At 71.5% G+C, this 42,695-nt stretch carries 30 protein-coding genes, 2 tRNA genes, 1 rRNA gene, 1 pseudogene and 1 riboswitch; of the genes and pseudogenes, 16 read left to right on the top strand and 18 right to left on the bottom strand.

Annotated elements, in window-relative coordinates; genetic code table 11:
* Together ABZ953_RS07485 and ABZ953_RS07490 are read right to left on the bottom strand one after the other, a co-directional pair.
* Positions 1-92, bottom strand: a 16S ribosomal RNA gene (locus tag ABZ953_RS07485); the annotation flags it as partial.
* A gap of 695 nt (positions 93-787) precedes the next feature.
* Positions 788-1,336 carry a MarR family transcriptional regulator gene (locus ABZ953_RS07490; protein ID WP_361718278.1) on the bottom strand — a complete coding sequence of 183 codons (549 nt, stop codon included), beginning with the start codon at positions 1,334-1,336 and terminating at the stop codon, positions 788-790.
* A gap of 135 nt (positions 1,337-1,471) precedes the next feature.
* Between ABZ953_RS07490 and ABZ953_RS07495 the strand changes: the two genes are divergently transcribed.
* Positions 1,472-2,758, top strand: coding sequence for an MFS transporter (locus ABZ953_RS07495; protein ID WP_361718281.1), 1,287 nt, complete (start codon positions 1,472-1,474; stop codon positions 2,756-2,758).
* Positions 2,759-2,810: 52 nt separating this feature from the next.
* On the opposite strand, the gene ABZ953_RS07500 is transcribed toward ABZ953_RS07495, so the two are convergent.
* Entirely contained in the window at positions 2,811-4,499 is a 1,689-nt protein-coding gene (locus ABZ953_RS07500) for an ATP-binding SpoIIE family protein phosphatase (protein WP_361718284.1), read from the bottom strand.
* 183 nt (positions 4,500-4,682) lie between these two features.
* Positions 4,683-6,077 (bottom strand): NAD(P)/FAD-dependent oxidoreductase, encoded by a 1,395-nt coding sequence (locus ABZ953_RS07505; protein WP_361718287.1) that lies wholly within the window; start codon positions 6,075-6,077, stop codon positions 4,683-4,685.
* Positions 6,078-6,449: 372 nt separating this feature from the next.
* On the opposite strand from ABZ953_RS07505, the gene ABZ953_RS07510 reads away from it, so the two are divergent.
* Together ABZ953_RS07510 and ABZ953_RS07515 are read left to right on the top strand one after the other, a co-directional pair.
* A complete protein-coding gene (locus ABZ953_RS07510) occupies positions 6,450-7,217 on the top strand; it encodes a helix-turn-helix domain-containing protein (RefSeq protein ID WP_361718290.1) in 768 nt (255 codons plus the stop codon).
* A 245-nt stretch (positions 7,218-7,462) separates the two neighbouring features.
* The gene (locus tag ABZ953_RS07515; protein ID WP_361718293.1) at positions 7,463-9,466 is read left to right on the top strand and encodes a sigma-70 family RNA polymerase sigma factor; all 2,004 of its coding nucleotides are present in this window, start codon (positions 7,463-7,465) and stop codon (positions 9,464-9,466) included.
* Here ABZ953_RS07515 and ABZ953_RS07520 read toward each other — a convergent pair.
* Positions 9,463-12,762, bottom strand: coding sequence for a BTAD domain-containing putative transcriptional regulator (locus ABZ953_RS07520; RefSeq protein WP_361718296.1), 3,300 nt, complete (start codon positions 12,760-12,762; stop codon positions 9,463-9,465). The genes ABZ953_RS07515 and ABZ953_RS07520 overlap by 4 nt on opposite strands.
* A gap of 223 nt (positions 12,763-12,985) precedes the next feature.
* Positions 12,986-15,097, bottom strand: a complete 2,112-nt coding sequence (locus ABZ953_RS07525; RefSeq protein ID WP_361718299.1) for an asparagine synthase-related protein — start codon at positions 15,095-15,097, stop codon at positions 12,986-12,988.
* 885 nt (positions 15,098-15,982) lie between these two features.
* On the opposite strand from ABZ953_RS07525, the gene ABZ953_RS07530 reads away from it, so the two are divergent.
* From ABZ953_RS07530 to ABZ953_RS07545, 4 genes are all read left to right on the top strand, one after another.
* On the top strand, positions 15,983-17,425 hold the full coding sequence (locus ABZ953_RS07530) for an MFS transporter (RefSeq protein ID WP_361718302.1): 1,443 nt from the start codon (positions 15,983-15,985) through the stop codon (positions 17,423-17,425).
* A 167-nt stretch (positions 17,426-17,592) separates the two neighbouring features.
* Positions 17,593-18,816, top strand: coding sequence for an L-2-hydroxyglutarate oxidase (lhgO, locus tag ABZ953_RS07535; RefSeq protein WP_361718304.1), 1,224 nt, complete (start codon positions 17,593-17,595; stop codon positions 18,814-18,816).
* Positions 18,817-19,013: 197 nt separating this feature from the next.
* Entirely contained in the window at positions 19,014-19,802 is a 789-nt protein-coding gene (gene trmB, locus ABZ953_RS07540; protein WP_361718307.1) for a tRNA (guanosine(46)-N7)-methyltransferase TrmB, read from the top strand.
* Positions 19,803-19,845: 43 nt separating this feature from the next.
* Positions 19,846-21,177, top strand: coding sequence for a PrsW family intramembrane metalloprotease (locus tag ABZ953_RS07545; protein WP_361718310.1), 1,332 nt, complete (start codon positions 19,846-19,848; stop codon positions 21,175-21,177).
* Here ABZ953_RS07545 and ABZ953_RS07550 read toward each other — a convergent pair.
* The 7 genes from ABZ953_RS07550 to ABZ953_RS07580 form a co-directional block, all read right to left on the bottom strand.
* A complete protein-coding gene (locus tag ABZ953_RS07550; protein WP_361718313.1) occupies positions 21,174-22,118 on the bottom strand; it encodes an aldo/keto reductase in 945 nt (314 codons plus the stop codon). The two genes, ABZ953_RS07545 and ABZ953_RS07550, sit on opposite strands and share 4 nt — an antisense overlap.
* Positions 22,119-22,250: 132 nt before the next feature.
* Complete coding sequence (locus tag ABZ953_RS07555; RefSeq protein WP_361718316.1) at positions 22,251-23,330, bottom strand: M23 family metallopeptidase; 1,080 nt, start codon at positions 23,328-23,330, stop codon at positions 22,251-22,253.
* An 11-nt stretch (positions 23,331-23,341) separates the two neighbouring features.
* Positions 23,342-23,504: riboswitch (cyclic di-AMP (ydaO/yuaA leader) on the bottom strand.
* A gap of 145 nt (positions 23,505-23,649) precedes the next feature.
* A complete protein-coding gene (locus ABZ953_RS07560) occupies positions 23,650-24,792 on the bottom strand; it encodes a PP2C family protein-serine/threonine phosphatase (protein WP_361718319.1) in 1,143 nt (380 codons plus the stop codon).
* Between the two features lie 211 nt (positions 24,793-25,003).
* Positions 25,004-25,077 (bottom strand) — tRNA-Met (locus tag ABZ953_RS07565).
* Positions 25,078-25,124: 47 nt separating this feature from the next.
* Positions 25,125-26,402 (bottom strand): alginate lyase family protein, encoded by a 1,278-nt coding sequence (locus ABZ953_RS07570; RefSeq protein ID WP_361718322.1) that lies wholly within the window; start codon positions 26,400-26,402, stop codon positions 25,125-25,127.
* A gap of 272 nt (positions 26,403-26,674) precedes the next feature.
* The gene (locus ABZ953_RS07575; protein WP_361719225.1) at positions 26,675-27,523 is read right to left on the bottom strand and encodes a glycosyltransferase; all 849 of its coding nucleotides are present in this window, start codon (positions 27,521-27,523) and stop codon (positions 26,675-26,677) included.
* A 193-nt stretch (positions 27,524-27,716) separates the two neighbouring features.
* On the bottom strand, positions 27,717-29,273 hold the full coding sequence (locus ABZ953_RS07580; protein ID WP_361718325.1) for an MFS transporter: 1,557 nt from the start codon (positions 29,271-29,273) through the stop codon (positions 27,717-27,719).
* Positions 29,274-29,539: 266 nt separating this feature from the next.
* On the opposite strand from ABZ953_RS07580, the gene ABZ953_RS07585 reads away from it, so the two are divergent.
* Positions 29,540-30,085, top strand: coding sequence for a YceI family protein (locus tag ABZ953_RS07585; protein WP_361718328.1), 546 nt, complete (start codon positions 29,540-29,542; stop codon positions 30,083-30,085).
* A gap of 231 nt (positions 30,086-30,316) precedes the next feature.
* On the opposite strand, the gene ABZ953_RS07590 is transcribed toward ABZ953_RS07585, so the two are convergent.
* Positions 30,317-31,006, bottom strand: a complete 690-nt coding sequence (locus ABZ953_RS07590; protein WP_361718331.1) for a GAF and ANTAR domain-containing protein — start codon at positions 31,004-31,006, stop codon at positions 30,317-30,319.
* Positions 31,007-31,146: 140 nt separating this feature from the next.
* Between ABZ953_RS07590 and ABZ953_RS07595 the strand changes: the two genes are divergently transcribed.
* Both ABZ953_RS07595 and ABZ953_RS07600 read left to right on the top strand, forming a co-directional pair.
* On the top strand, positions 31,147-32,361 hold the full coding sequence (locus tag ABZ953_RS07595; RefSeq protein ID WP_361718334.1) for a helix-turn-helix transcriptional regulator: 1,215 nt from the start codon (positions 31,147-31,149) through the stop codon (positions 32,359-32,361).
* Between the two features lie 153 nt (positions 32,362-32,514).
* Positions 32,515-33,156: an HAD family hydrolase gene (locus ABZ953_RS07600; RefSeq protein ID WP_361718337.1), complete on the top strand. Its 642-nt coding sequence runs from the start codon at positions 32,515-32,517 to the stop codon at positions 33,154-33,156.
* 40 nt (positions 33,157-33,196) lie between these two features.
* On the opposite strand, the gene ABZ953_RS07605 is transcribed toward ABZ953_RS07600, so the two are convergent.
* Complete coding sequence (locus tag ABZ953_RS07605; protein ID WP_361718340.1) at positions 33,197-33,742, bottom strand: flavoprotein; 546 nt, start codon at positions 33,740-33,742, stop codon at positions 33,197-33,199.
* A gap of 131 nt (positions 33,743-33,873) precedes the next feature.
* Here ABZ953_RS07605 and ABZ953_RS07610 point away from each other — a divergent pair, with 131 nt between their 5' ends.
* The 3 genes from ABZ953_RS07610 to ABZ953_RS07620 all read left to right on the top strand — a co-directional run bounded on the left by ABZ953_RS07610 (position 33,874) and on the right by ABZ953_RS07620 (position 35,888).
* Positions 33,874-35,052, top strand: a complete 1,179-nt coding sequence (locus ABZ953_RS07610; protein WP_361718343.1) for a helix-turn-helix transcriptional regulator — start codon at positions 33,874-33,876, stop codon at positions 35,050-35,052.
* 99 nt (positions 35,053-35,151) lie between these two features.
* Positions 35,152-35,625: a hypothetical protein gene (locus ABZ953_RS07615; RefSeq protein WP_361718346.1), complete on the top strand. Its 474-nt coding sequence runs from the start codon at positions 35,152-35,154 to the stop codon at positions 35,623-35,625.
* Positions 35,622-35,888: a hypothetical protein gene (locus ABZ953_RS07620; protein ID WP_361718349.1), complete on the top strand. Its 267-nt coding sequence runs from the start codon at positions 35,622-35,624 to the stop codon at positions 35,886-35,888. The genes ABZ953_RS07615 and ABZ953_RS07620 overlap by 4 nt, the downstream gene beginning before the upstream one ends.
* Positions 35,889-35,968: 80 nt before the next feature.
* Here the strand turns inward: ABZ953_RS07620 and ABZ953_RS07625 are convergent.
* A tRNA-Lys gene (locus ABZ953_RS07625) sits at positions 35,969-36,041 on the bottom strand.
* A 469-nt stretch (positions 36,042-36,510) separates the two neighbouring features.
* On the opposite strand from ABZ953_RS07625, the gene ABZ953_RS07630 reads away from it, so the two are divergent.
* Genes ABZ953_RS07630 through ABZ953_RS07640 form a run of 3 tightly spaced genes read left to right on the top strand, consistent with a single transcriptional unit; the run spans position 36,511 to position 40,707 of the window.
* The gene (locus tag ABZ953_RS07630) at positions 36,511-38,100 is read left to right on the top strand and encodes an MFS transporter (RefSeq protein WP_361718352.1); all 1,590 of its coding nucleotides are present in this window, start codon (positions 36,511-36,513) and stop codon (positions 38,098-38,100) included.
* Between the two features lie 3 nt (positions 38,101-38,103).
* Positions 38,104-40,044: a DEAD/DEAH box helicase gene (locus ABZ953_RS07635; RefSeq protein WP_361718355.1), complete on the top strand. Its 1,941-nt coding sequence runs from the start codon at positions 38,104-38,106 to the stop codon at positions 40,042-40,044.
* Between the two features lie 3 nt (positions 40,045-40,047).
* Complete coding sequence (locus ABZ953_RS07640; protein WP_361718358.1) at positions 40,048-40,707, top strand: hypothetical protein; 660 nt, start codon at positions 40,048-40,050, stop codon at positions 40,705-40,707.
* On the opposite strand, the gene ABZ953_RS07645 is transcribed toward ABZ953_RS07640, so the two are convergent.
* Together ABZ953_RS07645 and ABZ953_RS07650 are read right to left on the bottom strand one after the other, a co-directional pair.
* Entirely contained in the window at positions 40,691-42,211 is a 1,521-nt protein-coding gene (locus ABZ953_RS07645; RefSeq protein WP_361718361.1) for an amino acid permease, read from the bottom strand. The two genes, ABZ953_RS07640 and ABZ953_RS07645, sit on opposite strands and share 17 nt — an antisense overlap.
* Before the next feature lie 125 nt (positions 42,212-42,336).
* Positions 42,337-42,695: pseudogene (locus ABZ953_RS07650) on the bottom strand (RNA helicase); the annotation flags it as partial.

The raw sequence follows: 42,695 nt of genomic DNA on the forward strand, positions 1-42,695 counted from the left end.
CTAATCCACCCCGAAGGGCTTCATCGTTCGACTTGCATGTGTTAAGCACGCCGCCAGCGTTCGTCCTGAGCCAGGATCAAACTCTCCGTGAATGTGTACCGGTAATCCGGTGCGACACCACGAGAGCGGAACGGTCGGGAGGAATAATCCCGGCCGTTCACAGCGTCCTCGCTGTGTTGCCTACACGAACAAATGCCGTACAGGACTTTTTCAAAGGAACCTCCAACTCGCCGAAGCAAGTCGGGGTATCAACATATCTGGCGTTGACTTTTGGCACGCTGTTGAGTTCTCAAGGAACGGACGCTTCCTTTGTACTCACCCTCTCGGGCTTTCCTCCGGGCGCTTCCCTTCGGTGTTTCTTTTTGTTCTTCGTTACTTCGTTCTTGCGTTTCCGACTCTATCAGACTCTTTCGTGTCCGACTTCCTCGGTGCCTTTCCGGTTCCCGCTCCGGCCTTTCGGCTTTCGCGTTTCCCTTTCGGCGGTTCCGACTCTATCAGATCCTTTCGGGCCTGAATCCCAGTCGAAGTGGGGTTGTCTTCGCGGCTGTTGGGCCGTTCCGACGTCTCAAACTCTAGCGGGTTTTCCCGGCGACTCATAATCGAGCCTTGGAATTGAATTCGGGCATGCCGAATGGGTTCCGTTGGGAGGTTGTGCAGAGTTTGATTTGCCGCACGATCGCGGCGGGAGGTGCTGTCGCAGAACCGTTACGGCTCCGTGGCAACCCGAAGAACTATACGGGTCGGGCAGGTGACCGTCAACCTCCACCGTGCACGTGTCGGCCAGGCCTCAGTCCAGGTCGGTGAGGCGGCCGCCGGCGTCCGGCTGGGCGTGCTCCACGCGACGTAGAAGACGGGTCAGCACCTCGCCCAGGACGCCCCGCTCGTCCTGCGAAAGGTCCTGGAGGAGGTCCTCCTCGAAGACCGTGGCCAGGCGCATCGCCTCCAGCCACTTCTCGCGGCCCTCCGCGGTGAGCTCGACGATCACGCGGACGCGGTTGGACTCGTCGCGGTCCCGGGTGACCAGCCCCTCCGCCACCATGCGGTCGATCCGGTGCGTCATGGCGGCCGGGGTGAGGCCGAGGCCCTTGGCCAGTTCGCCGGGGCCCATTTGGTACGGGGCTCCGGAGAGGACGAGGGCCTTGAGGACCTCCCACTCGGCGTTGCTGATGCCGAGGGTCGCGGTCTGGCGCCCGTAGGCGACGTTCATGCGGCGGTTCAGGCGGCCGAGGGCCGAGACGATCTCCTCGACCTGGGGGTCGAGGTCCTGGAACTCCCGCTGGTACGCGGCGATCTGTTGTTCAAGTGTCGGCTCGCTCGGGCCGGGGGTGTCACCCATGGCCGCAGTATGGCACGGCCCTACTTGGCGTTGAAGTCCTTCAGTGTGTATTGTTTAGATCCTAACTTTAGCTTCGAAGTCTTCACTTCTAAGTCTTCACTCCGACTCCTAAGGCAGGTGAAAGTGACCAGGGCGATGGGCGCAGCGATGCGTCGTATTCAGGCAGGCAGCGCGCTGAGCGCGTTCGGCATCGGGTTCACGGTTCCGTTCCTCTACGTCTATGTGGCGCAGGTGCGGGATCTGGGGGCCAGTACGGCAGGGATCGTCCTTGCCGCCTTTGCCATGGCCGCTCTGATCGTCCTGCCCGTCACCGGCCGCGTCATCGATCGTCGCGGCCCTCTCCCGGTGCTCGTGGGAGCGGCGGTCGTCGCCTCCGTGGGTGCGGTCGCGCTCGGCCTCGCGAACAGCGAGCCGACGGCCATCCTGGCCGCGTCGCTGCTCGGCGCGGGCACGGCGGTCATGCAGCCTGCCCTTGCGACGATGATCGTCTGGTCGTCGACGCCCGCCACTCGTACGCGGTCCTTCGCGACGCAGTTCTTCCTGCAGAACCTGGGCCTCGGCATCGGTGGTCTCATCGGCGGCCAGATCGTCGACGAGAGCCGTCCCGGCAGCTTCACGCTGCTGTTCTCCATCGAGTCCGTGATGTTCCTGGTTCTCGCGGCCATCGCGCTGACCGTGCGGCTTCCGCACGCGCCGTCCATCCAGGACTCGATGCCGAAGGACGCCTCGGCCCCGCGGGGCGGCATGCGCGCGCTCCTGAAGCACAAGGCCATGGTGCAGCTGTGCGTGCTCGGCTTCGTGATCTTCTTCGCCTGCTACGGACAGTTCGAGTCGGGGCTCTCCGCGTACGGCGTGGAGGCCGCGGGCATCTCGGCGTCGACGCTCGGCATCGCGCTCGCCGCCAACACGGCGGTGATCGTGATCGCGCAGTTCGCCGTCCTGAAGTTCGTCGAGCGCCGCAAGCGGTCCCGGGTGATCGCCTCCGTAGGCCTGATCTGGGCCTTCGCGTGGCTGCTCGCGGGGTACGCGGGTGTCGGGCACGGCAGCCAGGAGATGGCGACCGCCGCGTTCATCTCGACGTACGCGCTCTTCGGGCTCGGTGAGGCGATGCTGTCGCCGACCGTCGCGCCGCTGGTCGCGGATCTGGCGCCGGGCGGCATGGTCGGTCAGTACAACTCGGCCTTCGCCCTGGTGAAGCAGCTGGCCCTCGCGGTCGGTCCGGCCGTGGGCGGGCCGATGGGTGCCGCGCTGCACATGCCGTACATCGTGACGTTCGTGCTGTTCTCGCTGGGCATGACGGTGCTCGCGGTGCGTCTGGGGCGTCAGCTCACCCCGGTGCAGAACCAGCCGTCGCTGGCCAAGAGCCCGGTGGTGGCGCAGGGCGGCCCGACGGCCGCGGAGCCCGCGACGGCCGACGCCTGAAGTTCGGGGCGTCGCGCGGGCTCCGTGCGGGGAGCGACTGCGCGGAGAGCGGCTACTTCGGGAGCGCGAACTCGCACCAGACGGCCTTGCCGCCGCCCGGTGTGCGGCGCGAGCCCCAGTTCGACGCGATCGTGGCGACGATGGCGATGCCGCGTCCCGCCTCGTCGGCAGGTTCGGCGCGGCGGCGGCGCGGCAGGTGGTCGTCGCCGTCGGTGACCTCGATGATCAGCCGGCGGTCGGTGCGGCGCAGCCGCAGCCGCATCGGCGGGGTGCCGTGCTGGAGGGAGTTGGCGACCAGTTCGCTGGCCGCGAGGACGCCCAGGTCGTGCAGTTCCGGGGAGAAGCGCCAGCTGGCGAGGACGCCGGTGGCGAAGGCACGCGCGCGTGGTGCCGCTTCCACGCCGCCGAGCAGTTCCAGGGCGGCGTTCCTGAAGAGCTCGGCGTTCGTGCCGGTGCGGGCGGGGTGCTGGACGACCATGACGGCGACGTCGTCGTCGTGGTCGGCCGCGACGCCCAGGGCGCGGATCAGCCGGTCGCACACCACTTGGGGTGTGCCGGTGGCGCCGGCCAGGGCGCGCTCCAGGGAGGACACTCCTTCGTCGATGTCCTCGCTGCGCCGCTCGACCAGGCCGTCCGTGTAGAGGACGGCGGTGGAGCCGGGGCCGAGCGGGACGGAGCCGGAGGTGTGCAGCCAGCCGCCGGTGCCGAGCGGGGGGCCTGTGGGTTCTTCGGCGCGGTGGATCGTGCCGTTCTCGTCGCGTACGAGGATCGGCAGGTGTCCGGCCGAGGCGTAGACGAGGCTTCCTTCGTTCGGGTCGTGCACCGCGTAGACACAGGTGGCGATCTGGCTGGCGTCGATCTCGGCGGCCAGGCCGTCCAGGAGCTGCAGGACCTCGTGCGGGGGCAGGTCCAGGCGGGCGTACGCGCGGACGGCCGTGCGGAGCTGGCCCATGACGGCCGCCGCGCGCACGCCGCGGCCCATCACGTCGCCGATGACGAGGGCGGTGCGGCCGCCGCCGAGGGTGATCACGTCGTACCAGTCGCCGCCGACCGCGGCTTCGGTGCCGCCCGGCTGGTAGGTGGCGGCGATGCGCAGGTCGTCGGGCTGTTCCAGTTCCTGGGGCAGGAGGGACTTCTGGAGGGTGACGGCCGTCTCGCGCTGGGCCCGCTCGCTGGTGCGCAGCCGCTCGGCGGCCTCCGCGTGGTCGGTGACGTCGGCGGCGAACACGAGGACGCCGCCGCCCTCTTCGGGACCCGCGGCGGAGCCGCCGAGCGGCAGCGTCACGGGGGTACAGGTGAAGGTGTACGAGCGGCCGGAGGGTGCCTTGCGGGACTTGACGGTGCGCGGCTTCGCGCTGCGCAGGACCTGGTCCAGGAGTGGCAGCAGGCTCAGCTCGTCCAGTTCGGGCAGGGCCACGCGGGCGGGTTCGCCGACGGGGCGGGGACCAAAGGCGGCTACGTACGCGTCGTTGACGTACGCGATGCGGTGGTCGGCGCCGTGCACGAGGGCAACGAGGGCGGGGATGCGGTCGAGCACCTCGCGGGCCGGCAGTTCGTCGAGGCCCGCGAGGCCGACGGCGCCGTCCGGCGGGCCTGTCTCGGCTCCGTCGGAGGGCCGCTCCGCGCGGGCGGCGGGGACGGAGCCGTCGCCGCGTGGCGTGGCGGCGACCGCCTGTTCGGTCCGCGCTGCTGCGCGGCGCTGCGTTCCGGGGAGCCGGGCGCTCCAGCGCGTGAAGTTCACTGCGGTAGGCCTCGTGGTGTCGCTTCTGGATCGGGAACGCTTCTGGATCGGGAACACAGCCTGTCGAGAGCGGGACGTCCCTGGTGTCGGCCTGACGGCCGGCCCATGGTCACACGAACAGTCTGACCGAACGGACTGACATCCGTCAGACGCCGGTCTTGCGCGGGGAGTTCCTGACTCCGGTCAGGGGGACTCCTTCGGGCGCTCGCCACCGGCCGCGAGTTCGAACTCCGCACGAGGGTGTTCGAGCGATCCGAGGGAGACGATCTCGCGTTTGAACAGGCCGGACAGGGTCCATTCGGCGAGCACACGGGACTTGCGGTTGATGGTCGGCACTCTGCTCAAGTGGTAGACGCGGTGCATGAACCAGGCAGGGTAGCCCTTCAGCTTGCGTCCGTAGACGTGCGCGACACCTTTGTGCAGTCCCAGGGAGGCCACGGAGCCCACGTACTTGTGCGTGTACTCCTGGAGGGGCTTCTCGCGCAGGGACGCGATGATGTTGTCGCCGAGGACCTTGGCCTGGCGTACCGCGTGCTGGGCGTTGGGCGCGCATTCCTTGCCCGGCTGGTCGGCCGTTACGTCGGGGACGGCGGCGGCGTCTCCCGCCGCCCACGCGTGCGTGGTGCCGTCGATGGTCAGCTGTGGGGTGCACGCGAGGCGGCCGCGTTCGTTCAGCGGCAGGTCGGACGCGGCGAGGACGGGATGGGGCTTGACGCCCGCGGTCCACACGACGGTGCGGGTGGGGAAGCGGGAGCCGTCGCTGAGGACGGCGACCCGGTCCTCGCAGGAGTCAAGGCGGGTCTCCAGGCGTACGTCGATATTGCGCCTTCGCAGCTCGCGCACCGTGTACTTGCCCATTTCCTCGCCGACCTCGGGCAGGATCCGGCCCGCCGCCTCGACGAGGATCCACTTCAGGTCCTCGGGCTTGATGTTGTGGTAGTAGCGGGTGGCGTAGCGCGCCATGTCCTCCAGTTCGCCGAGCGCCTCGACTCCGGCGTATCCGCCTCCTACGAAGACGTAGGTCAGGGCGGCGTCGCGGATCGCGGGGTCGCGGGTGGAGGAGGCGATGTCCATCTGTTCGATGACGTGGTTGCGCAGGCCGATGGCCTCTTCGACGGTCTTGAAGCCGATGGCGTACTCGGCGAGGCCCGGCACGGGCAGCGTGCGCGCGATGGAGCCGGGGGCCAGGACGAGTTCGTCGTAGGTGATCTGCGCGTTGCCCGCGCCCTCCTCCTCGGTGGCGAGGGTGGTGAAGGAGGCGGTGCGCTTGGCGTGCTCGATGGACGCGACCTCGCCGATGACGATGTGGCACTTGTCGAGGACACGGCGCAGCGGGACGACGACGTGGCGCGGCGAGATGGAGCCGGCCGCCGCTTCGGGCAGGAACGGCTGATAGGTCATGTACGGGTCGGGGGTGATCACGACAATCTCGACCTCGCCGCGCTTGAGCTCGTGTTTCAGCTTTCGCTGGAGTCTCAGCGCGGTGTACATGCCGACGTAGCCGCCGCCGACGACGAGAATGCGTACACAGTCCTGGGACGCGGGGGTGGTCCCCCGGGAGATCGCAGCCTTCACCATCCCATGACGCACCCGGCTTTGGAGTTTGTCCACAGGCCCGGCAATTTGTGTGACCGGGCACAGTGTGTGCGAACGGCTCGCGGGGGCCTCGCGGGGCGTGAAAGGTGTGCAGGTCAGCGGGGCCGAGGGGGGTACGGGGGCGGGGTGCAAGTAGGCCGGAAAGGGCGCGTACTCCGATCGGGGGGCGCGCTGTGCGGAACCCACCTCTTCTGAATTGACCCCCGCTCAACTATGTTCGTGTGACGTCGGGGTGTCGGGGGATGCGCTCGTCGAGCCGAAATTCCGGTTCGCGGAAGGGCTCGCTCCTCACACGTCGGTAGTCAATGACGGGGAGTGTCTCCGGGGGGAGACGTCATTACCGGGGGAACGTGTATGCACATTCAGGAGACTCACTGGACTTCCGCCGGCATGACGGCGTCAGCCGTCGGCCCGGGTGGGAACGGACGCGACATGGGGGAAGGAGCGCGCACGACACCGCTGCGTGTCGACGCACAGCGCAATCTCGAACATGTACTGAGGGCGGCCCGCGAGGTCTTCGGCGAGCTGGGTTACGGCGCGCCGATGGAGGACGTGGCGCGCCGCGCGCGGGTCGGGGTCGGCACCGTCTACCGACGTTTCCCGAGCAAGGACGTGCTGGTCAGGCGGATAGCCGAGGAGGAGACCTCCCGGCTGACCGACCAGGCGCGTGCGGCGCTCGGGCAGGAGGACGAGCCGTGGTCGGCGCTCTCGCGCTTCCTGCGGACGTCCGTGGCGTCGGGTGCGGGCCGGCTGTTGCCGCCGCAGGTGCTGCGGGTGGGCGTCGAGGACGGCGCCGCCGTGGACGAGGCACGGGTGCCGCAGCAGCGGCAGTCGGTCCCGGACTCTCCCGAGCTGCGCCTCGTGGAACAGCGCCAGGCGCCGGTCGAGGAGTCGACCTCGCTGGAGGACGACGCGGGGGCGGCGACGCTGCTCGATGTCGTCGGCCGTCTTGTGGAGCGGGCCCGTGCGGCGGGCGCGCTGCGGGCGGACGTGACGGTGGCGGACGTGCTGCTCGTGATCGCGACGGCGGCACCCTCGCTGCCGGACGCGGCGCAGCAGGCGGCGGCCTCTTCGCGGCTGCTCGACATCCTGCTCGAAGGGCTGCGGTCGCGGCCCGCGTAGCCGACCGGGGCGCTCTCGCGGCCCGCTTCGCGGCTCGCCTTCTCGGTGCTCCCATGCGGTGGGAGGTTCAACCCCGTGTACGAGTGCGGTCGTTGAGCCTTCCCCGAATGGGTGAACGATAGTGCTCTGTTTCGGGAAATCGCCCCGGACGGGTGGTTGACCGTCGTCTCCATCGGCTGTGGCGCGACCGTGTGGCACGCTTTCCCGGTGGTCGGGTCTGAGTGTGCAACCGGGGGCGTTCCGCGATGAGTGTTGACGGTCGGGACGAGTCGTCCGGCGCTTTCGGCGAGGAGGCCCCCTCGGGCAGCGCCGACGCGGGACCCGGCGAGCTGCCCTCCCGGCAGGTGCCGCCGCAGGGCCGCCCCGGTGGCGGTGCGGAAGCTTCGGCCGGTGCGGGAGCCTCGGCCGGTGCGGGTGTGGCCTCCGCGGACTCGCCACCGGACTCCGCGGCCGAGCCCAGTGTGCCCTCGCAGCGTGCGGCCGGTGCAGGAGTCCCGCTGCCGACGGGCGGCGAAGGCCCGGTGTCCGACGCCGACTTGATCGCCCGGATGCGGGGCGGCGACGACTCCGCGTACGAAGCGCTGTACCGCCGCCATGCCGATGCCGTCCGCCGCTATGCCCGTACGTGCTGCCGCGACGCCCACACGGCCGACGACCTCACGGCCGAGGTGTTCGCCCGCATGCTGCAGGCGGTGCGCGGCGGCAGCGGGCCCGAGCACGCCGTGCGCGCCTATCTGCTGACCACCGTGCGCCGGGTCGCCGCGGGGTGGACGAAGTCCGCGAAGCGCGAGCACCTGGTCGACGACTTCGCGGTGTTCGCGGCGCAGGCCGTCCGCGGTGCCGAGGTCGCTGACGACGACACTCTGGACCTGGGCGCGGACGTCCGCGCGATGCACGAGGCCGAGCAGTCGATGGCCATGCAGGCCTTCCGGAGCCTGCCGGAGCGCTGGCAGGCCGTGCTGTGGCACACGGAGGTCGAGGAGGAGTCCCCGAGCGACGTCGCCACGCTCTTCGGCCTCGACGCCAACGGCACGCGCGTCCTCGCGAGCCGCGCCCGCGAGGGTCTGAAACAGGCCTATCTGCAGGCGCACGTGAGCGCGACGCTCACCGAGAGCGAGGAGTGCGCGCGCTACGCCGACCGGCTCGGCGCCTATGCGCGCGGCGGCCTGCGCACCCGCGCCGAGCGCGGCCTGCGCAAGCACCTGGCGGAGTGCGCCAAGTGCCGGCTGGCCGCGGGCCAGATCAAGGACGTCGCGAGCGGCATCCCCGCGGTCGTGCCGGTCGCCGTCATCGGCTGGTTCGGTGCCGCCGGATATGCGAAGGCCGCCGCGCTCATCGGCGGCGGTACGGCGGGCGCGGGCGCGGCGGGAGCCGCCGGTGCGGCCGCCGCGGGCGGCTCCTCCGGCGGGTCGGCCGCGGGAGGCGGAGCCGTCGCTTCCGAAGGGCTCGGCGCTCCGGCGAAGGCCGGGATCGCGGCGAGCGTCGTGGTGGCCGCCGGGGTCGCCGCGGCGCTCGCCCTCACCGGAGGCGGCGGCAAGCCCAAGGCGGACCCGCCGCCGAAGGCCAAGGAGCCCGCGGTCTCCGAGTCGATCGTGCCGCAGAAGCCGCCGCCCCCGAAGCCGAAGCCCAGGCCGACCCCGCCGCCCGCGCCGAAGCCGACCCCCAAGCCGACCCCCACCCCCACGCCGAAGCCGAAGCCTCCGGCGAAGGAGAAGCCCCCCAGGCCGAAGCCGCCCCCGCCGGCCCCCGAGCCCACGCCGAAGCCGCCGAAGCCGACCCCGCCCCCGAAGCCGCCGCCCCCACCGCCTCCGGCCCCCCGGGTCTACCAGTGGAACGAGCTCGCCTACGGCCTCACGGGCGACGGCACCAAGCCCGAGATGCGGCTCACCGAGTCCAGCTGGGTGTGGCAGCGCTGGGGCCTGTCGGTCGCCGACAAGCGGTACTCCCACGGCGTGACCGTGCACGGCAAGTCCTCCGTCACGATCGACCTGAACCGCAGCTGTTCGACGTACGACGCGGTCGTCGGTGTCGACGACATGACGATGGGGCTCGGCAAGGTGCGCTTCTCCGTGTACGGGGACGGGGCGCGGCTGTGGCAGTCCCCGCTGGTCAAGGGCGGTGATCCTGCGGTGCCCGTGCGGGTGAACCTGACCGGCCGCAAGACGGTCAGGCTCGTCGTCGAACCGCACTCGCCGTTCGACACGGTGGCCCTCGCGGACTGGGCGCAGTCCCGCATGACCTGCAACTAGTCCTGCGACTGCTCCGTCTCGGTGAGCACCTGCTCGGTCGTCAGCCTGCTGCCCGCGGCGCGCTCCCGCTCGTACCCGTCCGGGCCGAGCGCGGCGACGGCCGCGCTCTCCGTGCGCTCGGCCTGTACCGACTCCGGCATCGGGCGCGGGTATCCGTTGCGCAGGGAAGTGGCGGCGGCGAGCACCCGGGCCGCACGCGCGTGGTCGCCGAGGTCGCTCAGGAGCACGGCGGTGCTGTCCGCCAGGGAGGCCAGGATGACCTCGGAGCACTGGGTCGTCAGAGCCGCGCGCAGTGCGGCGACCACGATCGGCAGCCCCTCGGCCGGGCCCGACTCAGCCGCGACGATGCGTGCCTCCAGGCCTCCGACGGCCGCTTCGAACTGCGGGGGCGGCGTGCCGTACGCGGACTCGCTCCGCGCCGCCTCCCACAGCCTGCGGGCTCCGGCGATGTCCCCGTCGTCGAGGAGCATCAGTGCCCGGAGGAGCCGGACGAAGGCGCGCGAGTCCGTCACCCCTGACCGGTCGGCCTCCTGGCTCGCCTCGTCGAGGACCTTGGACGCGACGTCCCGGTCGCCCTCGCGGTAGGCGATCTCGGCGAGCCGGGCGAGCAGGAACGGCGCCTCGGCGTACGCGCTCACCTCGTGGGCGAGGCGGAGCGCCTCCTCGTACTCGGCGCGGGCCTCCTCGTGGTGGCTGCGGGCCATGGCCGCCTCGCCCGCCGCGCTGCACACCTGGGCGCGCATCCAGCGGTCGCCGACCCGGCGGCTCAGCGCCCGCAGCTCCGCCAGGTCCTCGTCGACGCCCGAGAGGTTGCCGGGCATGTCGACGGCCATGTGGGCGCGGAACATGAGGATGACGCCCAGGTCCCATTCGCCGCCGTACCTGCGGCAGTTCTCGACCGTACGGTTCAGCGGAATCACGGCGTCCTCGTGGGTGCCGCCGGTGAAGAAGATGGTGAACGGCCAGATCAGCCCGGGGAAGCGGGCGGACTCGGGGCCCGGCCGCATGAACGCGGCGCGCAACGCCTCGACGTACTCCACGTCGGCCAGGCTGCCGGGGCGCTCCTCCCCGTCCCCGGGCCTGGACTCCGCGACCAGGAAGAGATGCAGTATCCGCAGGTTCATCCACGGCCAGTACAGCGGGTCGTCCTCGGCGGGCAGGCCTTCCGGGGCGAGCCCCACGACACGGCCCATCCAGTCGGCGCCCTCGCTGCGGTAGTTGCGCAGCCACCAGAACCAGCCCGTGTGCAGCACCATCGTGATCGCCGCGGCCACGTCACCGGCCTCGATGAAGCGGTGCAGGGCCGCCCGGATGTTGTCGAGCTCGACCTCCAGGCAGGTGATCCACGGCAGTTGCTCCGCCGAGCGGATGAGGGGGTCGGCGCGGGCGACGAGGGCGGCGAAGTACGCCGAGTGGCGTGCGCCGGCCGCGGCGAGCAGCTCCGGGGTCTCGGCGGCGCGCTCGCTCGCGTACTCGTGGATGGTCTCCAGGAGGCGGTAGCGCATGCCTCTGTCCCCGGGGCCCGCGGGGACGGTCACGACCAGGGACTTGTCGACGAGGGCGCCGATCAGGTCCGTGGCGGGCTCGGTGCAGACGGCCTCCGCGGCCGGGAGGTCCCAGCCGCCTGCGAAGACGGACACCTCGCGAAGGACGGACCGCTCGGCCTCGTCAAGGAGTTCCCAGGACCAGTCGACGACGGCCCGCAGGGTCTGCTGGCGGGGCAGCACCGTGCGGCTTCCGCTGGTCAGGAGGCGGAAGCGGTCGTCGAGGCGGTCGGCGATCTGGCGCGGGGTGAGCAACCGCAGGCGGGCGGCGGCCAGTTCGATGGCGAGCGGCAGGCCGTCCAGACGGCGGCAGATCTCCGCGACGGCCGCCGCGTCCTCCTCGGGGTCGAACCCGGCCCGTACCGCCGCGGCCCGCTCGGCGAACAGGCGGTGCGCGGGGTCGGGCGGGAGCGGCTCCACGGGGCGCACCGACTCGCCCGGCACGCCGAGGGGTTCGCGGCTGGTGGCGAGGATGGTGAGGCCCGGGCAGTGCGTGAGGAGGGTCTCGGCGAGTTCGGCGGCGGCGCCGATGACGTGTTCGCAGTTGTCAAGGAGCAGGAGCAGGCTGCGCTGGGCGCAGTACTCGACGAGCTGGGCGACCGGGTCGTCCTGCGGCGCGGTCAGTTCGCTGGTCATCAGGACGGTCTCGCGCAGGTCGAGCGCGCTGACGACAGCGCCGGGCACCGCCCTGGGGTGGTCGAGCGGGGCGAGCTCGGCCAGCCATGCCTGCGGATGCCCGGCGGCGGCTTCCTCGGCGAGGCGGGTCTTGCCGGAGCCGCCCGGTCCGGTGAGGGTGACGAGGCGGGCCCTGTGCAAGTCGGAACGGATGGCGGCGAGTTCTGGTTCCCGGCCGACGAAAGACGTCAAGCGGGTACGGATGTTCCCCTTCCGCTCGACGGGGGCCGATCGCTCGACGGGGGCTGACCGCTCGACGGGGGCGGGCCGTTCGACGGGGGCGGGCCGTTCGGCGGGCACCGCCCTCGACGGGGTCGCCGTCCTCGACGGGGTCGCCGCCCGGGGCGGGGCCGTCTCGTCCGGCCCGCCGAGCAACTGTGCGTGCAGTGCTCGCAGTTCAGGCCCTGGCCCGGTGCCCAGGCCCTCGGCGAGGGCGCGGCGCGCCTCCTCGTAGGCGGCGAGTGCGGCGGCTCCGCGGCCGGCGTCGCGCAGGGCGCGGATGAGGAGGGCGCGCAACGTCTCGTCGTACGGCTGAAGGGCGGTCAGTTCGCGCAGTTCCGGTACGACGTCGGGCGCGCGGCCAAGGAGCAGGTCCGCCTCGATCCGCGCGCGGACGGCCTCGGCGCGCAGGGCCTCGGGGCGTGCCGCGGCGCTGCGGTCGGGCAGGTCGGCGAGGGCGGGGCCGCGCCACAGGGCGAGCGCTTCGCGCAGGGCGCGGGCGGCGGCCGCCGCGTCGCCGCGGTCCAGCGCGGTCCTGGCCTCGCGCGCGAGGCGCTCGAAGCGGTACAGGTCGACGTCCTCGGGGGCGACGGCCAGGCGGTAGCCGCCGGGGGCCGATACGACGGCGTCCTTGCCCAGGGCGCGGCGCAGGCGGCCGACGAGGGCCTGCAGGGCGGCGGGGGCGTCGGTCGGCGGGTCGGCCGCCCAGACCTCGTCGATGAGGGTGCCGACGGTGGCCGTGCGGTTGGCTCGGAGCACGAGGGCTGCGAGCAGGGCGCGCAGCCGCTGGCCCCCTACGGGCAGGGGGGCGCCATGACTGTCGTACGCCTCGGTGGCGCCCAGGATTTTGTACCGCACCCGGTCATTCTCCCCGGTGGAGTGCTCTGGGGCGCACGGTTTCTTCGGGGTGCGCGTTGCCGCGGCGTCGTCGGCTCCCGGAGTGCAGCGTTCCGGCTGCGCTGTACGTCCACTGGGGCCGTGTCTACGGAGACTGCGTCTACGGAGGCCGCATCCACAGGGGGCTGCGCGAGTACGCCCTCGCCAGGAGCTCGCGACCCGGCGCGACTCCCGGGGACCCGCCTCAGACCGCCGACGCCCCGCTCGACGGCCGCCGCCCCATCCCTAGAGCCCCCCTCTGCGGAACCACACTCCCCGTAGGAACGGCTCGTTGTCGTGCTGGAGTCCCCGTCCAGCACGTTCCTCTTCGCGACAGGAGCCGGCGCAGCCACAGTTCGGTGGAGACCAGGTCGGCCAGGCCATCGAGCGGAAGGGGTTCTCCCTCGGCGGCCGAGCGCAGGGCCTTGCGGACGACTCGGGCCTCCACCAGGCCCGCCTGGGCGAGGAGAGGCGTGTCGAAGAGGGCGATCAGGTCGTCCACGGCCACGCGGATACCGGTGCGGGCGGCGGCCGCGTTCGAGGCGTGGGACGGTGCGCCCCAGCCGGGCGGCAGCTCGGCGACCCCGGCGCCTTCGAGGACGGTGCGCAGGATCGCGGCCCGCGCCCCGGGCTGCACGCGCAGGGCTTCGGGAAGGGCCCGGCAGGCGCGGACGACCTGGTTGTCCAGGAAGGGCGCGTGCAGGCGCTGGAAGCGCACCTCGGCCGCCTGTTCCAGGACGCGCAGGTCCGCCGCGTGCCGGGCGAGGGCGGCCCGCGCGCGGAACTCGCCGGGGCGTTGGCCAGGACCGCCCGGACGCATCGTCGTGTCCTGGAGACGAACCGATACTTCAGCGAGGGCCTCGCCGGTCAGCCAGCGCGCGGCGGGTCCGGGCCTGGCCCACGCCAGGGCGGCGAGCGACGCCCCGACCGCGCCGCCCGGTTCCTCGAAGCTGCGGTGCAGCAGCCGCTCGGCGAGCGATTCGACGCCCGCGCGGTGCGGCATGCGGGCCAGTTTGCGTGCGGCGCCGTACACGCGCGCGGGGACGAGGACCGAGCCGTCGGCCTTCGCCAGGGCGGCGACGGGGCGCACCAGGTGACGCCGCTTGCGGTCCATCAGGAGGTCGGCGAGGCGGGCCGGGTGAGCGTCGAGGACCTGCCGGGCGCCGTAGCCCGTGAAGTGGTCGGCGCTGCCCGAGGAGAGCCGGGCGCGGTGGCGCTGGGCCGTGACCAGGACAGCGCTCGGCTCGTCCGTGAGCGGGCCGTCCAGGTCGGCGTAGGGCAGTCCGTCCTCACCTGCGGCGACGACCACGTGGTGCAGGCGCGGGTTGGCGGCGATGGCACCGGCCCGTTCCAGTTCGGCCTCGCGGCCGTCGACGGCCAGGTCGTTGAAGGTGACGGCGAGGAGCCGCTCGCCCGCGCCCGTGCCGTGCCCGAGAACGGTGCCCGGCATCCCGGGCAGACCGGCCGCGAGGAGGGCGAGGGTTCCCGAAGCGGGTCCTCCGGAGAGGTCGGCTCCGATGCCGGGCACCGGCATGCCGCGGGCCGCGCGCCGTTCGGCGGGGCCCATTCCGGGCACCGGGCCGGGGTCGACGTCCGTGCCGGGCACGTGGCGCGGGGCGGTGAGGCGGGCGCGTACCGCATCGACGAGGGCGTCACGGACGCCGTCCACCGCGGTGTCGGCGTCCCCGGGGGGCGCCGCGACGGCCAGCGAGGCCACCGGTTCGTACCCGGCGATCTCCCGCGCGCCCGCGCGCAGGATCAGCGCATGCCCCGGGGGCACGCGTCGCACGCCCTGGTACGGGGTCGAGTCGTGCAGCGCCTCCGGGACGTCGGGGGCCGCGAGCAGCGCCGCGAGGTGGCCGATGTCCAGGTGGGCCTCGATGAGGTCGGCCAGGGGCAGCGCGGCCGTCGCGTAGGCCGTGCCGCCGGACCAGGGGGTGTAGAAGACGGGGCGGGCGCCCGCGAGGTCACCGGCGATCATGACGCGGCGGCCGACCTGGACGACCGCCGTGTAACTGCCGGACCAGGCGGTCAGATGGCGCAGGGCGCCGCCGCGGGCGGCGAGGAGGCCGACCCGCAGCTCTTCGTCGGAGGCGCCGCAGGTGCCGAGCACCGCGATGCGCGCCTGCTCACCGGCTGTCACCGTCCGCACCTCGTCGGCGCGCCAGTCGCCCACCGCCCAGAGCGGATCGGGGTCGCCCCACAGGAGTTGGGAGCCCACCGGGTGCACGGTCTCGCCGTTCTCACCGGTGGCTCCGGCCGAGCCCACGACGGAGGATCTCGCGGTGGTACTGCTCCACCCCACCAACCACCGCATCGCTGCCTCCACAGGCTGTGGACGAACCGTCGGCGAAGCGCCGTCGGGCGCGGCCGACCGGTGCACCGAAGAACTGGGGTCCCATGCTGCCACGAAGGAGGCGTGCGGGAAGGACTACGGGAGCGCTTGCACGCCAGTGAATACGCCTCTGGGGGAGGGTGGTTGAAGGAAAGAACCAACGCGCTCCCCCACGGGAACGCTCCGAGGGCGCCTTCGGGACGACCCGAGAGGGTCCACGAGACGGGCCCGGAGGCGGCCCCCGGGTGACCTGTGGGCGAAATGTCGCACCCCGCGCACGGGTTGTTTTCGGCCAAATCGGCCTGGGATGAGCCCAGAACGGAACCGTTCGAAGGCAACACACAGCCCGGGAGGCGGTGTTCGCCTCCCGGACCGGTCCGCCGCCCGCGGGGATGAAGGCGGCGGTGTCCCCCAGCCCACTGACTCCAGCGCAGCGGGCCGACCCACGCACCGTCAATGGAAGCGCTCCCGCCATGGCCGGAGAAGAGCGCACGCACGGGCGCACGGCCACACAACGGGAGCACGCCGAGGCATCGACGCACTTCCGTACGGGCAACAATCTCGCCATCCGGAACTGCGCCTCTTAACGCTTGGGATGCGGCGAACTACGCTGTGTGTGCTGATGTTTTCGCGGAGGCATATACCTGGAGGATCGGCCAAACGCTCTTGCGGCCGCTATTCCGGCCACTGCGCGTGGCGGCCCGGGGCGCGATGCCCGGATCGCGGTGCGCGGAGGCTCGGTCGGGGTGCCCGTGGCTCACGTCACGGTGCGCTCGGTCAGGGGTGCCACTGCCCCCGGGGGGACCCAGCACGAATGCCGTGCGGTCCAGCCACCGCCCGGCAGCCGTCTGTGTCGAGGGGTGGCGCATGTCCAGGGAGCAACGCGGGCCGAACGAAAAACTCGGCACCGTTCTCGCCCTCGCGGGAATCAGCAATGCGGGACTCGCCCGCCGGGTCAACGACCTCGGCGCACAGCGCGGGTTGACGCTCCGTTACGACAAGACATCGGTGGCCCGCTGGGTCTCCAAGGGCATGGTGCCCCAGGGCGCCGCGCCCCATCTGATCGCGGCGGCCATCGGGCAGAAGCTCGGCCGCCCGGTGCCGCTCCACGAGATCGGCCTCGCCGACGCCGACCCCGCGCCCGAGGTGGGCCTCGCCTTCCCGCGCGACGTGGGGGCCGCGGTGAAGTCCGCGACCGAGCTCTACCGCCTCGACCTGGCGGGCCGCCGTGCGGGCGGCGGCATCTGGCAGTCCCTGGCGGGCTCCTTCGCGGTGAGCGCGTACGCGACGCCCGCATCGCGCTGGCTGATAACCCCGGCCGACAGCTCCGTCGCACGCGACGTCTCGCGCGAGGCGCCCCGTGACGTCGCGCACCCCGACGACGGCGCGCCGATGAAGGTCGGCCACAGTGACGTGCTGAAGTTGCGGGAGGCCGCCGAGGACGCGCGCCGCTGGGACTCCAAGTACGGGGGCGGCGACTGGCGCTCCTCGATGGTCCCGGAGTGCCTGCGGGTCGAGGCGGCGCCGCTGCTGCTCGGCTCGTACTCCGACGAGGTCGGCCGCGCCCTCTTCGGGGCGTCCGCCGAGCTGACGCGCCTCGCCGGATGGATGGCCTTCGACACGGGCCAGCAGGAGGCGGCACAGCGCTACTACATCCAGGCGCTGCGGCTCGCCCGCGCGGCGGCGGACGTGCCCCTGGGGGGATACGTCCTGGCTTCCATGTCCCTCCAGGCGACGTACCGCGGCTTCGGGGACGAGGGGGTCGACCTCGCGCAGGCCGCCCTCGAGCGCAACAGGGGCCTGGCCACCGCCCGCACCATGAGCTTCTTCCGGCTCGTCGAGGCACGGGCACACGCGCGTGCCAACGACGCGCAGGCGGCCGGGGCGGCGCTGCGGGCCGCCGAGGGCTGGCTGGAGCGGGCCAGGGACGGCGACAACGACCCGACGTGGCTCGGCTTCTACGGATACGACCGTTTCGCGGCGGACGCCGCCGAGTGCTACCGCGACCTGAAGGCGCCGCGGCAGGTGCGGCGCTTCACCGAGCAGGCGCTGTCCCGCCCCACCGAGGAGTTCGTGCGCTCGCACGGACTGCGCCTCGTGGTGTCGGCGGTCGCCGAGCTGGAGTCCGGGAACCTCGACGCGGCGTGCGAGCAGGGGACGCGGGCGCTTGAGGTCGCCGGGCGGATCTCGTCCGCGCGGACGACGGAGTACGTGAAGGATTTACTGCACCGCCTGGAGCCGTACGGCGACGAGCCGCGGGTGGTGGAGCTCCGTGAGCGGGCGCGGCCGCTCCTCGTGGCTCCGGCGTAGGCGGCGGTTCCTCGGTCCATGTCACCCGGGTGTCTCCCGATGCCCGGGTGAACGCGTGGGTGGCGCCGGGTGAACCGGTACGGATCGGTGGGGAAGGATCCGGCGCCCGAGGTTTGGCGGCGTTGTCAGTGGCGCAGGGCAGTATCTGTGGTGGGAGGTGAGGCGCGGTGAAGAAGGTCGCGTACGACTGCGACGTGCTGGTGATCGGCGGCGGCATCGTCGGTCTTGCGACGGCGTATGCCCTGACGCGCGGCGCTCCCGGCACCCGGGTCACGGTGCTCGAGAAGGAGCCCGGACCCGCCCGCCACCAGACGGGCCGCAACAGTGGAGTGATCCACAGCGGGATCTACTACCGACCGGGCTCGCTCAAGGCGAAGTACGCGGTCCGTGGCGCCGCGGAGATGATCAAGTTCTGCGCGGAGTACGACATCGCGCACGAGGTCACCGGCAAGCTGATCGTCGCCACCGAGCGCGAGGAGCTCCCCCGCCTGCACGCGCTGGTCCAGCGCGGCAGGGAGAACGGCATCCCGGTCCGTGAGCTCGGCCCCGCCCAGATCGCGGAGTACGAGCCGGAGGTCCGCGGCCTGGCCGCGATCCACGTGGGGACGACCGGCATCTGCGACTACACCGCGGTGGCGGCGCGCCTGGCCGAAGCGTCCGGGGCCGACATCCGGTACGGGGCGCGGGGTGCGGTCGTCCGCATCGACCGCCGCCCCGACCTCGGCGTCGCGGTCGCCACCGCCGACGGCACGGTCGTCCGCGGCAAGGTCCTGGTGAACTGCGCCGGGCTGCACTGCGACGCGGTCGCGCGGCTCACCGGGGACGACCCGGGCATGCGGATCGTGCCGTTCCGGGGGGAGTACTTCGACCTGGTCCGGCCCGAGCTCGTGCGCGGCCTCGTCTATCCCGTACCGGACCCGGCCTTCCCGTTCCTCGGCGTCCACCTCACGCGGGGGGTCGGCGGCGGTGTCCACGTGGGGCCGAACGCGGTGCCGGCGCTGGCCCGCGAGGGGTATGACTGGTCGGTCGTCCGGCCCCGCGAGCTCGCCGGGACCATCGGCTGGCCCGGCTCCTGGCACATGGCCCGCCACCACTGGCGGTACGGGGCGGGGGAGCTGCGCCGCTCCGCGTCCAAGTCCGCGTTCACCTCGGCGGTGCGGAGGCTGCTCCCTGCGGTCCGGGCGGACGATCTGGTTCCGTCCCCCGCGGGGGTGCGGGCGCAGGCGGTGCTGCGGGACGGGACGCTGGTCGACGACTTCCTGATACGGGAGGGGGCGCGCGCGGTCCACGTCCTGAACGCGCCGTCTCCCGCGGCTACGGCTTCCCTCCCCATCGGCAGGGAGGTCGCTCGTAGGGCGTTGGGGGCGTTGCGGGGGGTGGGGGGCGAGTAGGGGGTACGGGTACGGGGGTGGCTGGCCTCGATGGGTCGCTGCGGGTCGGACCTGGCTGGTCGCGCAGTTCCCCGCGCCCCTTCGCGGCGATCCGGTGGCCTCACCGTCATCGCGAGGCCCGACTCGGCTCGGTGCGCAGTTCCCCGCGCCCCTAAGAGGCGACCGTTGGCTTCTTCTGGTCGTAAAATTGGGGCACTGTGTCTGACTCTTCCCACATCCCCGATGCCCCGTCGCCCCGCGAGGTCGCCGCGCCCCGGTTTCCCGGGGGGCCCTCGCCCGACCCTGCTGGGTCACATCATGAGCGGCGGATCCGTAGCTTCCAGCCCCGGCGCAGTCGGGTGACCACCAGCCAGGGGGACGCTCTGCGGCGGCTCTGGCCCACCTGGGGCATGGACATCGACGGTCTGCGCCGGATCGATCTCGCCGAGCTGTTCGGGGACGACAAGCCCGTCGTCCTGGAGATCGGCTTCGGCATGGGCGAGGCCACCGCCCAGATGGCCGCCGCCGACCCGGACACCGGCATCCTCGCCGTCGACGTGCACACCCCGGGCCAGGGCAACCTCCTCGGCCTCGCCGAGCGCAACGGCCTGAGCAACGTCCGCGTGGCCAACGGCGACGCGATCATCCTGCTCCGCGAGATGCTCGCGCCCGAGTCCCTCGACGGGCTCCGCGTCTACTTCCCCGACCCCTGGCCGAAGGCCCGCCACCACAAGCGCCGCCTGATCCAGCCGGAGTTCCTGACGCTGGCAGCGCCCTCCCTCAAGCCCGGCGCGCTGCTGCACTGCGCGACCGACTGGGAGCCGTACGCCGAGCAGATGCTCGAGGTGCTCACCGCGCACCCCGACTTCGAGAACACCCAGGCCGACGGCGGGTACGCCCCGCGCCCCGACTTCCGCCCCCTCACCCGCTTCGAGGGCCAGGGCCTCGGCAAGGGCCACGTCGTGCAGGATCTGCTGTTCCGCCGAGTTGCCCCCGCACAGGGCTGAGGCACCGTCGCGGCCCACGGCGTCCCTCGTTAGGGTCAACGACGTGGCCATCAGTCCTCCCTATCCGATACCCCCCGAGGCGCCCGCCCCGGGGGCGCTGCGCCGCGTCCGCTGGTGGCAGCGGCGCGCGATACGCGTGGGCGGGCTCGTCACGCTGCTCGCCCTCTCGGGGCTCGTGATCCTCGCCCTGGTCAGGGAGCAGACCGGCACCGAGGGCTTCCTGGTCGGACTCGGCCTCGCGGTCGTGCCCGTGCCGCTGCTCGTCGCCGCGTTCCGCTGGCTGGACCGGGTGGAGCCCGGCCCCTGGCGGAACCTCCTCTTCTCCTTCTCCTGGGGCGCCTGCGCGGCCGCCCTCATAGCGATCGTCGCGAACAGCTTCGCGATCCGCTGGATAGCCACCGCCACCGCCGACCCCACCAGCGCGGACACCCTCGGCGCGACCGTGATCGCCCCGATCGTCGAGGAGAGCGCGAAGGCAGCGGCCGTCCTGCTCGTCTTCCTCTTCCGCAGACGCGACTTCACGGGGATCGTCGACGGCGTCGTCATAGCGGGGGTGACCGCGACCGGGTTCGCGTTCACCGAGAACATCCTCTATCTGGGCAACGCCTTCGTCACCGACCAGCTCAGCCGCGAGAGCGGCCTCGCCTCCGTGACGGCGGCGACCTTCTTCGTGCGCGTCGTCATGTCGCCGTTCGCGCATCCGCTCTTCACGGTCCTGACCGGCATCGGCTTCGGCTTCGCCGCGTTCGCCGCCGACCGCCAGCGGCTGCGGCGCCTGCTGCTTCCGCTCACCGGACTGCTGCTCGCGATGGGCATGCACGCGCTGTGGAACGGCTCGGCGGTCTTCGGGCAGTTCGGCTTCTTCACCGTGTACGCGGTGTTCATGCTCCCGGTGTTCGGCCTGCTGACCTGGCTGGCCGTCTGGACCCGGCAGCGCGAGCTGCGCACGATCCGCGCGGAGCTGCCCGCGTACGCGGCGGCAGGATGGCTGACGCCGCCCGAGCCGTACGCGCTGGGCTCGATGCGCGCCCGCGCGCTGGCCCGCGACTACGCCTCGTACACCTGGGGCAAGGCGGCGGCCCGCACGGTCGCGGAGTACCAGAGGTACGCGACGTCGCTCGCGTTCCTGCGCCACCGAGGCCGCCGCGGCCGGGCCGGGGCCGACTTCGTCGTACGGGAGCGGGAGCTCCTCGAAAAGCTGTGGGAGCGCCGCGAGCCGGCCCGCCCCGCCCTCGCGTACGCGGCGCGGGCGACGGCGCCGGTCATGCTCCCCGCGCAGTACGCGGGGTACGGGCACCCGCCGTACGGGTACCCGCAGCTCCATCCCGCCTACGGCTATCCGACGGCGTACGAGAACAACCCTTACCGCTCCTAGGCGGAGGCCGCCGTCAGGCGTGCGAGCTCCGAGTCCGTCAGCTCCAGGTCCGCCACCGCGAGGAGCGCGGGCAGCTGCTCGACCGTGCGCGCGGAGGCGATCGGCGCCGCGACGGTGGGCTGGGCGGCCAGCCAGGCGAGCGCCACGGTCGCGACCTCGGCGCCGCGCTCGGCGGCGATCCCGTCGAGCGCGGCGAGGACGCGGTCGCCGCGCTCGCTGCCCACGTACTCCTCGACCCGTCCGCTGCGCGCGCTCCGCACCTGCGCACCGGGGCGGTACTTGCCGGTCAGGAAGCCGGACGCGAGCGCGTAGTAGGGGACGGCCGCGAGGCCGGAGCGCGAGGCGACCTCCTGGAGCGGGCCCTCGTAGGTGTCGCGGGAGACGAGGTTGTAGTGCGGCTGGAGCGCGACGTAGCGCGCGAGGCCCTCGCGGTCGGAGAGGTCGAGGGATTCCTGGAGCCGTTCGGGCGTGATGTTGGAGGCGGCGATGGCCCGCACCTTGCCGTCCCGCACCAGCTCGTCGAGCGCGCCGATGATCTCCTCGACGGGGACCGAGGGGTCGTCGTAGTGCGTGTAGTAGAGGTCGATGTAGTCGGTGCCGAGGCGGCGCAGGGAGGCCTCGGCACCGGCCTTGATCGTGGCCGGGGAGAGGCCCTTGAAGTCGGGGTGCGCACCGACCTTCGTGGCGAGGACGACGTCGGAGCGGTTGCCGCGCTCGGTCAGCCACTCGCCGACGAGGGTCTCGGACTCGCCGCCCTTGTTGCCCTCCACCCAGGCCGAGTAGGCGTCGGCGGTGTCGATGAAGTTGCCGCCCGCGGCGGTGTAGGCGTCGAGGACGGCGAAGGACGCCGTGCGGTCGGCGGTCCAGCCGAAGACGTTGCCGCCCAGGGCGAGCGGGAAGACCTCGAGGTCGGATGAGCCGAGCTGGCGAAGAGAAGTCATACGTTCCGCAACGTCCGGGACGGAAACGGAATTCCATCTCTGACACGACGAAACCGGCGGCCCTGGCGTCGGGGGGGTTGGCGCCAGGGCCGCCGGAGTTGAGGGCGCCCTCAGGGGTCGGTCAGGGTGCGGTCAGGGGTTGAGGCCCTTGCCCTGCAGCCAGCCCAGCGGGTCGATGCCGGTGCCGTCGGGCGTGTGGACCTCCATGTGGAGGTGCGGCCCGGTGACGTTGCCGGTCGCGCCGACGCGGCCGATGACCTCGCCGGTGGTGACCTTCTGCCCCGCGCTGACATTGAGCGAGGACTGGTGGCAGTACCAGACCTCCGTGCCGTCCTCGAGTTCGAGCACGGTGCGGTAGCCGTACGCGCCCGCCCACCCGGCCTCCTTGACGGTGCCGGTGTGCACCGCCTTGAGGGGGGTACCCGTGGGAGCGGCGAAGTCGAGGCCGGTGTGGTGACCGGAGGACCACATGGCGCCGGAGTCACCGAAGTGCGAGGTGAGGGTGTACGAGGAGGTGGGGATGGCGTAGCTCTTGGCGAGCTTGGCCAGGCGCGCGGCCTCTGCCTTGGCCTTGCGGGCCTCCTCCTCCTTCTTCTTCTTGGCGGCGGCCTTGGCCTTCGCGTCCTTCGTGGCCGCCTCCTGCTGGGCGGCGGCCTCCCCGGCGGCCTTCTTGACGGCGGCGTCCTCGGCCGCGGTCCGTACGGCGGTGTCCGCCTGGTTCTGCTGGTTCTCGGCCTGGCGCATGATGCGGGCGCGCAGCGCCTCACCCGCGTCGGTGGTGCCCTGCTCGGCGTCGGCGGTGCTGACGCCCGCCGCGGTGAGCGGGGCCGCCGCGGCAGCGGTCGCCGTGGAGTCCGACGCGTCGTCGGAGATCAGCGAGCCCACGCCGGGCAGCGACTTGGCCGCGGGCAGCGAGTCCGCGACGGTGTCCATGCCCGGCAGGTCGGGCATCGATATGGAGACCGGCGGCTTGCCGTCCTGCGCGGTGGCGATGCCGCCCGCGCCGACGGCGGCGATGACGCCCACGCCGAGGACGGTGGAGCTGCGGGCGAGCCCGCCGCCGCCCTTCTTGTGCACACGGTGCCTGCCGCGGACGGGACGGACGGAATCCTCGGTGGGGTTCCACTCCTCGAAGGAGTCGTCGTCGTACGTACCGAAGTCATCGTCATTCGGTATGTACACGGCTTGGGGGGCAGGCCGGTTGGACGCCACTGGGGCGCACTCCTTTCCTTCCTTCTCGCCTACCGGGTTAGCTGACGGGTTCGGAGCAGGAAGGTCTCCTACGGACACCTGGCACGGGTGCACGGATGCACGGTGCGCAGATGCCTGATTCACCCCAAGTTGGTGGTTCCCCGGCTCCCTTGCGGGATTAGGCGCGTGCGCGCGGAGCCGCCTCTAGTGACGGCTGGGACGACCGCGCTGCGTTATCGAACGTTAATAGACAGCGGGTCCGTATTCCAAGCCGTTCCGGTTGATCGTTAGCTTCACATTCTCTTGACAGTACGTCAGTTGGTGTGCGGAGGGATGCCCTTCAGTCACGGGACGTGATGTCCGGGTCCCCGGCGACGGGCCGCCGCACCGCGAGCAGCGCCATGTCGTCCGTCATCCGCCCCCCGGTGTGCCGCCGCACCTCCTCCGCGAGCGCGGCGAGCAGCGCGCGCGGACCGCCGCGGCCCGGGAAGATCCGCCCGCCGAGCCGGGTCGCGGGATCGTAGAACTCCCCCGCCGCGTCGCGCGCCTCCGACAGGCCGTCCGTGTAGAGGAGCAGCATCGCGCCGGGCGGGAACTCCGACTCGTCCGCCCGGTCCGGCCAGACCCCCAGCTCGCCCATGCCGAGCGGCAGCGCGGGCTCGGTCGCCGACAGGACGCACAGCCGGCCGTCCCCGCGCAGCAGCAGCGGCGACGGGTGCCCCCGGTTGATCAGCCGTACGGCGCCGCCGGCGTGGTGGATCTCGGCGAGTACGGCGGTCGTGAACCCCTCGAACTGGTCGAGTCCGTCGCGCCGGGTGCCCTCGCGGGCGAGGGCCCGCTCCAGGCGCTGCGCCACCGCCTCCAGCGTCGTCTCCTGCTCGGCGGCCTCCCGGAAGGCGCCGATGACGACGGCGACCGCCGCGACCGCGCCCATGCCCTTGCCCCGGACGTCACCGACGATGATCCGCACGCCGTACGGGGTGTCCTGCACCGCGTACAGGTCGCCCCCGATGAACGCGTCGGCCTGCGCGGCCTCGTACCGCGCCGCGATGTCGAGCCCGCCGATCCGCGGATCGGGTTCGGGCAGCACGGCGCGCTGGGTGGTCTCGGCGATGGAGCGGGCGTTGGCGAGCCGGTCGTTGCCGCGGCGCACGACGCGGTTGATGACGATGGCGAGGGCCGCGACGGTGACCACGGTGAGCACCTCGGTGACGGCCTCGACATGGCTGCTGACCGGGTTGCCGAAGTGCAGGAAGAGGACGGCTGCCGTGGCGGCCACGCCGGTCAGGACGGTGCTGAGCTGCGAGTAGAAGGGGGCGGCGATCAGCGGGGCGGCCGTGTAGAGGGGGGCCGCGGTGAATTCCGGCGGGGTCGACACGTCGTACACGACGCCGATGATCAGGAGCAGGAGGGGCAGGGAGCGGACGAAGGCCCGCTCGTGCGCGGTGGCACCCCTGTCCCCGGCTTCCGCTCGCTGCCCCACCGCTTGTCTCCCGCCGACTCCGCACCCGTCACCGAGTCCATCACCGCGCCCATCACCGCGCTCCACTCAGGGTTCCCCCGAGGGGGAGCGGGGGCGACCTGGCGCGGTCCGACCGGGTTACGGGAGAGGAGTACGGGCAGCGGTACGGAAACAAGTGCGGAAAACACCTAGGGCCCGGAACCATTACTGGTTCCGGGCCCTAGGCCTTGAGTAGCGGGGACAGGATTTGAACCTGCGACCTCTGGGTTATGAGCCCAGCGAGCTACCGAGCTGCTCCACCCCGCGCCGTTGAATGCAACTCTACGCCATTCGGAGGGGTGCGTCGAACCACCTCAGGCGTTGCCCGCGTGCGTGAGCGTCTCCCAGGCCACGAAGAGGCCGTCCGTCCCCTCCGGCCGCCCGCGTTCCGTGTACCTCTCGGTCTCCGGCAACTCCAGGTGCAGCCGCCCCCGCAGGTGGTTGAGGCCGACCTCCGTGTCGGGCCCCATGTCGCGCTGCACCCGGCCGCCGCACAGCCAGCCCGGCACCGGCGCGCCCAGCTGGTACTTGGAGTGGAACTCGAAGGCGGCCCGCAGCCGGTCCTCGGCCTCCCCGTACAGGTCGACACCCTGATGCCAGGCGGTCTCCGCCATGTGGGAGGCCGCCGCGAGGGAATAGCTGGCGTGCTTGAAGTTGCGACACGTCTCCTGGGACAGCCCGTCGGCGAAGGTGCCCTGCCCGAACCAGTACCTCTTCAGCTCGGCCGCGGTGTCGATGCCGCTGCCCTCCGGCGAGACCGGCAGCTTCCCGTCCGACTCCAGATAGAAGTAGGCGGGCACGCGCGTGCGGAAGTGGTGCACGGACTTCTCGAACGTCGCGTGGTCGTCGAGGAAGACGGCCATCGCCATGGTGGCGTCGGCCATCACCAGGTCCCAGTTGCCGTTGAAGTCGGCGGAGCCGTTCTCGACCTGTGGCAGGTAGGCGTTGCGGAGCATCCGCTCGAAGCGCAGCAGGTTGCCGTCGTTCCAGCCGTCGTACGTATAGCGCACGGCCTCGGCGGCGCGTGCCCAGGAGGAGGCGGCCCAGGCGGTCTGTAGCCCGGCGTTGGCCTCGGTGTGCTTGGTGATCACCTTCGCCCAGGCGTCCATGATCTGCACGGCCTTCTCGGCGTGCGCGCGCTCCCCGGTGATGTTCCAGAGCAGCGCCTGCGTGTACGCGGCCAGGGCGTCCTGGCGTTCCTCGACGCAGCCCTTGCCGGGGCGGGTGTCGGGCGGGCACTCCACGACGGGGTAGGGGGTGGCCCGGTAGTCGTCCGCCGCGTACTTGCTGGCCCGCATCTGCTCGTACGCCTTCAGCCAGGGCTGCTCCCGCGCCCGTACGTGGGCCTTGACCCGCTCGAGCTGCTCCTTGCTGACCAGGACGCCGGGGTGCTTGAAGGCCAGGTCGAGGGGGCGAGCCGCGGCCGTACGGGTGTCGGGGCCACCGGAACCGCCGCCGCCTCCGCAGGCTGCGGCGAGGGCGACGAGGAGGGGCGCGAGGAGGAGCACGATGACGCGCCGCCCGCGCCGCTCGTGCCGCTCATGCCGCCCGCACCGTCCGCGCCGCCCTCTGCCACGTACGGCTGCTGCCATGCTGCACCTCCGGTTCGGGCCCACTGCCCCGGCAGTTCAGCGTGGCCCGGGGCGCGGGCGGGCGCACCGCGGGGCTGCTCCGTTCGGGCGGTACCCGGCACTGGGGGCGTGCGGCCCGGCGCGCTGGGTGGTCTCGGCGATGGGGGCGTGCGGCCCGGCACCGGGGACGTGCGGCCCGGCACCGGGGACGTGCGGTCCGGCACTGGGGGCGTGCGGCCCGGCACCGGGGACGTGCGGCCCGGCGCTGGTGGCGTGCGCCCCCCGTACGCCCCTCAGATCACCGGCGGGCGGCCGAGGCGCGTCAGCCGCCACACCGTGCGCCAGCGCATGGGCCTGCGCTCGCCGCACGGCGTCCGCAGCCCCTCGACGAAGCCGCCCGCCCAGGCGCGCAGGCCCGGCAGAGAGCGGGTGCGGGCGAGGGTGAGGAGGGTCCAGATGCCCAGGTGGACGGGGATCAGTGGGAGCGGGAGGCCGCGGCGGACGAGCCAGACGCGGTTGCGGGCGGTGTTGCGGTAGTAGACGGCGTGCCGGGCCGGGGAGGTCTTGGGATGCTGGAGCAGCAGGGCCGGCTCGTAGAGGATCTTCCAGCCGTCGTCGACGGCCCGCCAGGCCAGGTCGGTCTCCTCGTGCCCGAAGAAGAACTGGGCGGGCCAGGTCCCGGTCCGGGCCAGCATGGGCATGGAGAGGGCGTGCCCGCCGCCGAGGAAGGCGGTGACCAGGCCGCGGCGCATCGGGTCGGTGGCGCGCAGCCGGGGGATGTGGCGGCGCTGCGTCTCGCCCGTCTCGTCGGCGATGCGGAAGCCGACGATGCCCAGGTGCGGGTCGGCGGCGTATAGGTCGCGGATCCGGCGGAAGACGTCGTCCGCGACGAGCAGCCCGTCGTCGTCGAGTTCGATGACGACGTCCACGTCGCCGAAGTCCGCGAGGTGCTCGATGGCGACGTTGCGGCCGCCCGGGCAGCCGAGGTTCTCGTCGAGATCGACGGCGGTCACCTTGCCGGGCAGGGGCGGGAGTTCGGGGAGGGGCGAGCCGTTGCCGACGATGACGACGCGGTCCGCAGGCACGTCCTGCATGGCCACGGACGCGAGCAGCGCGTCGAGTTCTCGGGGGCGGTTGCCCATCGTGATGACGGCGACGCCCAGGCGCGGCAACGGTGGCTGAGGCACTGCGGTCCCTCCAGAGGTGCGAGGTGCGGGGGAAGTCGGCCAGTCAACACCACGGCGCCCCGCGGGGCCGAAGCCGGGCGGGGCGCGGTGGTGTCGTACGAGGGGGCCGGGGGGCCGGGGGCCGGGGGGCCGGGGGGGAGTCGGGTGGTCAGGCGGCCGTGGTCAACTCGCCGCTGTGGGTGGCCTCGTCGTGAGCGTCGGCGAGGGCCTGCTCCTCCGTGAGGCCTTGCTCCCCCGTGGGGGACTTGCTGTCCCGGATGAGGACGAGGGCGAGGATCGCGGCGGCCAGGACACCCGCGGCACCGGTCCAGAAGCTGGCGGACATCGCCTCGGTGAAGGCCTCGCGGGCGGCGGTGGCGAGGGCGTCGTCGCCGGTGGCGGCGGCCAGGGCGAGCGCGTCGGGCACCGAGTGCCCGGCCTGCGCCGGGGCGGAGGCGGGCATGGCGTCGGTGTAGGTGCTGGAGAGGACCGTGCCGAGGACGGCGACGCCGAGGGCCGCACCGGCCTGCTGGACGGTGTCGTTGAGGGCGGAGCCGACCCCGGCGTGCTCGGCGGGCACGGCGCTCATCAGCGCGGCGGTCGCGGCGGGCATCGCGAGGCCGCCGCCGATGCCGATCAGGACCATGGCCGCGGCGAGCATGCCGAACCCGGCGTCCGAGGGCAGGGAGGCGAGGGCGCCGAAGCCCGCGGCGATGACGGCCAGGCCCGCGGCGGTCATGGGGCGGTTGCCGATCTTGCTGCCGAGGGTGGCGCCGACGCCGTTGAAGAGGAGGGTGGCGACGGCCATCGGGGCGAAGGCGATGCCGGTCTTCGCGGGCGAGTAGCCGAGGACGAACTGGAGGTACTGGGTGAGCACCAGCATCAGGCCGCCGTTGGCGAAGGTCAGCAGGACGAGGGAGAAGCTGGCGCCGCTGAAGACGCGGTTGCGGAAGAGCGAGAGCGGCACCATCGGCGCCTCGGTCCGGATCTCCCAGATCACGAAGGCCACCAGGGCGACGACCGCGACGCCGAGCGAGAGCTGCGTACGGGTGTCGGCCAGGCCGACCTCGGCGGCCTCGATGATCGTCCAGACGAGCGCGGTCATGCCGACCATCGACAGGACCATGCCGAGCGGGTCGGCCTTGCGGGCGGGGCCCTTGGACTCGGGCATCAGGACGAGGGCGGCGACGATGGCGAGCCCGGCGATCGGGACGTTCATCAGGAAGACCGCGCCCCACCAGAAGTGGGCGATCAGGACGCCGCCGAGCACGGGACCGCCGACCAGGCCGACCACGGCCACCGCGCTCCAGGCACCGATGGCCTTGCGGCGCTCCTCGTCGTCGAAGACGGTGATGAGGATCGACAGCGTGCTGGGCATGATCAGGGCGCCGCCGACGCCCATCAACACCCGTCCGGCGATGAGCTGTTCGGGGTTCTGGGCGACGGTGGCCAGGAGGGACGCCGCGCCGAAGAGGATGAGCCCCACGATCATCACGCGCCGCCGCCCGAACCGGTCGGAGAGGCTGCCCGCGGTGAGCAGCAGTCCGGCGAAGACCAGGATGTACGACTCGATGATCCACTGGATGTCCTGGGCGTCCGCGCCCAGGTCCTCGGCGATGGGCGGGACCGAGACGGTCAGGACCATGTTGTCGACGACCAGGACGAGCGTGCTCAGGCAGAGCACGATCAGGATGAGCCAGCGGCGCGGATCGCGGCGTACTTCCATCGTGAAACCCCCAGGACGTAGACGTAGGCGGCACATCCGTTGAGTACGGCGTGCTCTCGTTGCGAACACTGTACGCACTGCGCACGGCGTGCGCAACAAGCGAACGCCGTGCGTCCTTCTTAACTCCACTTGACTCGGGGTGGTTTGGCGCTGGAGCAGCCCGAACACGCGTCGTCACCGGCGGTATCGTCGCCCCCAGACGCGCCCCATCCAGTGACCGGTTGCACCCAGCGCTTACCGCCCCCTCTGACCAGGAGTGACCAAGCATGCCAACCATCACCGAGCTCAGCGAGCTCAGCGGCGAGTACGTCCTCGACACCGAGCGCACCCGGATCGGGTTCATCGGCAAGCACTCCGTGGGGCCTCAAGTACGGGGCGAATTCGAGGAGTTCGAGGGCAGCGCGCACCTCGACGGCGACACCCCGTCGAAGTCCGGCATCCAGCTCACGCTCCGGTCGCAGAGCCTCCAGACCCGCAACCGGATGCGCGACGACCCGCTGCGCGCCAAGTTCCTGGACGCGGCCAACCACCCCGTCATCACCTTCACCTCGACCGAGGTGGAGCACGTGGACGGCAGCCGCTTCAGGGTCACCGGTGATCTGACCCTCAGGGGTACGACCAGGCCGCTCACCCTCGACGTCGAGACGACCGGCGGCGAGAACGACGCGCAGGGCCGCCTCCGGGTCGGCTTCCGGGGCAGCGTCACGATCAACCGCAAGGACTGGGGCGCGACCGCGAACGCCGTGGACACGTTGATCGTCAGCTCGAAGGTGACGGTGGAGTTCGAAGTCGCGGCGGTCCGTCAGCCCTGAGAGGTGGCCCCTCAGCCCTGAGAGGTGGTCCGTCAGCCCTGAGCGGCTGCCGTCGAACCCCCGTCCTCGTACATCCTCGTACAAAACCGTATGTGTGAGGTGTGCGAGGAGGGGGACCTGGGAGACAGGTCCGGGCCCGGCAGCGTTCCTCTGGAGGGCCGGTCCGGCCAGGTTCCTCCGGTTCGGCAGAGAGCCGGGGGAGCCGCGCGTTCGGGCCCGGTCACATGATGGTCATACGACGCCGCCCTGCTCACAGACCTGCCGCGCGACGTCCCGCAACTTCATGTTGTGCTCCTGCGAGAAGCGGCGCAGCACGTCGAACGCCTCGTCCTCGGTGATGCGGTGGCGGCCCATGAGGATGCCCATGGCCTCGCCGATGGAGTGCCGGGTGGCGACGGCCTGCGAGAGCTGGGCGTGCCCGCGAGCGCTGGAGAAGGCCACGGCGGCGTGCGAGGCCAGCAGCCATCCCGCGACCTCGCTGGCTTCCGTGAAGGCCCCCGAACGCCGGGAGTAGAGATTGAGGGCACCCAGCTCCTCGTCCTCGGTGAAGAGCAGGAAGCCCATCATGCTGCCCACGCCGAGCGCGTGGGCGCGAGGAGCGTAGGCGGGCCAGTGGGGCTGCTCCGCCGCGAGGTCGGCGATCCGGAACACACGCTCGCCCCGTACCCTGCGGGCGGCGTCGAAACAGGGCCCCTCCCCCAGCGCCTCCTGCAACTGGTCACTGTCGACGACGAGTTGCTCGGTGGACGCCAGCGTGGCCACCTTCTTGCCGCGCAGCACGAGGATCCCCGCCGCGTCGCAGCCGTCCACCAGCTCGACGGCGGACAGGGAGATCTGCCGCAGCGTGGCCTCGACGGACTCCTGCGCCAACAGGTCCCGCGCCATGGAGGCCATCTGCAACGCGAACCCACGCCAGTCCATGAACGCCCCGCCCTTCCCGTACTCGGCCCCTCCGGCCAGCCTGCCATGGGCGTGGGCGGGAGGGGTCGGGCTTCACGTATGGGGCCACTTTTCGGGGGCGGGCGACGAGTCCGGGCGACCCGGCGGCGTACCGTGGCGGCGTGGCAGACGACGATCTGGCGCGGACCCTCCGGCGCTTGCGCCGCCTGACCTCCCTGACTCAGGAGGAGCTGGCGGAGCGCTCCGACGTGAGTGTCGACGTGATCCGCCAGCTCGAACAGCGGCGCAAGCATTCGGCGCGACTGCCCACGCTGCACGCCCTGGCCAACGGACTCGGCGTGGAGCTGACGACGCTGCTCGGCGACCCTCCCGCCGTCAGCTCGACCGGCGAGAACGACGGCCCCCGCTTCGTGGCGGTACGGCGCGCCGTCATGCCTGCGCTCTGGGGGCCCGCGCCGAAGCCACCGGGCCCCGATTTCTCCCTGGACCGCCTGCGCGAACAGATCGCGGACGGCTGGACGCAGTACCACGCCGCCGAGTTCGACTCCGTAATGAAGACGCTGCCCGACATGATCGCGGACGCACGTTCAGCCACGGTGGCGGGCGACGACGCCGACCGGGGCGCCGGTTCCGCAGCGCTCGGCAAGGCCCTCCAGCTCGCCGGTCACGTAGCCGTACGAATGGGGAAGACTGACCTCGCACTGATCAGCCTGGAGCGAGCCATAGACGCTGCCGGCCAGTCCCCCGACCCCTTGCTCCGCCCCATGATCGTCAACTCCGTCGCATGGACGTACCAGCGGCAGGGGCGCCTCGCCGACGCCATGAGCATTGCCCTGCACGCCGCCGCCGACATCGAGGACAAAGGCGGCACCGGGACCGCTGACGGCCTGAAGGTCTGGGGCGCGTTGACCATGTCCGCCGCCACGTCGGCCGCACGCGGCAACGACTACGCGCGGGCAGCCGAGTTGATGGAGCACGCCGAGGCCGAAGCCGCCCGTGTGGCCAAGCTGCCGCAGGGCAGCGACAGCCGTATGGTCAGCGTCTTCAGCCCGTCTTCCGTACGGATCGAACGCGTTCGGCTAGCCGTTCAGTACGGGTACCCCGAGCAGGCCCTGACGCTCGCGAAGGGCATGCGGCTGAGCAAGGACGTCCCACCGTCCTGGCGAACGTGGCTGCTGCTGGACGTGGCCCGCGCACACACCGACCTCGGCGACGCGACGGGGGCGGTGAAGGCCCTGGAGTCCCTCCGCCGTGTCGCCCCGACATGGATGCAGCACCACACTTTGGCGGTGGCCATCGTCCGCGATCTGTGGTCGCTCCCCAACCACCCGGCCGGGCTGGGCTCGTTGGCCGGGTTCCTGGGCGTCAGCGAATAGCGGTTCAGCGAATTGCGGTTCAGCGAATAGCGTCGAAAACTGGCCTGCACCGGGCGGCGCGGACCTGCACCGGCGGCGAGCCGGGCCCCGCACTGGCCGTCGCCTCCCTGGTCCACGCCCACGCCGCTCACCCACTCCCACTAGGGTCGCCGGATGATCCGCACCGTCGCATTCGACGTAGGTGAGACCCTCGTCCGCGACGACCGCTCCTGGGCATCGTGGGCCGACTGGCTGAGCGTGCCCCGGCACACTGTGTCCGCGCTCGTCGGCGCCGTTGTCGCGCGAGGGAAGGACAACGCCGAGGCGCTGCGCCTGATCCGGCCGGGCATCGACGTCGGCGCCGAGTACCGCGCCCGCGAGGAAGCAGGCCGGGGCGAAGACCTCAATGAGAGCGACGTGTACGCCGACGTCCGCCCCGCGCTCGGCACGCTCCGCGCCCGAGGCGTCCGTGTCGTCATCGCGGGCAACCAAACGGTGCGCGCAGGCGAGTTGCTGCACGCCCTCCGCCTACCCGCGGACCTGATCGCGACCTCCGGGGAGTGGGGCGTCGTCAAGCCGTCCCGCGCGTTCTTCGAGCGGCTCGTCACTGAGGCCGGTGGACCCGCCGAGGACATCCTCTACGTGGGTGACCACCCGCAGAACGACGTGTTCCCCGCACGAGCGGCCGGGCTGCGCACTGCACATCTGCGCCGGGGCCCGTGGGGGTACCTGTGGGCAGAGGACCCCGAAGTGATCACAGCTGCGGACTACCGGATCAATTCGCTCATGGACCTGGTGAGCATCGCTACGAGTTGATCACCAACAAACCGGACCGCCTACCTCATGAGCCCTTTCGTCACGCCTTCTCCGCCCGCCGCCTCGCAGCATCGAGAGCAACGTCCCAGGGGTACCCCTTCGGCTTTCCGGAGCCCGGCGGGTTGGGCTCGAACGCTCCCTCGCCGTACAGAACCGTGACGCCCTGCTCGCGCAACTCCGTGACGCTGCGGTCGAGTTGCCGGTGTCGGGCGTAGGCCGCGTTCACGCACGGCATCGTCACGGTGGGGGTGCCCTTGCCGATGCCCTCGGCGACGACCCCGACCACGAACGACGACGTGATGCCCTGCGCCCAGGCATTGATCGAGTTGAACGTCGCCGGGGCGAAGAGGATCACGTCTGCCTGGGGCCAGACGTCCGGTTCGCCGGGGAGCTTGTACTCGCTGCGTACAGGGTGCCCGGTCAGCGCGGCCAGCCCGTCGAGACTGTCGCCGACCCACCGGGCTGCGGTCGGCGTCAGGCCGAGGCAGACGTCCCACCCATCCGCCTGCGCTCCTTCGATCACCTTCGCCACGTCGAACACGGGGGGCGCCGCCGAGCCGAACAGGTACAGGGTCCGTGAGGTCATGCCCCATCCCAACCCGGGCGGTCGGCAGCATGCAACTGTCCCTGACCCGGGTGCATCAGGGGCAGATGCCGGTCCAGCGCTCCGCAGCGCGGGTACCGTTCCAGGTGGCAGGTCAGGAACGGAGTTCCGTTATGCCCCGAGACGACCACCCCGGCGCCCGCATCGCGAAGTACCGGAAGCTGGCCGGATACACGCAGAGCGGCTTGGCCCTGAAGATCGGTTACTCGTACAGCCTCATCCATCAGGTAGAAGGTGGTCACAAAGCGGCGAGCCCCGACTTCACGGCGGCCTGTGCTCGGGCACTGCGCGTGGACGTGACCACCCTGACAGGGCAGCCGTACATGACCGAGTTGCAACAGGACCGCCTCGCCGAGCTGATCCGGCCCATTCGCGAAGCGCTCGACCTGTACGACCTCGGCGCCGACTCCGATATCGCCGTGCGCGAAACCTCCCGGCTTCCGGCCGCCGCAGACGCCCTGTGCCAGCAAGTACGGGCGACCCAGCTCAACAAGGCCGCACGGGCATTGCCCCACCTGATCGCCGAACTGACGACGGCCGCCCACCGAACCCCCTCCACCGAACTCTGGGCCGCCCTCGGATCCACGTACCGCACTGCCCACGACATCACGGTCAAACTCGGCTTCTACGACCTGTCCACGATCGCCCTCGATCGCATGGACTGGGCTGCGCAGCGAGCATCCGACCCGGTGCTCTCGGCCGTACGCCAGTACATGCGCGGGCTCGTCTACCACCGCGAGGGCGAGCACACCATCGGGCTCCGTCTCGTTGACGCCGGCCACCAACTCCTCGGCCAGGCCGATGAAACGTCGACGTCCTTGGCCGTCGCAGGCCAATTGCACCTGGGCGCCACGGTCATCGCCGCCCGCGCTCGTGACGAGGACGCGGTGACGACCCACTTGCGCGAAGCCCGGCAGATCGCCGACCGGGTCGGTGACGTCGAGCACGTCCACTGGCTGTCATTCGGGTCCACGAACTGGGCCGCACACGAACTGTCGGCGCTCACGGAGATGGGGCACCACGGCAAGGCCGTGGAAAGGGCCAGGGAAATCCACATCCCAGAGTCATGGCCCACTTCCCGCAGTGCGCACGTGTGGATCGACCGTGGACGCTCGGAGATGGAGACCGGCCGCGCCGAAGCGGCGCTGGCCTCGATCACGAAGGCACGCGAGTTGGCGCCCCAACAGACGCGGTATCACCCGGGCGCACGCGCGACGATCGAGGGGATCGTGCATCACCAGCGCAAGACGCCGGACGCCTTGGGGTACATGTCCGCGTGGCTCGGCCTGTGACGCTCGCTGTCACTTAAGAGTGACAGTTACTGCCTTCACAGGTCAGCACCCTTGTCTCAGAGCTGATCACTGACGGCAGGGGCAGACGTGGATACCCGGATGACGAACATGGCCCTCTCGGAATGGCTGGCGCGCTCGCAGCGAGAACCCGAGCAAGCCCGTCGGGAATGGACGGACACCGGTGTCGCCCTGCTCCCGCTGGGCCGACGGTTCGACGCGGTCCGTCTGCCCGAGCGTCTCGTGCACGCGGCAGTACGCACTGCCGTCCCGCACGAGGTCACCGCGCAGCTCACCCGGCTCCTTGACGGGCCCGTGATCTACGACGGGCGGACGATGGGCGGCACGTACTACGCCCTGACGAGACGGCGCCGCAAGGGCACGTGGCGCCACCAGGACATCGCGGCCTGGCTGGGCACCGGCACCTACCTAGGCGTGCCGAAGCTCGCCCGCACGGAGCCGCCCGGTACGCACTGGGTGGTGGTACCCCGCTTCGAGGGAGACCTGTGCGAACCCCTCGCCGTGACCGCCCTCATCGTCACCGGCCGGTCCGCCGACCAGGAGGCCGGGCAATGAACACCCCCACTACTCCCACCGCCCCGACCACGGCGGAACGCCGCGAACAGCTCACCTACCAGAGCTACCTCGCCCACCTCGACGCCTGCGACCCCTGCCAGACGGAGGTGACCCCCTGCACGGAAGGCGTCCGGATACGGCGCGCCCTCCGAGCCGCCCGAACAGCCGCCGTCACCATCAACGGCCACACCTTCGACACGGGCGCCGACGAAGACTGCCCGTGTCGCCGCGAGCCCCGACTCGCCGTGGAAGCGACTCCCTGAGAGCGGCACGGGCGCGGGCCCGCAGGCCCCGAAAACGACTACGACCCCCGGTCAGATCGCTCTGACCAGGGGTCGATTCGTGGGCCGCGTGGGACTCGAACCCACAACCTACAGATTAAAAGTCTGCTGCTCTGCCAATTGAGCTAGCGGCCCGCCCGCCCAGCATAGCCGTACGGTCGGACTGCCCTCACAGGCTTATCCGAGTCGGGCGCGCCCGGCTCCGACCGGGCGACCCGGGCCTGCCGCCGGGGGACCGGGACGCGGTCCGGACGCGATCCGGACGAGCGGTCGTCGCGGCCGAGGCACACACCGCGCCCCGCACACCACCCTCCGCGAAGGAATCCGAGGAACTCAGAAATTGACACCAGGACTTCGGCATGCCCCCGGCCGCTCGGCAATAGCGGAAAGTAATTCATGGGTCGGGAATTGACAGAGCCCGCCACGGCATGCCCTCGGTGACCTGCTAAAACCTTCGCATTGCCGGTCACCCGGGAATTGACAGGAGTGTTGTGCCATGCCCCCGATACCCCGTCAAAAAAGTTTCCTTTTTTTAATTGACACGGGTGCGGTGATTGCCTACGGTCCATTCGACAGATTTCATCGGACCCACCCAAGGGAATTCATGAGCACATCTCCAACGCTGCCGAAGTCCAGGCAGCAGTCGATCCTCGCCGTCCTCATGGTGTGCTCGCTGCTGATCTGGCTGGACAACACCGTCCTGAGTACCGCCCTCGAGACCCTCGCCGACCCGGTCCGCGGCCTCGACGCAGGCCCCGCCGAGCTGCAGTGGGCCACCGGCTCGTACACCCTGGCCTTCGCCACGTTGATGTTCACCGCGGGCGCCCTCGGCGACCGCTTCGGTCACCGGACGGTGCTCGTCGCGGGATTGGTCGTATTCGCCGGGTCCTCGATATGGGCGGCGTACGCGGGAGACGCCGGGCAGCTGATTGCCGCGCGTGCCGCGATGGGTGTCGGCAGCGCGCTGATCATGCCCGGAAACCTCGCGATCCTCATGTGGACCTTCACCGGTCCCGCGCGGTCGACCGCGATCGCCATTTCCTCGACGTCCGCCGGTGTCGGAATGGCCGCGGGCCCGGTCCTCGCCGGGTTCCTGCTCGACCATTTCTGGTGGGGCTCGGTCTTCCTGGTCAATGTCCCGGTCGTGATCGTGGCGCTCATCGGAATCACCGTACTGGTCCCGAATTTCCGCAGCCCCGTCCCGCGTCCGCTGGACGGCGCCGGAATGCTCCTTTCGATCACCGGACTCGCCGCCCTCGCCTATGGCCTGATCCGCGCAGGCCAGGTGGCCGCCTGGGGCCGTACGGACGTCTGGGCGCCGATCGCCGTCGGCATCGTCCTGCTGATCGCCTTCGTCCTGGTCGAACTGCGGATCAAGGTGCCGAGCTTCGACCCCCGACTGCTCGCGCAGCGCACCTTCGGCGGCGGCAACGTCGCCCTCGGCCTGCTCCTCTTCGCCGTGACCGCCGTGACCTTCTACAACGCGTTCTACCTCCAGGGCGCGCGCGGCTACTCACCGATGGAGGCGGGCCTCGCGTCCCTCCCGACCGCGGTCGGCGCGACCCTCGGAGCACCCGTCGGCGCACGTCTGGTGCGGCGCTGGCCGCTCCGGCTCGTCAGCGCACCGGCGCTCGTCGTGGCGGCACTGACCATGGGTGCGTACGGGTTCTTCGGTCTTGACACCCCGCTCGTCTGGATCGAGATCCTCGTATTGGTCCAGGGCCTCACGGTCGGCATGGTGCTCGGCCCGGTGACCGCGGCACTGATCAGCTCCCTGCCGCTGGAGCGGGCGGGCGCCGGATCGGCCGTCACCAACACCGTGCGGCAGACCGGCAGCGTGATCGGCATCGCGGTCGGCGGCACGATCATGTCGATCGTCTACCGGCGCGCGATCGAGCCCTCGCTCGACGGCGTCCCCGGGTCGGTACGGGACCGGGCGCAGGTCTCCGCCGAACAGGCCAGGCACGTCGCCACCGAGACCCACCGGCCCGCTCTGGCGCACGCCGCCGATGACGCGTTCATCCACGCCATGCACGTCGGCGCGGTCTGGATCATGCTGATCGCCCTCGGCGCAGCAGCGGTGCTCGTGTTCTCCCTGCGTACTGGCCCCAGCGAGAAGCGGGCGCAGAAGCACGAGAAGCCGGACCCCGTAAACCAACCCTCGTACGACGCCGACAACGTGAGCAGCCGCTGACTCATGGGAAAGGGAAACGGACAGAGCCTCACCGGCGGCGTGCTCGCCAGCCGGACACTCGACAGCCGGACACTCGGCAGCCGGACACTCGACAGCCAGGTACAGGCCACCTACCTCCCCGACCGGCACATGTTCGCCCTGTGGACCTGGTCGGGCCGCACCGTGGGCGCGGCCCCGCCGGTCGGGGAGAGCGGGACCGTTCCCCTGGTCGTCCCCACCCCGGACCTCGACGGGTTCGAGGTGGCCGACGTCGACTGCGCGCTGGTCGAGCCGGACCGGCTCGCCGACGCACCCCTCGAATCGCCCGGCCACTCCGTGGACGTCTGGCGGGCACGGATCGCGGGCGGCGGCGACGCGCGGCCCCTGCCGATCGCCGCGCACGCCGTGCCCGACGCCACCGGTGTCGCCATGACGACGGCGGAGCACGCCGCCGCCGTCTTCCGGCACACCGACGCCGTCGCGGGCGAGCTGCGCACGGCGCTCACCGCCACGCTGCGGCCGTATCAGATACGGGGCGTGAGCTGGCTGCGCGAGACCGTCGAGGCGCACGGCGGCGCGGTGCTCGCCGACGAGATGGGGCTCGGCAAGACGCTGCAAACCATCGGCTGTCTCGCCGGACGCGCCGGGCAGGGGCCGCAGTTGGTGGTCTGCCCGACGTCCCTGGTCGGCAACTGGGCCCATGAGATCGCGCGGTTCGCACCGGATCTGCGGACGGTGACCTGGCGTGGCGGTCCGCTGCCGAAGGTCGACGGCGGCACGGGGGTCGGCGGTACGGGGGACGGTGGCACAGGGGACGGCGGCACAGGGGACGGCGGCACGGTGGTCCTGACCGGCTACCCGACGCTGCGCACGCACGGCCCCGCCCTGGCCGGGCAGCGCTGGATCACCGCCGTCTTCGACGAGGCGCAGGTCCTGAAGAACCCTCGTACGCAGGTGTCGAAGGCCGCCCGGGGCATCGCGGCCGACGCCCGCGTCGCCCTGACCGGCACGCCCGTCGAGAACCACCTCGAGGAGCTCTGGGCGCTGCTCAACCTGGTCGCGCCGCAACTCTTCGCGCACAAGACACAGTTCCGGCGCCGCTTCGCCCGGCCGATCGCGGAGGGCTCCCGGGCCGCCGCGAGCCGGTTGCGCGGCGCCATCGAGCCGATCGTGCTGATGCGGAAGAAGGCACAGGTCGCGGGGTCGCTCCCGCCCAAGATCCACGCCGACCTGATCTGCGACCTCACCGAAGAACAGCAACAGGTGTACGACCGGCTGCTCGACCAGGTGATCGACGACGGCTTCGGCATCGGCGCGCAGCGCCGCACCAGGATCCTCGCCGCCCTCACCTCGCTCAAGCAGGTCTGCAACCACCCGGGCCTGATCACCGGTGACCTCGGGGAGCTGTCGGGCAGGTCGGGGAAGCTCGACCTCTGCACCGACATCGTGGCCACCAACCTGGATACCGGATCCAGGCTGGAGACCGGCTCCCCGACGCTGGTCTTCACCCAGTACCGGCAGACCGGCGAGCTCCTTGTGCGCCACTTCCACGAGCAGTTCGGCGTGGCGGTGCCGTTCTTCCACGGCGGCCTCGACCAGGCGCAACGGGCCGACATCGTCGAGCGGTTCCAGGCCGACGGCGGCCCGAAGGTCCTGGTGCTCAGCCTGAAGGCCGGCGGCACCGGGCTCACCCTCACCCGCGCCGCCGACGTCATCCACTTCGACCGTTGGTGGAACCCGGCCGTGGAGGCGCAGGCCTCCGACCGCGTCCACCGCATCGGGCAGACCCGTACCGTCACCGTCACCACGCTGACCACGGGCACCACCGTCGAGGAGCACATCGCGGCGATGCACGCGCGCAAGTCCGCGCTCTCCGACATCACGGACATGTCCGGCGTCGGTGAACTGGCCCGCCTGGACGACGACCGCCTCATCGCGATCCTGCGCCGGAAGCGAGACAGCTGACAGATGCCCGACAACGATTTCGGATACACCGTATGGGGCAGGGACTGGGTCCGGCTCGCCGAGCCGTTGCGCCAGACCCGTCCCGATCCGCGGCTGCCGCGTGCGCGCAGGATGGCGCGCGACGAGAAGGTGCGGGTCACGCTCGACGGCCGGACCGTGCGCGCCGACGTCCGGCACGGTCGCAAGCCCTCGACGGCGACCATCGAGGTGGCGCCGATGTCCCGGGAGGCGGCCGCCGGGATCTCCCGCCACCTGAGCGGCGGCGGTCAGCCCGCCCTCACCGACGAGCTGTACCGCGAGATCACCGCCGCGGGCCACCCACCGGCCCCGACGCTCATCACCGCCGACTGCTCCTGCTCCGGCGCGGGCGCGGGCCTGATCCTGGCGGAGGCCCCCCGCTGCATCCACGTCCTCGCCGTCTTCTACGAGATGGCGCGCCGCGTCGACGACGATCCCCGGGTCGCCCTCGACATCCAGGGCTTCTTCCGCGCAGCGCCGGACGGCGGAGGCGGCGATACCGGTACGAAGGGCTCAAAATGCACCGCCGTATCCACCACCGAGTCCACCACCGCATCCCCCGCCGCATCCAACGCCGTGAGGCCACAGCGATGGATCGCCTTCAACACTCTCGACCCGGCCGACTACTTCACGGTCGCCGAGTAGTCGGATTCGCCCGCGCAGCGTCCCGCGCCCGCGTGCGGGCGTGGTCCGGATTGAGGAACCAGTGCCGGGCCGACGCCAGCCACCAGACCGCCGCGAAGCCGAGGACGACGAGGACCGCGATCGGGGCGTAGTTGAAGGTCTCCCAGGTGACCGGCGAGACCTGCGGCAGCATGAAGAGGACGGTGATCACGCCGACCCATGCCACCGCGACGATGCCGATGGGACGCGACCAGCGGCCCAGGTGCCAGGGCCCGCGCTCGAACGCGTCGCCCTTGCGCAGCCGCAGGAGGGTCGGAATGACGTACGCGATGTAGAGCCCGATGACGGCGATGGACGTCACCGCCGCGTACGCCGTGACATTGATCAGGTACGGCAGGCCGAGGACGAGGGCGCCGAGCGCGGCCAGCCACACCGCCGCGACCGGGGTCCGCGTGCGCGGGTCGACCGAGTGCCAGACGCGCGAGAAGGGCAGCGCTCCGTCCCGCGAAAAGGCGTAGATCATACGGGAGTTGGCGGTCACGGAGGCCATTCCGCAGAAGAGCTGCGCGCCGATGACGACGAGCAGAAGCAGCTTGCCCGAGGTCGCCCCGAGCGCGTCGAGCAGAATCTGCGCGGGCGGCGCCCCCGTCGCCGACTCACGGGCCCCGTCGTACGACTGGATGGCGAAGGTGAAGCCGAGGAGCAGGACGAAGCCCGCGATCCAGGACGTCCAGATGGACCGCACGATGCCCTTGGGCCCGGCGGTGGACGCTTCGTGGGTCTCCTCCGTCATATGGGCGGAGGCGTCGTACCCGGTGAAGGTGTACTGGGCCATGAGCAGCCCGATGAGCGCCACGTACAGCCCGCTTCCCCAGCCGGTGTTGTTGACGAACTCGGTGAAGACGAAGGTCGCCGACTGGTGTGAGTCGGGTGAGAAGGCGAGCGCACCGACGATCACGGCCACTCCGGCCACGTGCCACCACACGCTCACGCTGTTGAGCAGCCCGACGATCCGCACACCGAAGGTGTTGAGCAGCCCGTGCAGCACGAGGATCGCGGCGAACAACAGAACCGTCCGCTCCTCGGTGACCCGGAAGTCGAACTGCAGATTCAGATAGGCCCCCAGGAACGAGGCCGCACCGAAGTCGATCCCCGCGGTGACGGCGACCTGCCCGAGCACGTTGAACCACCCCGTGAACCAGGCCCACGCGGCCGCGGTCCGGGACGGCGCGAGCCGGTGCGCCCAGAAGTACAGCCCGGCGGAGGTCGGATAGGCGGAACAGATCTCCGCCATGGCGAGCCCCACGAACAACGTCATGAGGCCGACCCCGACCCACCCCCAGGTGATCAGGGCGGGCCCACCGGTGTTCATCCCGAACAGATACATGGTGAGACACCCGGAAAGCACCGAGATGATCGTGAACGAGACCGCGTAGTTCGAGAACGCGGACATCCGCCGCGCGAGAACCTGGGTGTAGCCGAGCTGGGCGAGGCGTTCCTCGTCGGATCCTGGTGGTGGTTTCATGCCCGAGCGTTGCCCAGGACAGGGACATGACATGCGTCACATTCGGCTGAAGCCCGGCCACCCCGGCACGCCGAAGGGCCCACCCCGTACGGGATGGGCCCTCAGGTTCAACTGTTCAGCAGGCGTCAGCCGTTGCGCTTCCAGCGCGGCTTGTCGTCGCGGCGGCCGAAGGAGCCGGTGCCCGTGCCGGTGCCGGACGTGCCCGAGTTGCGGTTGTACGACGGGCGGTCGTGGCCGCCGGAGCGGAAGCCGCCCGAGCCGCTCGACGGGCGGTCGTCGCGGCGGTCACGGTTGAAGGGACGGTCGCTGCCGCGGTGGCCGCCGGAGGGGCGGTCGTCGCGGCGGAAGCCGGTGCCCGAGCCGCCACCACGGTTGTCGTCACGACGGTCGCGGTTGAAGCCGCCGCCGCCACCGCGGTTGTCGTCGCGGCGGAAGCCGCCACCGTTGCCGCCACGGTCGTCACGACGCTCGAAAGAACGGCCAC

The organism is Streptomyces sp. NPDC046465 (genome assembly GCF_040646035.1).
Lineage (GTDB): Bacteria > Actinomycetota > Actinomycetes > Streptomycetales > Streptomycetaceae > Streptomyces.

Bases quoted from the DNA above. Each gene is read 5' to 3' on its own strand.
- ABZ953_RS07635 (WP_361718355.1), top strand. From the start codon at position 38,104: ATGGGAAAGGGAAACGGACAGAGCCTCACCGGCGGCGTGCTCGCCAGC.
- ABZ953_RS07640 (WP_361718358.1), top strand. From the start codon at position 40,048: ATGCCCGACAACGATTTCGGATACACCGTATGGGGCAGGGACTGGGTC.
- ABZ953_RS07570 (WP_361718322.1), bottom strand. From the start codon at position 26,402: ATGGCAGCAGCCGTACGTGGCAGAGGGCGGCGCGGACGGTGCGGGCGG.
- ABZ953_RS07620 (WP_361718349.1), top strand. From the start codon at position 35,622: ATGAACACCCCCACTACTCCCACCGCCCCGACCACGGCGGAACGCCGC.
- ABZ953_RS07505 (WP_361718287.1), bottom strand. From the start codon at position 6,077: ATGGTGAAGGCTGCGATCTCCCGGGGGACCACCCCCGCGTCCCAGGAC.
- ABZ953_RS07580 (WP_361718325.1), bottom strand. From the start codon at position 29,273: ATGGAAGTACGCCGCGATCCGCGCCGCTGGCTCATCCTGATCGTGCTC.
- ABZ953_RS07510 (WP_361718290.1), top strand. From the start codon at position 6,450: ATGCACATTCAGGAGACTCACTGGACTTCCGCCGGCATGACGGCGTCA.
- ABZ953_RS07610 (WP_361718343.1), top strand. From the start codon at position 33,874: ATGCCCCGAGACGACCACCCCGGCGCCCGCATCGCGAAGTACCGGAAG.
- ABZ953_RS07615 (WP_361718346.1), top strand. From the start codon at position 35,152: ATGACGAACATGGCCCTCTCGGAATGGCTGGCGCGCTCGCAGCGAGAA.
- ABZ953_RS07585 (WP_361718328.1), top strand. From the start codon at position 29,540: ATGCCAACCATCACCGAGCTCAGCGAGCTCAGCGGCGAGTACGTCCTC.
- ABZ953_RS07515 (WP_361718293.1), top strand. From the start codon at position 7,463: ATGAGTGTTGACGGTCGGGACGAGTCGTCCGGCGCTTTCGGCGAGGAG.
- ABZ953_RS07630 (WP_361718352.1), top strand. From the start codon at position 36,511: ATGAGCACATCTCCAACGCTGCCGAAGTCCAGGCAGCAGTCGATCCTC.
- ABZ953_RS07530 (WP_361718302.1), top strand. From the start codon at position 15,983: ATGTCCAGGGAGCAACGCGGGCCGAACGAAAAACTCGGCACCGTTCTC.
- ABZ953_RS07490 (WP_361718278.1), bottom strand. From the start codon at position 1,336: ATGGGTGACACCCCCGGCCCGAGCGAGCCGACACTTGAACAACAGATC.
- ABZ953_RS07645 (WP_361718361.1), bottom strand. From the start codon at position 42,211: ATGAAACCACCACCAGGATCCGACGAGGAACGCCTCGCCCAGCTCGGC.
- ABZ953_RS07550 (WP_361718313.1), bottom strand. From the start codon at position 22,118: ATGACTTCTCTTCGCCAGCTCGGCTCATCCGACCTCGAGGTCTTCCCG.
- ABZ953_RS07590 (WP_361718331.1), bottom strand. From the start codon at position 31,006: ATGGACTGGCGTGGGTTCGCGTTGCAGATGGCCTCCATGGCGCGGGAC.
- ABZ953_RS07525 (WP_361718299.1), bottom strand. From the start codon at position 15,097: ATGCGGTGGTTGGTGGGGTGGAGCAGTACCACCGCGAGATCCTCCGTC.
- ABZ953_RS07495 (WP_361718281.1), top strand. From the start codon at position 1,472: ATGGGCGCAGCGATGCGTCGTATTCAGGCAGGCAGCGCGCTGAGCGCG.
- ABZ953_RS07600 (WP_361718337.1), top strand. From the start codon at position 32,515: ATGATCCGCACCGTCGCATTCGACGTAGGTGAGACCCTCGTCCGCGAC.
- ABZ953_RS07605 (WP_361718340.1), bottom strand. From the start codon at position 33,742: ATGACCTCACGGACCCTGTACCTGTTCGGCTCGGCGGCGCCCCCCGTG.
- ABZ953_RS07575 (WP_361719225.1), bottom strand. From the start codon at position 27,523: ATGGGCAACCGCCCCCGAGAACTCGACGCGCTGCTCGCGTCCGTGGCC.